Here is a 57,636-nt window from a genome sequence, read left to right on the forward strand (position 1 = left end):
ACTACCACTACTGCCAGTGTAGGTTCTATCCTTGCCTCTATGGGAAACAAGGTGTTGTTGGTGGACATGGATGCCCAAAGCAATCTTACTACCTCCCTGTTAAAAGATAATCAAGTTGATCAGACCATCTATGATGCTCTTTCTGCTTCTTGCAGGGGTACGGCTTACAGCCTGGCAATCTATCCGATAGCAGAAAATCTTGACATCGTTCCATCTTCATTGCGTCTTGCATCTGCCGACCTTGAACTCTCTTCTGTCATGGCGAGAGAACACATCCTTACAGACATATTACAGGAAAAGAAGGCTGATTATGACTACATCTTAATAGATTGTCCCCCATCTTTGGGGCTTCTTACTCTTAACGCAGTTACAGCATCAGATTTGGTTGTCATACCTCTGCTTGCAGAAGTACTTCCTTTCCAGGGTCTTACTATGATCAGCGATTTTGTCAGAATGGTAAAGCAGAAGCTAAATCCAAAGATTGAGATTACCGGTATTCTCCTCACTCGTTGGGAAAAATCCAATTTGAGCAGACAGATCGAGGATGGTCTTAGGGCCAAGCTTGGCGATAAAGTGTTCCAAACCAAGATCCGAAAGAACATCAAGATTGCCGAAGCTCCTCTGGAAGCCGTCAATATTGTTGACTATGATCCGAAGAGCAACGGAGCTGCTGATTACAAGGCTTTCGTAGGAGAACTTTTAGACAGGACAAAGAACCTATAAATTTACATTTATGAGCAAAGGTATTAACAAAAACTCCATGAGCAGTCTTTTGGAAGGACTTACTTCTGTCAGGAGTACAACTCCGGAAGATAATCACCAGCCAAATCCAAGCTCCAATTCAAAGGAGAAAGTAACATCCATCCCAGGGGATAAACCGATATCTAAAGGTGGTTCAAAGGAAAGAATATGTACCTCCGTCGATAAGAACGTCATGAATAAGATACGTACCATATCAGAAACAGAGGGTATTCAAATCAATGAACTTATTACCTTAGGTCTTGACATGGTTATATCTAAATATGAAGAGACGCATGGGGCGGTGCGACCTAAAAAGATTAACAAAGGCAATATAGACAATATCTTTCGTTAAGGCAGGAAGTCCATACTACCATCTTTAGTACACATAAGAAGGACGAGCAATCAGTAATGGTCACTCGTCCTTGTATGTTTATGCAAGCAGAAATACCGGAATACATAATATGGAATTTATAGTCTTTCACTATTCAGGATAGTAGCTAATTGTTCTGCGGTGTGCCCCAGACGGAAGAAATCACTGATGTCCTTTTCCGATTTTTCACCAGAAAGAGGAAGCAGGACTCTTCTTACATTATATTTTCCAGTATATTCCTGTACTCGCTTTTTCGACTCACTTTGTCCTGTTGCATCCATATCATAAAGGATAACAATTGTCCGGAACCTTCCGGCAAGTTGTTGCATAAGACTGTCAGGGAGTTTGGCAGTCTCGCTATTCAGGCATATCGCATGGAACCCATGTGCTGCCAGCGACATGACATCTTTCTCGCCACCTGTGATAAAGACATATTCTCCTTGTGCCGGCAGATGTTTCCAGCCGAAAATATATGGTTTAGGAAGGACACCAGCATAGAGAAATCTGTTTTTGGAGCAGGGAGAATAGATTTTGATGCCATCATTGTTATTAAAGAGGTATCCAAAAGCCGGATACTTTGCTGTTCCATAAACAGTAAATTCCTTTCCATTCTCTTTTGACATTCTGCATGCCGAAAGGCTTGCAACATGATAGTGTTCCAGCGTATCCTGATCAATTCCATAACGCTGCCAAAAACACAGTTCCTCCATGGTAAAAGGCTTTTCCTTGTATTGGAATGAAAGTGTGGAGGAAGTCTCCGGCTTCTGTCTCTTTACAAGTCGTTTATAGATGATTTCTGTTTGTGGAAATGGATTATTGAACAATCCCAGGCAAAGCTCTTTGTCTATCACCTTCAGGATATCCTTAAATGCAGTCTTTACATTCATATTGCACAGTCTGGCCACAATGGCAAAGCAGTTGCCACAGAAGCTGCTATCGCCAAAATCCTGTAAATAATACTCCACTTGTCCATATGTGTTTTTATTCGCATACAGATGGCATGATGGGCGGCTGTCTTCCCTGAAGGGATTTTTAAAGATTCTCTTCAGGCATACATCGCCTAAGTAATGTGTAAACACATCCAGTCCACCACCAGTCAGATAAAGTATTTGTTGTCTTTCGTTCATTTTTTCTTGTTGGAATGTTAGTTGATCATATTTCCCGTCATGCCGATAGCGCAGCAAAAATCAGAGGATAAAATAGTGTCAGGTATAAAGCATCACTTTACTTCAATATTGTGATGAAGCCCACCTGTTGCAGAAGGTACATCGTATTCCTTTGTGTCAAGATAGATCGCATCTTCCTGATTACGAAGATAGAAATAAGTACCGCTACCATCTGCTTTCAGCATTTGAAAATCCTTTGTTCCAAGACGATTTTCAACGACTTTGTAAATAGCTTCTGTGAAAACCAAATCACCAGCCACGTGTCCACATCTACCGCGCCTACAATCATGAAAGCCCCCATAAATGGCGCCACGAATTTTGCCACCAGCAACGATAAGACGGTAAACGCCAGCACCACGATAAGCACTAAGCCAGTAGCGACCGTCCGTGTCCGTTTTATCTTTCAGATCACACCATGCTATCGCACTCTCTGCATCCTTCAAAAGGTCAGGAACAGCAGCTGCGATGATAACTCTTCCTTCTTTTTCTTCCACACGCACACGCGTCAAAGCATAATTCGTCTGTTTCGGCTGTAACTCATAACACATATAACCGTCACCTGTACGCCAGAGGGGAGAACGCCATACTCCTTCCTTGTTTTTAACAAGCACAATAGTTTCTGTATGATACCCGCTGAAAGTACAAATCTCTATATAATCTGCATCAGCCGCTTTTGTATCAAAAACATTGATACGCTTTGGCGTTCCATTCATTTTGATACTTTTTCCACCTGTGAATTTCTTAAAATATGTAGTCTTAATCATTTTGTTTCCCCGTCACGCCGATAGGTCAGCTTTAATGGTTTATGAAATTTGTACAACTCAATACTAACCTAACACACGTGGAAGCCCCTCCAAAATAATCGCTCTCATACCGGTTGTTTCCAACTGCCAATCGAAGTCAGCCACTTCGGAACCATTCTTTGGATAATCCCCCTGCCAATCCCACAACGTAAAGACAGTTCCATCAGGATATACAAGAATAGGAAGAGCTTGAAAAGAAGGTACATATCCATCTTTTTCCTTTTCGCAAATCACATCACAAAAATGCATCATGACATGTTCTCTCAACTCTTCTTCCCGGACAATGGAAACATCACTAATGGTCTTTTCGCCAAAGTTAACCAACAAATCTTTCATTTTTTCGTTTGTCATTTTGTTTCCCCGTCATGCCGATAGGTCAGCTTTAATTGTTTTATGAAGTTAATATTTTATTCTGGGCATCCCGATTCTCAACCTTTTTATAGTTTTTTCGTTTCTTCGACCCGAACTTTTTTTTATCATTCCGGTGTAACCGTCATCTCGAACCTTTTATGTGCAAGGTAACATCGTGGGCGTTAAGGGAACCTAAGGCAAAGAATTGGCCGGCAAAGTTTTCAGGAAACCGCAATCTTTGATTTCGGAGGGTCATGAAAAGTTTTCCGCCAATAGGGAGCATTCCGGTGTTTGCCGTGTTCCCTGCCTGCGATACCTTTGCAGAATAAAAGTCGAAGATGACTACAAGCGGACGAAAAGTGAGGTCGAAACCAGAAACGGAAATAGAAGGATAGATAAAAGTGAGTGTAAAATAAACACCGAAGGTAAGTCAGACAGATATATTGTTTTTCATGCGTATATATGTATTATTGTATATACGCCAATATGTATATACGGTAATAAGTATATAAGAATGATATAGGAATAACAAGATAAGAGGAGCAGCACCCATGACTCATCTAATTTACTCGTTTTAGCAAAAATCGGAATAGTTCATAATTTTAAAGTCCCGAATTTTAACACAAAAAGGCCGTAAATCCGCCTAAAACATTTTGAAAATGTTAATATAAGAGTTTCTTTTTTTTAAGGCTGTCTTTCTGATATTAAGTCATTTATTTTGTAGCCAATAAATAAAAAGAATATGGGATCATTCGGTATATACGCAATCGTAGTGACATTCATCTTTGTTATCTATTATGTAGTCATGATCTGCCTGGATTTGTTCGGCCCGAAAGGAGAGAAGAAAGAAAGTGTAGAAGTTATTCGCGCCAGCGTGCCTATTAACAATGCGGATGCCACACCAGCAGTCTCACCTGTCAGAATCAGTGAGACCGGTGAAGGCAAGTATCAGATAGAACGCCCCGGTGAAGAAGAACCGGAGAAATACGGACATGAGACAGAAGAAGCATCTTACAATAAGGCCAGTGAAGGTGCGGAGACTTCTCAATTTGATCAGAATCCTCTTACGGCTGAAGATATTGCAGCGTCCGACGCCGAGGAATTGGCCATGCAGGCAAAAGCCAAGGCAGACTCGATAAAGCAGAACTTCAACAGTGTGTCTCCGGACATTCAGGGAGTTGTGTATGTAGACGAGTTCGTTGAAGATTATGCAGCCGCCTATTTGAAAGCCAAGAGGGAAGACGAGCAGGCTGAACAATTTAGTTTCTAAGTTATGAAGACATTCAAATCCAAGACATATTTGCTGTTGTCGGCATTACTGTTGCTCACGCAACCCGTCATGGCCACCTGTGGTACGACGGATTACAGTGGCAATTCAGGCCGGTTATATAATATGGTGGTATTCATCTTGACATGCTGTACAGCCGTATTGTATCTGCTTTATGCCATAGCAGCCCTTTTATCCATATACAGCGCGACGAGCATCTATATCAAGATGCAGGCAGGGGAAGAAGGATTTACGAAAAGCATCATTATTTTGGTCGGCAGCTGCCTTTTCCTGCTTATAGCGACTATCGTCCTTCCAGCCTTCTTTGGTTTCCAGTTCGGCGTGACCGACAGACTTTGGTAATTGTTTTATTACATATTATTTATTAATTATTTATTTAAAAAATCAAAGACAATGAATCAGACTTTGTCAGTAATGGTAAGCGGAGCCAAGAGCTTTTGTATCTCCGCAAGTAAGAAAATCAAGGCCGTAGTGATGGACCCCCGCTTTGTAGCAGTTATGCTGTTGCTGGTCGTTTGCACGGTAGCAGCAGATGCCCAGAGCATGGACTCCGGTGCACAGGCAATCGGTAAGGCAACTGATGCGCTGAAGAAGTACATCCCTGTTATAACGAAGTTGTGCTACGTTATTGCAGGTATTGTTGCCATTCTCGGTGCCATCTCCGTTTACGTCAAGATGAACAACGAGGAGCAGGATGTCAAGAAGAGCATCATGATGATTGTCGGTGCCTGCATCTTCTTCGTGGCGGCAGCCCAGGCATTGCCACTGTTCTTCGGACTCTAAGACGAGGAATATGGCAACAGTCAAAAGCGACTATCCCGATTACCCGGTATTCAAGGGGCTTCAAAAGCCTCTTGAATTTCTGGGTCTTCGAGGAAGATACATTGTATGGGCCGCTGTCACCGTTGGCGGAGGTCTGTTGTCATTCTTGATTGGCTATGTGATTTTCAGTTTTCTTGTTGCATTAGCGTTGCTGACAATTTTTCTGTCAATAGGAGGAGTCTCCATTTTTGTCAAGCAACATAAAGGTCTCCATTCCAAGAAATCCCCGAAAGGTATCTACATTTTCAGCCATTCAAGACATTATTAGAATATTCATATTGATTGTAAGCAAAACAAATTCATGATTACCCTAATCGTCATATTGGTCTTTACCTCCATCTTGTTGGGAATATACATTTCCATCAAAGCCTTCGGTACTGGCAGCAAACGCGCCAAGGTGTTTGAAGACATCTACTTCAGCTTTGAGGATGTCAATGAGATCGGTGTGGTCTACACAAAGAAAGGCGATTATTCAGCCATCCTTAAGATGGACAATCCCGTCAGGAAGTACTCTGCTGATACGGACGGTTATTACGAGTTCACTTCCCTTTTGGCATCCGTCCTACAAGTGTTAGGTGAAGGATATGCCATCCACAAACAGGATATTTTCGTCCGTAAGAACTTCAATATGTCGAGCATCGCAGGAAAGGACACCGATGTGAGAAAGCGTTTTCTTTCCGATGCCTATTTCAAGTTCTTCAACGGTCGTCCCTATATAGATTCTGAAACCTATCTCACCATCTCCCAACGTGGTCGAAATGGCGGTTTGAAGGCATACGATGCCGACAAGTGGCGCGATTTCCAAGTCAAGATACAGAAAGTCCATGACCGTCTGAAGAGCGAGAACATCAACTGTCGCTTTCTCACTGGTGACGAATGTCAGGAATATACCGAGCGTTTCTTTGCTGTTGATTTCAATAACGAGGTTGTTTCTATGAATGACTTCAAGGTGGAGTCCGAGAAGATCGGCATGGGCGATGACCAGTTGAAAATCTACAGCCTCTTGGATGTAGATGATCCCGGTCTTCCCGGCACCCTTCGCCCTTATGCCGACATCAATGTCAACAACTCCGTCATGCCGCAGGATCTGCTTTCCGACCTTAGCACACTCCCTGATGTAGACACGCTTATTTACAATCAGGTCATCTTTCTTCCCAATCAGAAGCGGGAGATCTTAAAGTTGGAGAAAAAGAAGAACCGTCACGCTTCCATTCCCAATCCGAATAATCAGATTGCCGTTGAAGACATCAATAACGTCCTTAATGAAGTAGCTCGTGACGGCAAGCAGTTTGTTTATGCACATTATAATCTTATCGTAAAGACCTCGGCAGACAGAAACCTGCAAAAGATCACCAACTGTTTGGAGAACCTTTTGGCAAGATACAGCATGCACCTGTCAAAGCGTGCCTATAACCAATTGGAGTTGTTCGTTGCCAGCTTCCCCGGCAACTGCTATGAACTCAATGCCGACTACGACCGTTTCCTGACACTTTCCGACCCTGCACTCTGCCTTATGTATAAGGAGCGTCAGCAGAAAGGGGATGACACGAACCTGAAATGTTACTACACAGACAGGCAAGGCGTACCGATGCCTGTTGACGTGTCAGGCAAGGAAGGAAAGATTAGATATACCGACAACTCCAATTTCTTTGTCCTTGGCCCTTCCGGCAGTGGCAAGTCCTTTTTCATGAATACCGTCATGCGGCAGTACTACGAGCAGGATACCGATATTGTCATTGTAGATACCGGCGACAGCTACGAAGGTCTTTGCAGCTATTTCGAGGGCATATACATCACCTATTCAAAGGAACACCCCATCTCGATGAACCCTTTCAAGATAGAGAAAGCCGAGTATGAGCAGAACTTCCAGGCAAAAAAGGACTTCCTTAGGAATATCATCTTCCTGATCTTCAAGGGAAACGGCGAGCCCACAAAGCTCGAAGAAACCATCATCAACCAAACCCTCATAGAATACTTCGAAGAGTATTTTACCCCATTTGAAGGCTTTACCGAAGAGCAGCGCGACAACATGCGCCATGTCATGGAGCTTGAAGACAAACGTACCGGCAAGTATGAGGAATACGAACAGGAGCTGGAAAAACGTTACGGAGTATCTGATGATATTGACGATATAGAAGAAGATGATGACGATGAAAGGAAGAAACAGCGCGACCTCCGTCTCCGTGACAAGCTGCAAGCCGTCATCGACGATTCCGCCGCTACTGAAGGAGAAAAAGACAATGCGAAGAGCCAGCTGCTCCGTCGCCTTACTCCCGAACTCATAGAGAGTAAGTATCTTCAGCGGATCAACAGGAAAATCGACAAGATAGAACGCCAGCGTAAGAAGATGAGGGTTACGGAACTCAACTTCAACACCTATTATGAGTTCGCCATTGAGCGTATTCCTCAAATCATGAAGCAGGATCAGGTTAAATTTGCCATCAACGAGTTTGCCACGATCCTAAAGCCGTTCTATAAGGGAGGGGAGATGGAATACACACTCAACAACGAAATGGATTCCTCCCTGTTCAATGAGAAGTTCATCGTATTCGAAATTGACAAAATAAAAGAGAATCCCGTCCTTTTCCCTATTGTCGTGTTGATCATCATGGATGTCTTCACACAGAAGATGCTCTTAAAGGAAGGCCGGAAATGCCTGGTCATAGAAGAAGCATGGAAAGCCATTGCCACCCCTGTCATGGCCACCTATATACAGTATCTATACAAGACAGCCCGTAAACACTGGGCCATGGTCGGCGTGGTAACGCAAGAAATACAGGACGTTACCGAGTCCAAGATTGTTAAGGAAGCCATCATCAACAACTCCGGCGTGTTCATGCTACTTGACCAGAGCAAGTTCAAGGACAAATTCGATAATATCAAAAAGACCTTGGCTCTGACCGACATCGACTGCAAGAAGATTTTCACCATCAACCGCTTGGAGAATAAGGAAGGCCGTTCCCCATTCAAGGAAGTGTTCATCAAACGTGGTCAGGAAGGCGATGTGTACGGCATTGAAGAACCGCCGGAGTGTTACATGAGTTACACGACGGAGAAGGTAGAGAAACTTGCCCTGAAACTCTACAAGAAGATTCTCCAATGTGATCATCAACACGCCATTGAAGCCTTCGTGCGTGATTGGAAACGCTCCGGAATCAAGAGTTCCTTGGAATTTGCACGGAAAGTACTGAAAGAAAGAAAAGTGTTAGACAATTAAACTCATCAATCATATGCGTCGTTTCATCGCTATCATCCTTTTGATCCTCTCGGTGACATCCATGTCAGCGCAGTCGTATCATGCCATCAACATTGATGCGAAGACCGTGGCAGCCATGACCGCCGCATATGCGATAGAGGAAGAGACAGAACGGAAGACAGCCTCTGATGTAGACTCCATCTTAGGACACTACACCAAGGCCAGCCTTTCCACAGCCGGCATCTACCTGTCAAAGTTGAAAGACAGGAACGCCATGCGTGAAGTCGGAGTTTTCGGCAGCGATGAGAACTACTATTACCAACGCATCCTCTATTTGGTGAAGGACGGCATCATGCCCAAGCTCATTGTCGTTGCAGCCAAGATGGTCAAACAACCCGACAATGCCCTCTATTGGGGGCCATACCTGTTCAAGACCACCAAGAATGTCGAGCAGCTCTGCAAGCAGTTTGAACTTGTCGTTACTAATGGAAAATTGTCGTTCAAGGATGTAACTTTCTTGGTTATCAACGAGAAGCTGCAAAAAGTCTTTGACTTGGCCCAGCTTGGCAATGTCAACTGGAAAGAACTCTTGGAGAAAGTCGGAGATTTCAACATCAAAGCAGCCAAGGAGGATATCAAGAACGACATCGGCAAACTCGGAGGTGTACTTGCGACCGCAGGAAAAGGTGCTGTGGACAGCAATATGAGGGACTTCTCCGCCATTGGCAGGATCTTCAAATCCAAGCCAAGTGAGATTTACCAGTTATATCAGACTTTTCGGAGCAAATATGAAAGCATCCGCAATGCCGGAAATGTCAAGGCCATTTTGATGAGTGTCATCGGTTCGAATAGTGCAGATGCCGTTTCACGTCTGTTCCAAGTAGACAATTACAGCATCACGGGTTATGTGAGCAACTATATCAAGGAGTTGCAAGGCCAGCACTACAAGCAACGCTGGTATATCTATTCAGAGGATAAAGGTCAGAAAGTGGTTGCTACCTACCATCCCTCCCATCCTTCGAATACGAACAACAGCGATCATTGGGACAACTGGCTCTTTAAGGAGAATTATATGAGGACCGGTACGCCAGACTATCCCACGCTCACCACTTCTGAATACAATCAGTTGAAGGCTGCTGCAGAAAGTGCCACTGGCTGGAGTCCTACACGAAAAGGTGAATATGAAAGGAACAATCCCGGCCATACAATAACCCTAAAATACGAAACAGCCTCCTACACTTATTCATATGATAAAAAGGGAGGTACTTTCAGCCATTCAAGACATTGGCGAGGCAAACACTGGACAGTGTATATGACGGTGACAGACTCATGGAACATCAAGCACGAGGTGCATGAAGAGATTTTCGATTCCGAGTCTATGGACGAAGAAACATTCAGAAAGCGTATGGAGAGCCAACTCAAATACTACAACAGCTTGGAGAGCGACAAAGCCGCTTCCCAACGCGTTGTGTATAAGTTAGGCTTCGATGCCAGGAAATACTACACCATAGCAGACGAGAACAAGATGAAAGGCTGCAACTCCGTAGTGTTTTTAGCCAAGTGCGACGATGGTGCAACCCTTGCAGAGGGGTCATTTAATTGGAAAGAGAATGGAAATCAGGGAAGTCACTTGGAAGACCCCAAATCGAAGAATTTCGCTTTGGACTATACACAGGTGAGCACGAATGGGGCCAACGAGCTACAGCAGAAAAAGAAAGGCTGTCAGGACGAGATTAATAGCCTTGAAAATCAGATTCGCTCCATGGACAAACAGATGAGTTCATTGGTCTCCCAGATGAACCAAGCCAAGATGGCCCACGATAACAACAAGGTTGCCGCGCTCCGTGCACAATATGACGCTATCAGCAACAACCAAGCTGCATTGAAACGTCAGCTTTCGCAGGTTCAATCCAACTTGGCGCAGATAGACAACGCCATAGCGGAATACTATAAAGATCTTAGTGAAGATAATGGCGGTCCTTACCGAATCAATTCCAATATGAGAGAGTTGGAGAGTCTGTTCCAGCTTTCCTGGCAAGATGCCGGAGAATGGGTTAACGGCGATGGCCAATACATCTTTGTCCGTCATGCCTATTGCGCACAGGTAAAGAGCCAGGTGACCTATACGGCAGTCTTGAAGCTCCAATCGAAGCCCAAGCATTTCCTTGGCATCCGCATCCACCGTGCCATATTGAGTGTCGATTACAAGCTCTCTGCCGCCTATTCAGCAGAGAATGTCATAGAGACGATGAATCTTGATATGAGTCTGTCCGAAAAAGAGCGTGCCGCGAAAGTCAACGAGCGTCAGAAACAGTTGATGGAAGACATGCCGGACTGTTCCATCACGGTGAGATACAACTATGCCAAGAATATGCCTAATGAGGAAGGTTCAGATGCCATTCATCTGCTTTGGGCAAGCGACCGGTTAGATGTAGCAAGGGATGTGGAATATCAGCTTAGCGTCATCTATTCCCAGTTAGTTCTTTTGGAAAAGGTCATGAATGACCGCCAGACTATCAAAGATTTCCTGACTAACCAACTGTTGAATCCCATTACGAGAAAGTCCCGTGGCACTATTGCCGAATACGCCTTAGGGCGATGGACGGACGCAAGTGACAAAGCCAAGAAAGCTTCTTCAAGCCCCACTTCTCAAAAAGCAAAGCCATAGGCAGCAATTAAGACATTAACATAGATAACAGCAGACATGAACAAATGGATATACATATCGTTGATGAGTTTATGCCTTCTTTTCATTCCAAAAGAAGCCAAGGCAATAGACTTACCTACTGACCCTGCCTCTTTGGAAGCCATGATCAGTAATCACAAGACGGTTAAGGCCATGTTGGAGTTACGTGCTCTCGCAGAGGAAGGTGTGCGTGCCTATCATAAGAAGAGTATGAAGACAATGGAAGACTATACTTCGGTTAACAAGAAGTTGGACAGATACAGGAAGTGTTTCGACATCATCGACCTCATTCTGAACGGTACTGCAACAGGCTTCCACGCTTACAACAGCTTTGGCAACTGCAAAAGAAACCTTTCCGCCTATTATAAGCTTTTGGACACCTATAAAAAGGAAATTCTCCTGCATGGAGCCGTTTGGTCAAGTGACACCATCATCCTTAATGCCAGCCAACGAGCTGTCGAAGGAGTCTTTAAGGGTGTTTCAGAGCTAAGGAAGTCTTATTTGGAGTTGTCAGAACTCGTGTCAGGTGTAAGAAACTGTACTACGTCTGATTTGATGATTATTCTTAATGACATCAATGATTCTATTGATAAAATAGAAAGTAGCATCAGGCATTCCTACATGGAATTGTGGGCATATATGACCGTAAGGATGGGATTTTGGAAGAAAGAATTTTATATGGCAAGGAGTATCAAGGATATTGCCAACGATGCTTTGGGGCGATGGCTTGGCAATTCCGTCCAGGCATTTCAATGCTTGGAGCAACACAGGTCATTCCAGCACGCCCCATTGGGTGGTGGCGGTATCATAGGAGGAAGACACTATGACTAAATTCAAAAGAATACATATCCTGCTTAGGAACAGGATTACGCTCTTGATAGGACTGCAGGCAACAGTTCTTCCGGCTTTCAGCCAAGGTTATGTGCAAGTCACGAAAAACCATGAGGAGTACATCATGCAGCAGTTCACCACAATGGAAACCGGTGCAGGGGCTTTGACCCCACGCTACTATTACAACGCATTCCACAAGAAATATCAAAGGACAGCCAATGCAGAGAATAAGCAGATTTTCCGTCTTCACATGAAAGCCCGTGTGGCAGACGAAAAGGTCTATTCCGACAGCATCAAAGCCTTGACCTCCCGTCGTGCCAAGGTGGAAGCACAGAATATCGTTGACCGCAGCCCCATGACCGATATGGCATGGACGGTCGAGAAAGGCAAGATAGAGGGCAAGTTGGACATCTTTCAGAAGAACATCAATAAAATCATGCCCTACGGTGGAACGGCAGAAGACTATCGTCAGTGGAAGAACATCTATAACTGCCTTCAAACCGCCATCAAGATTACCCGTGAGTCCTATCAGGACTTAGGACGCAGGAAAAAGGAGTACATGGCCATCTATAGGGATGTGGTCAGGCGTAATTACCAACTTACCAAGCAGCTGCTCGCTTGGAACAGCGTAAAATCCGCAAAGGAAATGCAGAAGAACAGCAAGTCTCCCCAGCGACTTTCATCTATCAACACGGTAGCTTTCAATGCCCTGAACCGTTGGAAAGTGGCGATGGCCGTAGATGGTTTTTCCAGCAAGAACTACAAAAAGTAGAAGATAATAAAGTATAAAACAAAATATAAGCTAACAAGTAAGAAAATCAATTATGGCATTCAGTTCCTTATTATTACAAGCACAGCCATCAGGTTCGCTTCAAGGATTGTCGAATACGATTTCCGACTTATCCCAGACTATTGGAGTTGATCTGTTTGAGGAAGACATCGACAACGTTGTCTTTCAGACCAATGAGTTTTTATGTAATCCAGATTTTATCGGGACACAAGGTCCGTTCTGGTGGATACTTCAAATGAGCATGGCATTAGGAGCCTTGTTCTCTATTATCGTAGGAGCCAGCATGGCTTACAAAATGATGGTTAAGGGTGAAGCCGTCGATGTATTCAAGATACTCAAAGTAATGGGTATTGCGCTCATCATGATTTTTTGGTATCCCCCCAGCATGACCGGTATGGGCAGTGGCAATGGCAGCATCTTGGATGCCTTAGCCTATATACCCAACTGTATAGGAAGCTACACCCACGACCTCTATGAGGCAGAAGCCGTGCAGGTCAGTGAAAAATACAACGAATTGATGCCGTTGCTGCAGAAACGCGATACGATGTATCAAAAAGCGGCAGAAGTAGAAGCTGCATCAGAAGGATTGCAAAATGATGCAAGTATTGATGCTTTAACAAAATATACCTCTGGTAGCGATGCTGTTGAAGGTATCAAGGCTGCTGCAAGGGCCAAAAAGTCATCAGTCTTTGCCGGTCTCATCATTGGCTTTGATAAGATAGTAATGTTTCTTGCGCTGGTACTGTATCGGGTCGGCTGGTGGGCCACCATATTCTGTCAGCAGATATTATTGGGCATGCTGACTATCTTCGGCCCTATCCAATGGGCGTTTTCCGTTCTTCCTAAATGGGAAGGAGCATGGGCTAAGTGGCTCATCCGTTACCTGACAGTCCATTTCTATGGAGCCATGCTCTATTTCGTAGGTTTCTATGTGCTGCTGCTGTTTGACATTGTTATCAGTGTTCAGGTAGAAAATCTTACCGCCATTACATCATCTACTGGTACAATTAACGGCTATATACAAAATGCCTTCCTGACTTGTGGCTATCTCCTTGCAGCTTCCGTGGTTGCTTTGAGATGCCTGAACTTGGTTCCAGACCTTGCCGCATGGATGATCCCTGAAGGCGACACCGCCTTCTCTACCCGCAACTTTGGTGAAGGGGTGGCATCCTCCGTCAAGTCAAGTGCCATGTCTGTTATGCCCCGAATACATTAAAATGACAATGCTATGGCTGTATTAAAGAAATTAGAAAACAAGATAAAGTTGGTGTTGATTATTACTAGCCTGTTTTTGATAGGTTGTGTCGTTATCAGCCTTGGGAGCCTTTTTGTTGCCAGAGGCATGGTCGCTGATGCCCATAAGAAGATTTATGTCCTTGATGGCACCGTGCCCATTCTTGTCAAACAGACTACCATGGACGAGACTTTTGAAGTGGAAGCAAAGAGCCATGTGGAGATGTTCCATAATCTCTTCTTTACATTGGCTCCCGATGACAAGTATATTGATTATACCATCAAGAAAGCCATGTACCTTATAGACGAGTCCGGTCTTGCGCAGTACAACGCCTTGAAGGAAAAAGGCTTTTATAACAATATCATCGGAACGAGTACGATATGCAGCATTTTCTGTGATTCCATCAAGTTAGACAAACAGAAGATGACCTTTACCTACTATGGCCGCCAACGCATTGAGCGTCGTACAAGTATCTTGATGCGTCAGCTCATTACCGCCGGAAGCCTAAGGAGGGTTCCGCGCACAGAGAACAATCCTCATGGCTTTATCATCTTTGGCTGGAGGACGCTTGTCAATAAGGATCTCTCCGAGAATCAGAAAACCAATTTCTAACATTAAAGTATTGAACATTTATGGGACTGAAGAAAATCATTATGGGCGAACCTATGCCAGACAAGAACGACCCGAAATATAAGGAGCGTTATGAAAGAGAAGTGGAAGCCGGTAAACAGTTTGCAGACAAGAGCGGTTTGAGTTGGCTGGCCATGAAGATACAGACGTTGGCCAACCGCCATCGTGTAGGTTTCCTCGTTACCGTATTCGGTATTGTGATAGGTTGTTTTGCCATTAATATCTTCAATATGGTACGTAGCTACAACGCTTCTAAGACTCACCGATCTACTGCCGTAGAGCAGGTAGATTCCGCATTACATCAAAGACGTATCATAAATAGATAGTAAAATGGATGTAAAGAAAATTAATTTCAAAGACCGAAAATATGTCTTTCCCGCAATTCTATACCCGTTGATTTTGTTTGTGGGATATTTCATTATTGATACTGTAAATACTGATGTATCCGATAATGACCCTCGTTTGAAAACAACGGATTATTTGAATTCCGACCTCCCCGCAGCCAATACAGACAGTGTATTGGGTGGCAAGTTGGACAATGCCGAGCGTGAGTATGGACAAATCAACGACCTTTCGGGTGTTGAGAATATTGAAAACGATAGGGATTCTATCAATAAAAAAGAGGATTACAACTCGCAATACAGTGCCCGGGAAGCGGAAATGGTTCAACGGCAGCAGGAACGGCAACGTGCGCAGCAGGAAGAACAGCGTAGGATACGAGAGATGCAAGATCGTGTCCGTCGAGGTAATGCCCACTCTCGCAGTTCTTCGTCAACCGATAATTTTGTCGCTCCTGTCAACGACTCCGAGATTGCACGTCTTGACCGTAGGAGAAGACAGCGTGAGATGGAGAATATAAATGAAGATCTCAATGGTGTCGCTTTCGGTTCCCCTTCACGTCGTGTCAGATATGGCAATGAAGACAGTTATGGGGGTGATGGCGAATATGGTCTGCCCGTAGCCGGTTCGCAGAACGGTGCTAACAACCTATCTTATGGAAATAACGGCTCTTTGGCTTCTTCCAGAACGGACGATAATGTTCGTGGGGCAGGAGAACAGCCGGAGGGAGTACCTGAAAAGGTAGTCAAGAAAAGAAAGATTTCTTCTGACTATTTCAATACCATTTCCTCTTCTTCCACAGAAGAGTCCAAGCTCATTAAAGCCATCATCGACGAGGATGTGAAAGCACAGGAGGGCAGCCGTGTGCGCCTTCGCTTGTTGGATGATGTGGAAATTGGCGATATGACCGTCAAGAAAGGGACTTATCTCTATGCCCAGATGTCAGGTTTCGGGCATCAGCGAGTGAAAGGAACCGTGCAAAGCATTTTCAGCAAAGAAGAGATTATCCGCGTCAGCCTTTCCATCTATGACACGGACGGTCAGGAAGGGCTTTATGTTCCATTGTCCTCCTTTAAAGAGACCGGCAAGGAAATTCTTGGTTCAGCTACGCAGGGCGGAACGAACATCGTAGACAACACCACCTCTTCAACAGGGGTCAAGGGTTGGGCCAGCCAAGCTGTACAGAATGCCTCGCAGCAGGTGATGAATGCCGTAGGCAAAGTCATTCGCAGGAACAGGGTGAAGCTGAAGTATGGCACGCTCGTTTATCTGATAGACGGAAGCCAGCAAGAGAAGAGACAAAGAAAGTAAAACGCTAACAAGAAAAATAAAAGACATGAAAATTTTTAAGAAGAAAATCATTGCAGTCTTGGTAATGTGTACCTCTGTTCTAAGTGCACATGCACAAAAGACTTATTCTGACATGGAAGTGTTGACGGTAAACGAAAAAGTTTCTACCATTGTCACGGCTTCCGAACCAATACGGCTGGTCGATATATCTACCGATTCTGTGATAGGTGATAAGCCTTTGGATAATGTGATACGTATAAAGCCCGTGTCTGGCAATCATGAAGATGGTGATGTATTGGGTATTGTTACAATTATCACCGAGCGTTACAGGGTTCAATATGCGCTCATCTATACACACCGTCTTGAAGAAGCCGTTTCAGATAAAGAAGTGGAGCTTGTGGAACGCAATGCTTTTCATAATCCTGAAATAAGTATGTCTACTATTGACATGGCTTCTTATTGCATGAAAGTCTGGAACACTCCGGCCAAATACCGAAGTACATTCACCAAAAAGGATAAGATGATTATGCGTTTAAATAATATCTATGTTGTCGGCGAGTACTTCTTCATTGATTTCTCCGTGGAGAACAAAACGAATCTGCCATTTGATATAGACGAATTGCGTGTAAAGCTCCAGGATAAGAAGCAGGAAAAGTCCACCAATGTACAGATTATTGAATTGAAACCTGCATTTATTCTTGACCGCTCTGTAAAGTTCAGAAAAGGTTATCGTAATGTGATCGTCCTGAAGAAGATGACATTCCCCAATGATAAGGTACTTACATTGGAGTTGTCAGAGAAACAGATTAGCGGTCGGGCCATTTCACTGAATTTGGATTATGAGGATGTATTAAGTGCCGATTCTTTCGACACGTTACTTTTGAAAGAACAATAAGAAAGGGAGCGTTATGAAAATCCATAAAGAGTTTTTCCATTTTCTGTCTTCAAGGGCAATAGTTTTTTTTCTTTTCAGTCTGTTTGGCGTCTCTGCTATGGGGCAGGGACATGGTAACCATTTAATGGTTGGCATAGGGGCATCCTACCCGAAAGGATTTGAAGCTACACTGGCATATGAGCATGAAATGAACTATCACAACGCAATGGAGTATTTTGCGAACTACTACATTCAGTATGAGACCGACCCTGAAGCAGGTTATGTCACCAAGAAATCTTTTTGGCACAATTACAACATTTGGAATGTCGGTTTTGCCTATAAGCCCTGCGTGACACGTGGCCGTAACCATCATGGCAACATCAGAATCGGTGTGAGTGGCGGCAGTGACTTGCACAAGTTTGTCGGTGTTGGGTCTCTTGGCTACGAACATACCTTCAATCTCTATAATGGCTGGAGTGTTTTCTTTCAGGTAAAGGAAGATGTAACGATGCGAGGCAAGGATTTATTCCGTACCGGTGGAGCCGTCGGCGTTAAGATTCCATTATAAACAAAGATAGATATGAACATATACAAAATGCTTATGGCGATTATGCGTGTGATAAGACTTTCTCGCAGGATCATGCGTGTCTCTTATAGAGTACGCCACCAGTCTTCACATAAGAGATTTCGCCACAAAAACAGAGCAGTATGGGGACTTGCCGTATTGGTTGTTCTCATGGCTTTTAGTTCATGTGACGATTATCAGCCTGCCGACAATGCAATCCATGTAGGATATATCTTGTGTGAGAACCATAGTTGTATGGATCCGGAGACCTACTTTTCTCAAACTACCCATAAGGCCGTGGGGGTTGTTTTTGCAGAACAGACGGAAGACCATCCGCTCATGGCAGTCATGTTGAAAGAGCTTAATGAAGTCTTCTGTGATTCTGTTGGCCTTCCCAACGGAACGAGCGGCAGCCTTACCGCTTTTGACGGCTCTGCCAATACACGAGCCATGCAGAAGAGTTATAATGCCGGGACAAAGAAAGGCAGCCCGCTGGCCATGAAGCTCTTTACTTTCCATGCTGGTGGTCAGAGTGACTTCTTACCCAGCGTTGCGGAGCAGCGTCTACTGAATATCTCTGCCAGAAGCATCAATCCCGTCATAGAAAGATTAGGTGGCACGCCGATAGCTTTAGATGGAGACTGTTGGTATTGGACTTCCACTGAAGTAAGCGAAAATAGCGGTTTACAAGCATGGCTTTGCTCCTCTGCCAACGGTGGTATCATAGAGACCCCGAAGACGGAAAGCCATAAGGCACGTGCGATCGTTCAAATAAAATATTCTAACTAAAAATACAGAAGATTATGGGCTGGATGAAAGAACTTGGTAAAGCAGCCGCCAAAGTTGCAGAAAAGCCGCTTGCCAAGGTAGGAGTTAAGTTTGCAGAGAAATCAGCGGAAAGTGCTGAAAAATCTGTCGGTAGGGCTTTGGCCAATGCAGCTATGAAGGAAGGGCGTTATGCCAGCAAGGCCAACTATACCAAGTGGATAGAGTCCATGGGAGGCAAGGCGACCAAGGTGGAGTCAGGTTTTAAGAGTTGGGAAAAAAGCCTGCCCCAATTCAAGACCGGTTTCAAGTCAGCCGAGCATATCGGATCTAAAACCGCTCAAAAGACAGAACGAATCATGGTCGATGGCACCAAGGCAACCGGACAGAGTGTTGTCCATTCTACAAAAGCAGCTGAAAAGGTTGCTGAAGAGACCGCGAAAAAAGCAGCCCTCATCAATAAGGAGACACTTAAGAATGCGGCAAAGGTTGGTTGGCGCGAAGGTGGAAAGGTAATCAATAAGACAGCCGGATGGGCAGGTCAATATGCAAAATATTCGGCAAACCACCCTGTGGCAAGCCTTATTCTTTCTTCCGTTGCCTACCGCCAGCTGACAGGGCGCACCCTGCTACCGGACATGATGAAGTCCTTAGGCGGTGAGGATGCTGCCAAAAAAGGTCTTGTCGGTGTTCTTGGAGAAACGACATTGGGCAAGAAAGTGGACGGTCAAGGAAACGAGGTCGGCATGGTCGCAAATCTGACGGATGTTCTTTTCGGTGATGGCACTTATGGGAAGGTCAGTTCCGGGGTAGGTTCCGTTGCAGGTGAAGCTGCCGGGGTATATCAAGGCGTTAAAGGTGGCGTTTCCTCTGTCTTGGGTGAAGGGGCTCATCTCTACGAGACAGGCAAAGAGCAGATTGGTCAGTATTTTTCGGGTAATGGTATGGTATCGAACGGCAACGGAGGTTACTATGATCCCACGACTCCCCAATATCCGTCAACATCCCAAATAATGGGCTCGGGAATGACACAAGGTGTTCCACAACAAGGAGGACTTACAGGTACGATGGTGAACGGTGTACATTCCATTTCCAATGAACTTACGGGAGGCAATGTCTCAAAGATGAATTTAGCATCCCTGGCACTTTCATCTTACATGATGTTCGGGCCTTTTGGTTGGCTTGGCAAGATGGCCAGTCTGATGTTGGGCGGTATGACCATGCGCAACATCAACCATCGACAATCGGAGAGCCAGCCTATGCAGCAGATGCAACGTTATGCTGCCGCACCAGCTGTATCAGCAGGACAGTCTGTATCACAGGTAGATTTTTCAGTATCGGAAGAGCCGGTGGTGCGACGCTCTCGTGGAATATGAAGTTAAAAATTAACAAGCTAACAAGTATAATATATGGACGCAACAGATTATAAGGACATGCTCCTGGAGTCCGCAAGCGGCTTCATGATGCCTTTTGCTTTAGACGAAAAAGAAGAGCTGAATGTCATCCTCCCTTTCGGTGAACAAACCCACCCCAAGACAGGAGAGAAGTTTCAGCACCAAGGTGTTGATTATGCCATCAAGGACAAACCCTTGTATGCCATTGCAAGCGGCATGGTCATCGGTGCCGGGCATGATGCGGTTCACGAAAACTATATCATCACCAGATACGGCAAATACGAGGTTACCTATGGACACATATCCGAGGCCTACACCCCTTATGGTACGAATGTAAAGGCCGGGCAAGAGATTGCCCATGCCGGTGAGTTCCTGCACATGGGAGTCCGATTTAACGGCAAAGAGCTTGACCCTGACAATTTTATTGCCATGATTTGGGCAAACATACAGCAGTTGGCCGCCATGGGTATTACCCATCAGCCTACAGCCGAAGTCCTGGGGAACAAGAAGATTGTCACCAAGTATGACGATTGTCAGGATGAGATCATGGCATTGATGCTCCGTTGGCTGCCCACTTACATGAACGAACTTCGTACAAAGGCCTATACGCCTCCTAAAAAGATGGAAGCATCGCTGAAGAATATCCTCTCGAAAGCTGCCGATAAGAACTACTTTTACGAGACGATTCCCAACTTGGGCAATCCTTTAGGATTATCCGGGCGTAGTGCCCCTTTGGTAGAGAAGATTCAGGAAATCCTGATAGAGGACTTTCTTGGATTCTTGGCCGTCCGTCAAGGTATTTATCCCCAGTCGTGGGACGAGTCTCAAAAAAAAACTTTCTGAAGAAGCAGCCGCCAACGGCTTGATGGAGGATCCTTTGCAAAATCTTGAAATAGACATTCATAGTTACGACATCAGCCGCGAGGCATCCATCTACTTCGACACGACGGGGACTCGCTGTTGGACGAAGGCATGGTTCAATGGCAGGGAGAAAGGAGAGAAATCAATAGAGATCACTCGCCAGCTGGCAGTAAAGTTCATCAATGACGAAATCTTGTTGGATGATTGGCTCGCACGTTTCTATCCCAAACAGATGAACGTCTGCCACAAGGCTATCGAGCAGGCACGCAAACAGTTATTAGGTATATAAAAACCATCACATGGCACGTAATAATCAACATTTCGGAGAGTTGGAGTATTGTTTTAACCAATACTTCAGCAAGTATTGTGCTCCTGTCATCGCTAAGGATTACAGATATTATCACCGTAAGCAGACAGAAGAGTTCTATAAGGCCTACAATGAAATGCCGGCTAATATCGGTGCCGGATCCGTCATGCAAGGAATGATACGTGTACAGACTGCAAATGTGAACGCATCGTCTTCAGGGAAATGGAACAAAAAAAATCTCGACGATTTTATTGGTGGGGTCGTAAACAAGATTGTTGCCGGCAAGAACTTCCAAAAGGACTGGGGTCATTTGATAGACAGGTATCGGGAATCTCTTATCGCCAAGTTAGGAACAAAAGGCTACATAAGAGTTGAGGAGGAGTTGGAAAAGGTGGAAAAACGGAAATTCGTCGATCCCGCAGTCCACTATGGACAGATTCGTTTTATGGAGCTGCTCAAAGAGCATTTGGCCAGAACCGATATGCCCAAGTCCTCTTTGGAATATATCCTGAAAGAGGGTGCCAACAGTTCTATTATGATGACATTGGCCGGTAGGTTCATGCGTGGTCGCGACCTCTCACCTGCAGAAGAAGAGAATCGTGAGCTGGGCAATAAACTCTATAAGCCGTCAAAAGTGGAGAAAGCCGGGGCTTTTGCCTTTGGAGCTGTTATGGACGCACCGGCATTGGATGTTGTCGGTTCTGTAGCTGCCGTACCATTGAAAGCTGCTGCCAAGGGAGCAGCCGGATATGCCCTGAAGGGAGGTGCGGTAAAATTCGGAGGTTGGCTGGAAGAAAAGGCCGCTTACAAAGTAGCTACTAAAGCTTCCTATGTAAAAGGATTGATTTCAGGTGCAGCTGTCGATGCCGGATTCAACTATTGGGCTTCTTCCAAAATCAGCCTTGATGCAGCCAAGAAGCAGTACAGCAAAGCGGTTTTCGGCAATGAGGATACATTGGGGAAATACCAAAAGGGTGCATTGGGATATAGGAAGAGCGGTACCGAATACATTTCCAATGTAAATGATGGCTTGGGTAAAAAAATCAAGGTTGCCCCGATACGCCCTCATGTGAGTGATTCCGTCACTCATAAAGATTCTGGTCAGTTATTGACAGCGACAAATGGCAATTCAAGAAAGCTCTTGAAAACCATTACCACAGCGTTAAGCCATCAGGCTCTGCCTTACGATAGCCGCGCACCCATCCCCGCTTGGATGCTAAACAAAACAGCCAAACAATGCCGTGCTTTTGCCACCTCGTTTTTTTCCATTGCCAAGCAGATGTCGACACAAGGTTTGCCGGTTTGGAATCTGAATGGCAGAAATATGACACTTGCACAAGTCTCACAGCGTGCCGGCGATTATGCAAGGGCTGCTGTTCAGATAGACAAGATAAACGCCGAGAAGCAGGCGGCAAGAATGGCGGTATATAATCGGAACCATCAGGAATCAAGACAGGAGAGGAAAAGTAATGAAGTGACTAAGGCATATACTGCTGTCAGTCAATCTGCCTCGCAGCCTGTTGTTTCAAGTGCAGTGTCCTCTTCAGAACCATTAAACACCCAACATTATCAAGACATGGCCATGGGGACGCAACAAATAAAAAATCCAATGTCAGAGACTTCTCCTTATTCCAATATGCTCCAGACATCAGGATGGGGTAAATATTTGGATAATGCAGGGTTGAATGTTAGTGATGTGACAAAGAACCTTGGCTATGTCTTTGCAATGCTTCCTGATATGCTTATCAGTATGTTTACAGGAAAATCTTCCTCGTTCACCATAGGGAACAACATACTACCTTTAGCAGCAGTTGCCGCTGGAATGTTCAGCCATAATCCACTGTTAAAGCTCATGCTGATGGGTTTTGGAGGTGTCAATCTCTTGAACAATGCCGGCCACGAAGCCTTAGGCCTATCCACTCCTAAAGCCACTCCAAGAAACTACAAGCAATATGCTGACGAACCTCTCAATCCAAGATTAAATAATGTTTTTATGAAAGGCCGTTCTTTGATTGCAGATATAGACAATCGACCTGTTGTCATTAACATTTCTGACACGGCTGTCGACGCATATGAGAAAAAAGCCATACCTTTAAACACGTTAGCAAATGCCGTATTAAGGAAGTATGACGAGAACAGATCCATGGCTTCAAACACTTATGATAAGAGTTTGGCAGCGTTAGAGAGTCAGGAACAACAGCGTAGTTATGGATTAAAATAGATTTTGTTTACAATATTACTTGTTAGCGGCCCCTGCTGGCGTAGTTAGTTGCGTCGGTGGGGGCTTTATTTATACGTATAAAGTAAATTGAATATGAGGTTCTATTTTACAACCATATATGGAAGCTTACAAGTAGAACTGTTTATTTATAATCTACTTTTAAGGTCTGTTCACTTAGATTTAGTTGAACTTTTGGAGCAACTTCTTCATAGGTTGTATTTGCTTTTACAAGTCTCTCCAATTCTTCGAAAGAAGTTTTTCGTCTAACAATCCAATTTCCTATACCCGCAGCTGTTCTTGGCTCAAGCAATTCCCATCCTTGCACCTCTAAGTATGCCAGTCCTTCCATCATATTCCTGACAATAACATATTTACCTTCACTATTCTTCAAGATACTTGGACGTTGCTGACCATTTTCTCCTGGTGATATTAAAATAACAAAGCAAGGCTCTCCTGTAGCTTTATTTGCCCATCTTACCTCAATCGAAGCATAAATATAGTAATTTTGTAAAACCTTAGAGCTCGTCTGTGCCTCGCTTGGAATTGCCAGACATATCATCATTACTGTAAGAAATAATTTCAGCTTCTTCATCGTGTTGTATATAAAAAGTTATGAGTACGCCGATTAAAGCGTACCCACGGGTTAATGATTATCGTTAAAACAATTTCTTGTGATTGTCGTGTGACCATCCCATAGCATCCTTGTAGTTGCTATTCTTCTTTCCGCCTTTTCGACGGGTGTCACCACCCACAATAGCTTTCAATCCTGCTCCCAATATCAGAGCCGATGCTACTAATTCTAACATAGTATGTTTCCTTTCTTTTTATTTGAGTTTCACTTATCTTTAAGTCCTTCTGACCGTTCCGTCTCCAATTCCAATTTCGCCTCCGGATTTAACGCCAACAGCATTTGTATTCTGTCTTGCAGTCTCCCGATGGTTTTTCGGATATCAACCACATTGTCTTCAGGTATTTCTTTGAGTTCACGGATAATCTCCATGTATGAGTTTATCTGTCCCATCGTATATGTGACGGACAATGTGTTCTCAATATGTTCTCTGTCAACTTCAATTTCAAATGCCATAATCGTTCTTCCGTTTTATTGGTTATAAACTTAGCATTGCTTCAGGCATGATGTCGAGCACCCTGCAAATCTCTCCTGCCGTGGCCAAAGTCGGTTCGCTCTTTCCCTGGGTGAAGTCGCTTATCCTGCTGGTGCTTAGTCCTACGGCCTGGGACAGATCTTTTTGTGTCATTCCCTTAGCTTTCAGCCCTTGCTTTATGACTTCTGCAAGCGTGAGTTTCTCTATTGGGTGATGCTTTTTCTCGTATTCTTCCACAAAAGTACTCATGATAGACAGCTCCATACTCTCCGGTGATGTCGGCAGCGTCGTATCAGTGACAACCTCCAACAGTTCCTCCACCCGTCTTTGGGCATACTTATATTGAGCCTCTGATATTTTCATATAGTTCTTTTTACATCCCTCTCATCAAGAAGTGTCTCCCGGTCAGAAGCGGATTCCACAAACCGCACATACACACACCCTGTATCGAAATATATCGAGGCGGCTACCTTGTATTTTCCTTCGCCAATGCTGAAGACATATAAGTCTTTCTCTCTTACAGTATCACCGAAGTCTACCAGTATTTGGGCAAAACTCCTGTAATCCCTGTTCCTTATGGTGTAGTACCACTGTTGCAAAGGTATCTTTGCTTGTTCATATTGTGGTAGTCCATAGAAGTCCTTAATCTTCTTTTGTGAGATAATTCTCATTAATGACCTGTCTTTATCTGTTACAAAGATATGAAGATGTTCCTAAACTACAAAATAAAAGAGCAATAAAATACCGCAAGACAGAATGTTTTTATATTCAGGGAGATTGCAGGTTGCCCTTGCAACCTCCCTAATACTCATGTTTATGCAGATTTCTTCTTTGGCAGCACCCATCCCCGCTGTTTGGCCACTTCACGGTTGAACTTCATCCACACCTCTTCATCTTTAAACTCAAAGTGCATTGTTCCTTTCTTAAAGCCCTTACACTTGAAGAACCCCCACTCGAAAGTCTTTCCCCATTCCAAGTTGTTATCTCGTACAAAACGGTCAAGGCTTCCAATGCTGTCGTAGTTCCTACCCGTAATGAAGCAGAGAGCCTTACAAACGTCCTCCATTCTGTTTGCCATCCCTCCATATCCAAGATCGAGATAGTCTCTCGGCCATTTAGGATCATAGGAAGTCATGTATGGAACGATAAACTTACGGTTGACCATATAGTTTGCGTTTGTCTTCCATTTCTCCCCGGCAGTGGAATTCTCGTCAGAGAAAGAGCAAATCAGGTCGAATGCTTCGAGTAACGCTGTGTTCATCCGCTGCCCCGTCGTCTGGATTACCATGTTCAGCACCTGATAAATGTTGTGCATGGTAAAGGGGACGTATGTCTGCTGCTCCACGAACTTGTTTATCTGTTCCCGTAATTTCTGCGTGGCATACTTTTCCATATTCAGCTTCCCGAATATCCGCCTCCAATAATACTTCTGCAACTCTTTTTTGTATTGCTGCCGGCTGATACGGACAACACTATTGGAAGCATCTACCACGGCAAACCTTACTGGGAGATACCCGTCACTCTTTCCACCGAAACATGCCACGGAGTTGATTTTCTCCGCTGCAGCCATCGTCTCGTCGAAAAGCCTTACAGCTGAAATATAGCGGTTTACCATGTCACGCACCACATTATATTGCACCAGCCCTTCCGTCTCGTTAGCATCGAGCGAGTCCTTTTCGTTGGAAAACATATAACCGTCAAACTCGTCTTGCCCCTCACCCTCTTTATACAGCTTTATCAAGCTAACATGTACATCCGTCCTGCGCTCCGCGTCGTCAAACACTCTGCCCAAGAACTCCTTGCACCCATAAAGCTCAATCGTCTCTATCAATTTCTCTTTGGTGGCGTTCCGTTCCCAGCCTTGATTTACGCTTTCGCTGTTACACAAGGCAATGATGGTGCATCCTGCCGGAGCAATCTCAAACGCATGAAGGATATGTTTTGCTCCTTCTGAAAAGGGAGGGTTCATTACGATATAGTCCACATGACTAATTTGTTCTGAAGAAACGGTCAGGAAGTCATCCGCTATAATATCGCACTTGCCATTCAAAAGTTTTTTGATGTTAGTGTCCTTTTCGCAAGCAATCACCTTTCCGGCTCCGTTCTTTTTGAGCCAGTCAACAATGTTGCCTTTCCCTGCTGATGGTTCAAGGATAGTCTTGCCGACAAAATCCTCACTCATCATCATCGTGTTTATAACCTCGTCGGGAGTCGGGTAGAAGTCTGCGTTATTTGTAAAAATGTTCATCTTGTCTTATTTTAAATTATTCGTTTATCAATTCTCCGTTCTCGCCAATCCAAAGCATTGCCCCCTCACCGTTCCAGTAGAAGTCGAACGCCCTGTTCAGAGGGTTGTATATACCCTCGACAATAGTTCCCTCTTTAAGACCCTTGATTTCTGCCAGATACCACTTGCCGGCTTCGGTAAGAACTTTCACCCTTGCTTTTGTTTTGTACCTCACAAGATCTTTGGTGTCACATACAGCAACCTTATAACCATCACGAACCAATCTTGGCAAATAGGCGTCAAGACAATGATGTGGAAATTCCACAATATTAACAGGGTTTTCTGCAATGTCCGACCGGGAGTGCATGTCCGTTCCAAGGCACTTGTTTCCGGCAACGGCATCCTTTTCAAACAGGAAGTAACAATCTCCATCCCCAATCAGCAGTAAATGTTCAGGATGTTTTGCTTTTATCTCCTTATAAAGTTCAAATATCTTTTTCATACTTTTTATTATTTTGAATTAAACGGCAAAATCATTCACGAACTGGCGTTCAATCATGACTTCAAAGTCCCTATTGTTGCATGAAGTCTGTCTCCACTGGCTAAGCTGTTTAGCATCTTCTTCGGTTAATGAAAGGAAATCTACCATCTTACGGATAGTTTCTTCCAAATTCTCACCAATGTAAACAAGTTTTCTTGTCTCAACAGAGTGCCAAGCATCTGTCTGATAAACCAAATAAATAAGTTTCTTTTCCATTTTGCCTGTTGTTTATGATTTGAAATTTTATTCTGGGCATCCCGATTCTCAACCTTTTTATAGGTTTTTCGTTTCTTCGACCCGAACTTTTTTTTATCATTCCGGTGTAACCGTCATCTCGAACCTTTTATGTGCAAGGTAACATCGCAGGTATTAAGGGAACTTAAGGCAAAGAATTGGCCGGTAAAAGTTTTCAGGAAACCGCAATCTTTGATTTCGGAGGGTCATGAAAAGTTTTCCGCCAATAGGGAGCATTCCGGTGTTTGCCGTGTTCCCCGCCTGCGATACCTTTGCAGAATAAAAGTCGAAGGATGACTACAAGCGGACGAAAAGTGAGGTCGAAATCAGAAACGGAAATGGAAAGATAGATAAAATTAAATGTAAAATAAGCACCGCAGGTAAATCAGAAGATGTGTCTTCAATACGTATAGCCATATTGCTTTATAACTGCCAATACATATATACGGCTATACATATATACGTATTGCCGCATGGCTGACTCAAAGAACAGCCTTTTATTCTCGCCTTGCTACTATATGATTAGTTATAGAAGGATCAACAAAAGAGAGTCAGGTAGGGCAGATTTCTTGGTTTACACAAAAAAACAAGAGCCATTTTTAACACAAAAACCGCCACGATGCCGAAAAAAGGTTCTGAAAACGTTAATATAAGAGTTTCTTTTTTTTGAGGATGCTTTTTTGACATTAAGTCGCTTATTTTGTAACAATCAATAATCATAAAAATTATGGCCGAGACTGAATACAAGCATCGCAACTCTTCCGCTGGAAGAAAGAATAAGTCAGATGAAATTCTGAAGAAGTTCGCAGACATGATGGTTAAGATCATCAAGAAAGCCAATGCCAACAACTGGAAGAAAGGTTGGATGGGTGTCAACGGTTCCATTCAGGGACTACCGCAGAATATCAGCGGTCGGACGTATTCCGGTGGCAATTCTTTTTTTCTTATGTTCAATACGGCAGAGAAAGGATACAAGACACCCGTCTATATGACCTTTAAGCAAGCCAAGGAGCAGAATCTCCATGTCAAGTCAGGTGAGAAATCCGTTCCCATCTTCAAGTGGGGCTTATCCATCAAAGATGAAAACGGCAAGAGGGTGTCAGAGGAAGACTATAACGCCATGTCCCAGGAAGAGCGTGCCACGATGGACGTTCGTCCTTTCCCTAAAATGTTTCATGTCTTCAACATCGACCAGACCAACCTTGAAGAGGTCAATAAAAAGAGGTATGATGCCATTGTAGCACGTTTCCAAACACCCGAACAAGAGGTCAAAGACACCGAGGGGATGTATGTCAACGAAGCCCTTGACCGTATGTTCGAGCAAAAGGCGTGGCATGCCAATATACAATATGACAAACCTGCCGACCAGGCCTTTTACCGCCCATCGACGGATACCATTGTTCTTCCGATGAAAGAACAGTTCAAACTTGGGAAAACTCCTGAAGAAGTCTATCACGACGGTATGGAGTATTATTCCACAGCTTTGCACGAGATAGCCCACTCGACAGGACATGAGAGCCGGCTTGACAGGAAATTCGGTGCCCAAGGGACAGACAACTACGCCCATGAGGAACTGATCGCAGAAATGACTTCCGCCCTTGTCGGCAGCACCATGGGCTTTGACAGAAAAATATTGGAGAACAACGCCAATTATCTAAGTGGATGGTTAAGCAGACTTAGGGACAAGCCCGAGACCATTACAACCATTATGACTGACGTAGGCAAAGCCTCGGATATGATTATAGAAAAAGTTGACGAACAGCGGATCGCCTTGAACCAGACTCCCCTTAAAGCCGGTAATTTGGACGGGCTTGATGAAGAGCTTGGAGAGACAAAGCGAAAGGGCAAGACCTTATATGACCTTACAGAGCAGTGGAGTAGTATCAATGCACAATATCCGTTTTCTGTTGATGATGAAAGGACAAGACAGATAGCAAAGCGTATAAGGCAGGCGGAGCAGGTCATTACGGCTTATAATGCCAACGTAGCCGCCGCATATGGCGACGAGTTTCTGTTCTCCGAGAAAGCGAAGACTACCATCATTCCGCATGCCGTGTATTCCGGGCATGAACAACCGCCTTTGGAAATCCAAAGACAAGCTGTTGCATCCGAGCCGGAAAACCAAAATGTTGGAGATATGAAAGAACAAAAGGCTGAAGAATTACGAGAGTCACAGGAAAGACATATTGACCCTGACCGTAACCCCGGCAACTCTGCCGACGATTATGATGATCTCTCTGGAGCTTTAGCCAAAGGAATTGGCATGGAGGAAAGTAAAGAAGACGCGACAGAGAATATCTCTCTGTCCGAAGACAGTAACCCACAAACCGATTTAGCCGGTGTAGCTGAACATATTATGGAAACGAACCATGTATCCAAGGGTGTAGCCGAAAAGATGGCCGCCCCGATCGTCGAAGAACAACAAACCGCCGTGAATGAAAAGAGGCAGAAGGCAGCACAAGCCAAGCAAGAGGCTGTCAAGAAAGCCGATGAAGCCCGTAAGGCAGAGGATGAGCGTCGCCGTGAAGTCGAGGAACAGAGACGGCGTGATGAAGAGAATAGAAAAAACGACAAGGATGGTGGTCAAGTGTCCAAGATATTCCTGCATGCCGCCTTGCTGCTTGGAGCCTTGGAACTGGCAAAGGGCAACAAAGGCGTGTGGATGAATAAGGCTGGCAAGAGCAACGCAGAGTTTCTTTGGGCAAAGACACCAATTACTCCGTATAACAATCTGATGATGAACCTTCAGTCCGATCAGAAGGGCTACCGTTCCAATGTTTATGCCTATTTCGACGAGCTGAAGGATGCGGGCGATTCTGTCAGAAGTAATGAGAAGGCACTCCCTTTCAATTGGACGCGTTGGGATTACCAGAATATTGCTACTAAAGAGGTTATCACCAAGGGTGAATATCAGAAACTTCCCGAGGATGAGAAGTCGCTCTATGTCAAGCACCATAGCCGTCAGACCCAGCAGATTTTCAATATTGACCAGACTTCTATGACCGGCAAACAGATGTACGGTGATTTGCTGAAAGAGACCGGTGCCAAGTATGAGGAACTCTCCGAACGGGGCGTGACAAGTATGATAAAGTTCTCCGAAAAGCTGAAATCAAACCATCCAACGGCCATTGTCGTTGCGCGTGACGATAACCAGTATCATATTTACGGTAATGATGCCACCAGAGCAGGCAAGATATTAGGCTTACCGGTAGGGCAAACAGAGGTCGATGGCCAAAAAATCAAGTCCACGGGTTTTCCTCTTGACAGAATCGACGACTTCCTGCCAAAGCTCGTTCAAGCCAAGCAGTGGGTTGTCGTTGCCGATAACCTCGACAGTGCAGAACTCATAAGAAGAGTAGCCAACGAAAAGGACGTGTTGAACAAGGCTTATTCAACCGCCCAGACCGTAGCCAATTCCGCAGGAATAGGTTATGAACGCGTCATGGTGCTGCAAGATGCAGAATACGACAAACAAGCCGACAAGATCATTGTCAGCGGCATGACGGATAAGGATAGCGGCAACAGCCGGCAGGCCGCCATTGCGAAAGCCAATGACATTTACCGTGCCATTGTAGCAGCCACAGGCAGCGAGCAGCGTTTAGACCGCCTGGGGCGCAATAATCTCCTCCCCAACGACGATGCGAAATACGAGAGATTTGTTCAAGACCTATCTGCCGGAATCCTGATGGCACGTCAGGGGCTTCCTGCAAGCCTTTCAAAAGAAAGTATGCAACATATCGACTATTGGCAACGCGAGATCAAGGAAAATCCCAAATTGCTTGGACTGTTGGAGAAAGATGTCAACAATGCCGTCGAGTCCATCGATAAGCACATGCAGAAGCAGATTGTCAAGTACGAAGATATTCGTAAGGACTTGCCCCTGAAAGACTTGGCCGTCAGTGAGAGACAATATCAGATTTCCACCGATTTGGCTAAGCTCCCGGATATAGATTCAAAAGAAATCGTCATTGTCAGAGATACGGCAAAAGGTTCAGCCGATGTCATTCTTCCTGAAGGGGCTTCTCTTGAAGACAACGTAGAGATCTCGGGCATTCGCAAAGATCGTATCAAGATAGCATTAGGACACGAAGGCATCACCGATGTCAAGTTCTATAATGCCGGTGGTGCTTTAGGACTCAAAGAGCCTGACGACTACTATAAGGATAAGACCGTTTCCGTAGACCGGTTGAGACAATATGAGTTCAGTCAGCATAGAGATATAGATGTGAAACCGCAGATTGCGGCAGCAGCCTTGCCAAAGATTGAGATTTTCACGCCTATCCGTGACGAGAAGGGACAGTATGCCTTTTTCTTCAAGGCAGAGAACGAGCCATCGTTCTCCGTCTATCCCAATGACACCCACAAGAAGCTGTACTTCGATGTCAGGGGAACGGACAAACAGATGGATATACACAATGCCCTTGCACAGAAATACTACTCCGTTGCCAAGCAGCATCCTGAAATCAAGGTAGATCTTATCATGCCCAAAGTTTCTAATGTAGACATGAGCAAGATAGAGCGTCCGACCATTACGAAAGACAGGGAAGACCCCAGCAAGAAATATGTCATGGCCACCATTGACGGTAAGTTCATGAAGAAAGAAATCACCAAGTCGCAGTGGGACAAGATGTGGCTGGCAGATGACATGTCTGCCTACAAGAAAGCTGTTGCCGCTGTTGTCTTTGCTCCTTTGCTCAAAGAAGATGTGCAGAAGGAGCAATCCACAAGTATGGCAGCACGGTCAACTTCGACAGAAACCGTTAAAAAGGAACAGGGTGCAGAAGAGAAAACTGCAGAAGGAACTTCAGAATCGATTTCTGAAACGGCTACCGAAAAGGAGGCAGAGACCACCCGGAGAGAAAGTACCTTTCGCAGATAAGGAATAATGCAGTAATCATCAGACATGACACATTATCAGAAACATGGCCATATCCACCTCTGATTTCATCAACAGATATGCTCCTCATGCCATGGAGCAGCAGATTAAGTACGGCATTCCCGCTTCTGTCATTCTCGCCCAGATGGCTATCGAGAGTTCATGGGGCACCTCTGCCCTCGCTCGGAACGATAACAATTTCTTCGGTATCAAAAAGGGTTCATCGTGGACAGGCCGGGTGAGTTACTATGACGATGACCAAGCGCATGAAGCTTTTCGTTCCTACGACAACGTGGGGCAAAGTCTTAGCGATCACTCTGCCACCTTACTCCAACCCCGCTATCTGCGTCGTTGTCCCACGGACAGTACAGATCACTTGGGTTGGATAAAAGGCATCAAGGCCGGTGGTTACGCCACGGCAAGCAATTATGTAGACAGCGTAGAAAGTCTAATCTGTAAATACGGATTAGACAAATTCGACCGTCTCGCCGTACAGAATGCACAGCAGCAAGGTTTGCAGATAGGTTACATGAGAGGCCGTCAGCCCGACACCCCGCAGGCCGTCCCTGCCGGTATTCTCCTCACGCCTCTCCAAGGGAGTTGGTGCATGCCCATCAACCTGGAGGGTTTGAAGGTAACGGGAGTGTATGGAGAGAACCGCCCCGGACATCATCATAGCGGCATAGACCTTAGCACTGGCGGCAAGTATCTTCCCGTTTATGGAACAGAAGATAACGGCAGGGTCATCGCCGTCAAGCCCAACAATGGTGCTGCCGGTAACATGATTACCGTGGAATACAGCCGTTCTGACGGCAGCCGTCTTCAGTGTACCTATATGCACCTTAGTGAGATTGGTGTTAAGGTCGGTGATGCCGTCAATGCAGGGATGCAACTGGGCTATTCCGGTAATACAGGACGCTCGACCGGGCCACACCTCCATTTTGAGACCAAGTTCTATAATGCCCAGGGAACACTCCAGAGTTATGATCCGGCAGAATACATTGCCGAGCTCTCGTTCCGTGGAAATCTCCCGGCAGTGTTGAACAAAGGCGGACAGAACTTAGCGGCACGCTATTCCTCTCAAATGGCATACAACAATACTCCGGCCACCGGTATCGAAGGGCCGCCTATGGATACCCAAACACAAATGTTGCTTGCCAATATCACCAAATCAGACGATCCTAACAGATGGTTGGAATATCTGATGAACAAGAATGGCGATAGTGCAGGGCTGTCCGGCGGAAATCCTGTCTCCAATCTTATCTCAACCCTTTTCATGAGCATTCTGACGCTTGCCCAAGATTTGAAACAGGGAGACGAAGACATGGGCGAGTCCCAAACCTCCAAAGAGGCAAAAGAAAACAAAGAGACAAAAGAAGCTGCCACCCTTAGAAGGGACAGGGAAAGTATCAATGTCAAACGGCTTGCCCAGACAGCCTCTTTGAATTTCGATTCCGAACTTCCCGAAGAACAGCAGACAAACGCCATCCGGCGAACTTAGACAAACAATTCACCAAAATAACGAGTAATATGATTAAATGCAATGTCACAGCATGCGGAATCATCAGCAATTCTGCAGTAGAGAAACAGAGTAAGGACGGAAAGTCCTTCATTTCTTTCAGTATCACCATCCCCATTGCCGGCAGCGATGGTTCCGGCGCGGAGCTCCAAGTCTTCGTTTCCGCTCCCGGCAATAAGGAAACTGCCGAGCGGTATTCCACCGGGCGTAGGGTGAGAATGAACGGTACACTCTATATCAGACGGATAGACGACCGTACGTATTACAACCTCCGCACCGATGAAGGAATAGAGATCGTCAAGTCCACCGAAGCAGACTCGCTCACAGGGTCTATCGATTTCAAAGGTAAGATAAAAGGGGAGATTACGGAACGTACCAACAAAAATGGGCACAAGTTCCAGACCTTTTCCGGCGTGTCGCAAGACAAGGATGGAGAAAAGAAAGGCTGGGTTTGGGTTCGCTTCCTTTCTCCGACTTCGATTCAGCAGGAATTCTTCAAGCCCGAGGCCTATGTTGAAATAAAAGGAGAGTTGCAGTTCCATATCTATCAAGGCAATGTCAACATCGAGTGCCGTACCAGCAGTATCGAGCCCTGGGAGTTGACTTCCACACAGAAAGAATAGTTGCCATAATATTGAAGTTTACATGAACACCGGCATTATAGAGCGTTGATTATTCAAGTCTTTATAGGCCGGTGATTTTATTCCGTACAAAACCCTAACAAGTATATGAGTGAAAATGATAATCCAGCAGGAATCTTCGGCAACCGTCTGTTAGGCGGCTGGAGTAAGATATTTGGTAAAAAACACGATAACGGCAAAGGCGAAAAACAAGGACATGACCATGATAAATTAAAGCCATTCCCGCCCAACCATTTCTTCTCCCAGGAAGAGCTGTGTTTCCTTGCAAAGAATCAAGAGCAGTGTAGCCGTCTTCAGAGTTGGGCTTTGCAAATGAGCTTATGGGCACGATCCAAGTCCAACGAGCAGGACAGGAACAACCCACAGTTTTTCCCGGCCGTTCAATGGCAGGACGGTTTGATGAGCACATGGATAGACTCGGAGGCAACGCCTGACAGCATAGACCAACAGGCTGACCGTCTTTACCAATTACAGCTGGATGGCTATAAAATGGATGCCGCTTTTGTAAGAATGATAGAGGCAAGAGCTTGTAGAAGTTTAGTGGGCAACCTCTTTGTGGATGAGAGACAGAATGAGACCGCTGCACGAAAAGGCGGTAAGCACTTTATATGGATTAAAGCCGTTGTTGACAAGTCTGGTGAGGACTTGGCTTTGTCCATATATCATTACAACAAGATCAGCCACCATCATGAATCAGAAGAAACAGTTTCATACAAACAGTTCAAGCCGCTTCTTGAAAACAAGGAGATGACAGCCCTTGGCGGTGAGGGACAGCGCAAATGGAACGATGAAGCCACCGCAAGAGACATGGCGGAGGAAAAGTTTACAGAGTTAATCTGTCTGATGAGACGGAGTAATATCTGTCAGGGGATGTTCCCTGCCCACAGTTCCATCTCTATACGCCAAGAGGATGGAAAAGACTATGTCCCCATGGCATGGGCCCTATCAGGGGATGGGATAAAGATAGACTTCGATCCCCAAGTATCCATTAGTAAAAGTTCACTTTTGGTTACCTCCAATGATTCCTACCGGTTTGTCGACGTGTTGGACTATATAGATAAAACGATAAGTGAGCAGGATGCCAGTCAGGAACTGCTGACCTTTGTCAGGATATTCGGCAAAGACTTTTGTGGAGACAAAGTGCTCTCTTCCGGAAAGTATCCTCTTTGCCGGATAAACGACATAGAGATAGACCGTGTAACAGCAAAGGCTTCGGACACAATAGTCGCCTTCAACAATGATACTTTGGAAACCGTGACGCTTTCTTCAGAAGACAGGATAACCCTGTTAAAAGCAGTCATACGCCGTTCGGATGCGCTGCTGACAGAATTGAGTTCCGACCTTCAGAGAACAACGGACGAAAAAGTCCAGGGAATGTTAAAGGATAGGCTAAATAACATCCATCAAGGGCTGTCAGCTTATAACACTGGCGACAATTACCATACTTTGGATGAGTTATGGCAGCATATCACCTCAATTTTCAGGGTGAAGCAAAGCGCGGAGACGGCAACGGTCGTCCCTGCATCAGCAGTCAAAGTTATAGAAGCTCCGCAATCCACCGAAGTAAGGGATAAAGAGCCCTTAGTCCACAATCAAAATGAAGTTCAAAGTGTTCAAGAACCTATTGCTAAAAGTGATGACGGCATCAAAATGCCCAAGCAAGTTGACGAAGCCCCGTCAATTGAACCTAAGAAAAGTCAGATGCCGGAAGGCTATATCCGGATTGAACCATCTTCCAAAGGCAGGTGGCACACAGCAGAAATGCTCCGTAGGGAAGCCTATCGTGTTTATGGAAAGCTGTTAAGTGCAAAACTTAAAAAGCAGCTTGATAATGACAACAACCCTTGGGTTTCAAAACAGATGTTGACACCAAGAGATATCAAAGGCACTGTTTATACCGGGCCGAATGCCATCATGCTTGCGTTATGGACAGAACAGCAGGGATTCGAACTCCCTTTCTTCATTACTGAAGAGGAGCTAAGAGCGAACGAACTCGGTATTCTTCAAGATGCCAAGAGCCTCTTTATCCTCCATAAGAACGGAACGTCAAGGGTGTACAACATTGCACAGACCACCTTTCCCGTTACCCAAAGGCGTTCCTATGAGTCTCTCAAACTGAATATGATAGCAACAGAGCGCAAGAAGACTTCAGGGTATCAGTTCCTCGACGCTGACGGCTTTTGTAAAACAGCGTTGAAGTTTGATGGTGTCCCCGGCCTTTCTGTCTATGATTATGCCGAGAAGGTCATCCATATAGCCCCGAAGAGCAATTTTGAAACCGAGGACGACTATTACCGTGACTTGGCCGTGGCCATGGTGGAAAGCACCCGTGAAGTTGATTTCGATACGCTCCGTCTGGACACCTATCTCTTTGAGAATCTCGTCTCTCATCTGGGTAGTGGTATTATCAGCCAGAGTTGCCGTTTTAATGCCACCAATCCCGAATATTCCCGGATATGGAGAGAGAGGTTAGAGAACAATCCTGAATACACCAAGAGAATCTTGGAACAATCAGACGCAGCTTCAGGCCAAGTCCTTCAATCGGCATTGACATAGGACTATCAATAATCAGTCCCGGTTCATGTTTAATTATGGCAAATTCGCCATAATTAAAATTGGGATGATTAAATGAAAAAGGCGACCTGCATCCCTGCAAACCGCCTTCTGACATTATTTAATTAAAGTTTATCGTCTTGTTTTATTCATTCTTTCTCCGCTATTTCAACAGCTTGAAGGATTGTCCGTTTGATGACATCATGTTCGAGTCTTATGGGATGTACATGACCACCATCAGCAATGGCACCGTCAATGAAATAACGGATATTCCACCATTTCTTGACATTATTTTTAGTAATATTAAGAGCCCGAGCACAAGCCTTTTTAGATTCGAGAGGATTTTGATACCGCCATAATGTTATTTTTACTGCGTTCTCGGATGTTTTCAAAGAATCAAGTTTACCTTTATCCTTTCTCCACTCTTGGAACAGTTCCACCGAAGAGAGATTGCTTTCCTTGGTTTGGTTACTACCATTGGTCATATCAGCATTTTCCAACGCTTCGTTGGAAACCTCCTCGATTTTATCCCACACTTCTTGGGGCCAGTCCCCATCATCAGGCTCATCACCATAGCGAAGCTCATTGATGAACTGTTCCGCTCCGTCTTCATCACCTTCTTCGAAGCCCAGTACCTGGCACCACTCCTTATAGTCGTCTACCATTTCCTGGCCGTGCATTGTGATACACTGCAGATTTGTTATTTCCTCACGGTCGAGTTTACCAATCAAATCTTTTACTACTTTTGGCATATTGTAAATTTTTAAGATTATCTGTGTATACCTCTGTTTTTCTGCTCCGCTTTTTGTGAGTTCTCATCCCCTAAATGGTAGAACTCCTTTTGCATCTCTTCCGTGTAATTATCTTCAGGAACATAGTCCTTGAAAGAGTTGTCCGACTCTTTGACCCAACATCCGTAGATGCCGAAATTATATGTAGGCAACTCGCGGGAAGCAATACTGTCATATTCCTCCCTGTCACCACTTACCACCTTGATGCCACCGTCAGCGAGGAAATCCAACCCGAATGTGAACCGCCCTTCCTGCTTGTCTATTGAAATAACATTGCCTGTACACATCTGTGCCACTTGCTCATTAGAGAGTTCCAGCTCGTTTTGAAGTGAAGCCAGATTATCCTCCATTAGAGAAACAGGAATATAGAAAACCCTGTTTGTCTTGTCATCGAGCTGTACGAAACACTGTTCTTTCCCCGGCATTTTGGTTATGATGATTTTCCCGCTTCGCAGCGTGTTCTGTTCCTCTGGCGTGAAGTCCTCCAAATCAGCCATTTCACTTCTCGGGGCAATCAGGATGTCAACAGTGCCACTTCTTCTTTCAAGTTTAAGACGGGCCTGAATTGTTCTCTGTATGCCGTCACCCAAATCCACGCTGACGGGTAAAATAGGAGTCCAATGTCCCTCCAATAGTTTTTTCATCACCATTTCAGGCAGGTCATCCACCATTTCTTGAGACAGCCCGATACTTGCAAATTTCTCGTATGGTATCTCATTCTCACCAAAAGTTGTTCTCATAATTTTCCTGTTTATTGTTTTTGCAAAGATAGTTTCTTACTTGAAAAGTCCGTTCTCCAAAAAAATAAACCTTTTATATTAACATTTTCAAAACGTTTTTGGGCGATTTTACGGTGTTTTTCGTTTTTGAAATGTTAATATAAGACTTCCTTTTTTTTCGAGCCCCCTATTAAAACGGTTTATTTTATTTTTGTAATCATAAAATACGAGTAGATGGTTATACATTTTAGACATATCTTCATGGCTGTTTTGAGTCTGTTCAGTCTCTTTTGTCATGCACAAAAGAATACCTCCGATGTCAATCATCAGGATTACTGGATAGACAAATACCTTAGTGTCAGTTTCCCCTTACAACGTGTCGAGATCAATTCTGCGTTCGGTATTCGTAAAGATCCATTCACCGGCAAGGAAAAAGAACACTGTGGCTTGGATTTAAAAGCTCATTATGAGAAAGTCCTTGCCATGTTTGACGGTTACATCGCGAATATAGGCTATGACTCCGGATCCGGCAATTACATCATCATGCGTCATGGTGATTACACCATCAGCTATTGTCATCTTTCTCAAATCTGGGTAAAGAAAGGAGAGAGAATCTATGCAGGAGACCCGGTTGGCGTCAGCGGTTCTTCCGGTCGTTCGACGGGGCCACACCTTCATGTCACCAGCCGGTTAAGGGGACGACTCGAAGACCCCTATAACCTCCTTACTTACATAAGAGACGTAAAGTTGCAGTGTATCACAGCTCTCCATGTCAGCGAGGAGACTCTTCTTTCTCCTGACGCATTTTTCAAGAGATATGCCCATGCCGCCATGAGACAACAGCAGAAATACGGCATTCCCGCTTCCGTCATCCTTGCTCAAATGGCACTTGAAAGCAGTTGGGGAAACAGCAGTCTGGCCCAGGCAGGATTCAATTACTTCGGCATCAAGGCCAACAGGAACTGGCTGGACAGCGGACTTCCATACAGTGTCCATGACGATGATCGCCCTAATGAGAAATTCTGCAATTTTGCCTCTCCGGAAGCCAGCATGGAATATCATTCAAGACTGTTGATGAGCGATCGCTATAAGCAGTGTTGGAAATACAGTTCCACGGATTTTCACAATTGGCTCGTTTCCATCAAGTCTGCCGGATATGCCACGGCAAGGGACTATGTACAGAAATGCGAGCGCATCATCATGAAGCACAAGCTCTATCTCTACGATGTAGCCGCCGAACGGCTATAATACTATATAAATGTGTATAAACAAAGAAAAAGCATAATGAAAAAAATCTTCTTTTTATTGTCAGCCCTTACATTCATAGGGCATGGCATCCACGCACAGGTCGTGTACGGTAATGATGAACGATTCTATGTGAACTCCCGGCACGAGATTTCGGCAAGCTCTGCAAGTCATCCGACAGGCCTGCCAAGTCCGATAGACGGTCAGGCGAAGTATAAGCTGTCAGGATTGGGCGATAACTGGTTTGTCTCCGCGCAGGGCGGTTTTATCTCTTTCTTGGGAGATCCCGTCTCACACACGGACTTTAACGGTAGAACCAAGGTAGGGTTGGAACTTTCCATCGAGAAATGGCACTCGCCGTATTTTGGGACACGACTGGCCTATCAAGGCTTTAAGTTTGTCGATTCCCAACGTGCTCCCAAGTCCTTTGGCAGCTATCATACAGACCTACTTCTTAACGTGTCTTCCTTCTTCCGACCCTCTTTTGAGAAGCCGGCAAAATGGAACATAAGCCCCTATATGGGAGCTGGAATTATCCGGCATAATCAGTTGAAGAAAAATTCCTTTGCCTTTTCCTACGGCATCTTGGGAACTTGCAGCCTAAGTGAGCGTATCAGCATCTCTGCCTCTTTTGGTGGAACGACAACCCGTCGGGATTTTGACGGATATGGAGAGAAAGGCCGTTTGGGAGACAACCTCCTTTCGGGAAGTATCGGTTTGTCCATCGGGATTGGACATTTAGGCTGGAAAGTCAAAAAACACAAGTTGGTGTCGGCGAATGAAGATGTATTGCAGAATCCGACAATAACCGATCTGACCACCTATCCGCGCAATAATTACAGTGGCCTTAAATCGCTTCAGGAAAGACTTGCCAACAAGAATACGGAGAGTATTTCCGGGAATGGCGATGAGAACATTGCGCAGTTTGACGCTCCAATCCTGTTCTTCTTCAAGCGTAATACCACGGAGCTTGTCGACAAACAGCAATTGGTCAACATTCAGGAGATTGCAGCTGCCGTCAAGGAGTATAACTTGGAAGTACGTATCGTAGGTTCCGCAGACAGCAAGACAGGAACACCCAAGCATAACAGGAAACTTTCCATCAAACGCTGCCGTTATATTGCCAAGCTGCTGATAAATGCCGGTGTACCGAAATCGAAGATGACCGGGGCAACCAGGGGCGGTATCAATCTTTATAAGCCTTATACAGCCAACCGCCACACCTGCGTGATCCTGTATAAGCAGAAGTAAGAAGAATTAAAACAGAATAATATGGCCATTTTAAGAAAGAATACCAACTATGGTGTAACGGACATCTCACCGCGCCTGCAGGACACCCTCAATGCCAACGGCATGCAGGCTCATATCACCATGACACAGACCGGTGATTATGAACTTGTCACCTTGTCCCATAATTCATCCGAACCCAGACGTTATTCTCTCGACCAACAACAGGTTGAGAACCTGATGAACGGAGGTACATCCGCATGGGACAAGAAGGCCTACAACACCTTTGTCGGCATCGTTAAGGAAGATTATTATATCCCAGGCTCATTTGTCGCAGCCCGCAATGCCAACAGTCCTGTCAACATGGGACTTGACGGGCACAGGCTTGCCCCGGGAGAATATGGATACAGAGAACCGCGCTTCTTTTACCCTTTTGAAGGGCCGAGATACGGGCGCTTTGATAGCATCATAGACGGTTTGATGGGACTTGCCCATGGTGGGCGTATCAGGCGCATAGACGGAAGACCATTCTATGCAAATAGCGCACCTGTCGTTATAGACCGTCCTGACGGGCGTCTGCGTCCCGGAGAGATGAAGACAGGTGCCTATGGGTTCTATGATAAGGGTATGAAGCAGAAACAGGACGTTCTTCAGTCCATGAGTATCAGCGAACAACAACTTCCCAAGGTGGAACGTCCGAAAGGACAGTCCGTTCCCCTTAATTCCATCAGTTCACCGGTTTATCTGTCGGCAGAGAAATTTCAGCAGGTATTGTCTTCGCACGGTATTGTCATAGATGAAAAGAAAAATCTGCTGACCATCAAGTCTGCGTCCGTCCCCACCAACCTTGAATACAAGTTGAACCCTGACGAGACGAAGAAACTCATGAACGAGAAATTCAAGTACAGCGACAAAAAGGGTATACAAAACAAGGATGGTGTATCTGTCAATGAACGGCTTGCCATCCTGAATGCCGTCATAGGGAAAGACTTTACCGATAAGATAACCGTAGAGATGCTTAACAGCAAGGACTATGTAGACATTAAGCTAAAACCTGAAGTGGAGAAAGAGCTGGGACTTCATCAGGAAGCAGCCAATCAATATATGGCATCCAAACTTGACATCATAGACATGAAAGACATGCGCGAGGACTATCGGAGCGGTTTCTTAGATCGCTGGAACTCTATCGGTGTCGTCGACGGACGTGGCCTTAATCCAAACGAAGGTTTCTATCTTCCGGTAAAGGACGGACGTGCCGTCTCTGTCGGTGAGATCCAGGTGTCACCTGTCAATGACGGCAAGGGGGCGACTACGTTTCGCATGACTGCCGTAATCAACAATCAGGTGATGTCACATGACATCTCCAAGGAGGACTATATCAAGTTCATCAACTATAATGACGAGTACCGCCTGAAGCTGTTCGACAAGGTTTTTGATGAAGTCAAGATAAAGGACGCGTCCAACGGTGTCTTGGAAGATCCCGTGCGTTCAGGCAGGATTGAGGATGCAGACGGTGTTGCCGTATTGAACGGTCATTACAACCTTGTTAATGACAACGTTTCCGCTGCAATCACAGGAGCGATGGCCTACAAGGATCAGATCTCCGGCAATTATATGCTGAATATGCGGGAGAGCAAGGATATTGGTATGTGGTCATATAAAATTACCGAAGAGCAGTATCTTGCTTTCAAGAATGCAGATGATGACGGCAAGGCAAAGCTGCTTTCCACCATCATTCCCATAACCGATGAAAACAAGCAGCCCTTGTCTGTTGTCAAAGAAATCCGGCTGCCCCTCTCCACCGCAGAGAGACGCGTGTCTTCTTATTCGGAGAATATAGATATGAAGGACGCATTGCAAAGCGGTGCCGGAAGACCATACAACGAGCGTATGGCAGATGCGTTGAACAAGACGATCTTTAAGGATACGGAACATATCAAGGCCACAGCCCTGTCAGGGACAGATATAAAAGCCGTCACCCAAGGCGAAGCGAAATTGGTGGCAGATGGAAAAGCTCAACCCACTTTGGCTGAATTACGGGAAAACGTAAAGATTGCCCTTAAAGGAGAAGCCGGCGTAAACGGACAATCATTGGAGAACTTAAAGCCCAACAAAGAATGGGTCAGAAGCGGTGGCCATGGCAGGGCAACCGAAGTCGGAGATATTGCCGTGGAACGCTTGCGTGACGCAGAAGGCAAGGTCATAGAAGGGAAGTACAAGATGACCGCCGTCATAGACGGTAATGTCTTTTCCCATGAGATCACCCAAAAAGATTTCGACAAGTTCCGCGCCATCAACGACACCCAGCGCATGAAGCTCTTCGATAAGATATTCCCCGAAGTGGAGATGAAGACAAAAGCGGGCCACGGCTTCAACTTGGGGGCTGCTATCCTTGCTGCCGTCTCCGTGGGAATGGATGTTGTCGGTTCCGTCATGGCAGAGCCACGTCACCGCCCTGAACTCTATGCAAGCCGAAATGTCTTCTCCAAGCCCGGTGTAGCCTCTCCCGAAGCGGTCTCTGCTGCCCTTTACGAGTCAGAGAGTGAACATCTAAGAAGAGGGCCATCGGAAGGCAGGGGAATGGGTATTTAATCATCAATAACGTCCGCAACATGTTCAATCATGAATTTATGCCCTTCCAAACGGTGACCATCCGTCCCCATTGGGGGCAGTTCTGCATCAATGAACTGCCGGTAATCTTGCTGTGCCTGGCAAGTTATTGGATAAGCAGCTTTATGGAGTTTCGTTTCCATGAGCTTTTGATATGGCCGGCATTGTTTCTTACTTTCTACCTGTTTTTTCAAGTGGTCTATATGGCAAGGATCGAATATGTCCTGACAGGGGAGCAGCTAATCACCCTTCACGGTGTGCTCTCCCACTCAACGGACTATATCGAGCTTTACCGTGTCGTCGACTACCGGCAGCACCAGTCGTTGCCACAGCAGCTCTTCGGTCTGAAGACCATAACCATCTATTCCGGAGACAGGAACAATCCCCAGCTGGATATGATAGGCATCAAGGCAAGGGTGGATATTGTCAGCGAGATACGCAAACGTGTGGAGTTTAACAAGAAAAGGAAAGGTATTTATGAGATTACAAACAGGCCTTAGGTGCATTTTCTTATTGACTGTTCTCGTTACTGGAGTCATGACTGTGTCAGCACAAGGTGCATCTCAATCCAATCCGCTTGAATATGCGGCTATTGCTTCTGGAGAAACACTTATTGACAATCAGATAAAGAAGCAGTCAAAAGCCATGGCGGCCCTTGCTGTGGAGCAGGGAGCCATGACGGTGGCCAATACCAAGATGAAACAGTGGGAACAAAAATACAATTCCTATTTGAAGACAGCTTCCGGATATGCTTCCGCCATAAAAGCTGCCACCTCCCTTTATGCCGACGGGATGCAGACGCTCACGGCACTATGGGAAGTCCATACGGCATGTAGAATCAATCCCCAAGGAATTGCTGCTTCCCTGTCGATGAACAATCTCTATTTGGAGACGGTGACAGAGTTTATCCGTACTTACAGGGCATTGAAGAATGTAATTGCCAAGGGAGGGGAAGGCAATATGCTCAACGGTGCGGAGAGGACGCAGATGCTGTGGAATCTGACAAACAATTTAGAACGGTTGAACAGAAAACTCCGCCTGTTGTCAGTGAGTGTCACAATGCACTCCTTAGATGATGTGTGGAACAGGGCCATCACGGGTAAGATTAACAAGAGCAACAAGGTGCTGGCCAAGGAATCGTCCAAGCGGATGTGCAGGGCTATCAGCAATGTTGCCAAGTTTTATAAATACAGACAGACACATAAACCATGGGGACAATGAACAGCATCAGGCGGGCAGCCATCAGCGTCATTTTAGGATTTTCCCTTTCCATAAGCCTGTTTGCACAGAATGGGCCGGATGGTGTCAGGGCCGGGATGTTTGCCACTTATGCCAAACAGGCAAAGAAAGCCTTAAAGGCGCAAGATGTTTTGTTGGCAGGAAACCTTACAGGATACAAATATTTGAAAGAGGAAGTGGCAGCGACAACGAACTTCCAACGTCAGTTCAACGATTACCTTAACAGCTTTGATGACATACTGACCGTGGCAGCCGACATATACGGCATTTACATGGAAGTGGATGAAGCAATGAAAAACGTGAAAGTTGTTAAGGGTATTGTCGTTCGGCAACCGGCTAATGTCCTGGCGGTAGCTTTCTCACAGTCAAAGAACAACATTTATACTGACATTATCGAGAACGGTCTGAAACTCGCAGCAGACATCGAGCAAATCCTGCCGCTGAAAAAATATCAGGACAAGAATGCCAAGATGACCCAATATGAACGGCTCAAAGTTATGGACAACATCCGCCTGAACTTGCGTACGCTCAACAGGAAGCTCCGTACTCTAAGCCGTTTGATACATTACACAACGATCATGGATTCATGGTATGACCTGAAAGGAACCGGAAAGGAATACCAGCCTCGCAAGATGGGATCTATAACAAAAGATTGCCTGAAGACTTGGATGAAACATGCCAAAGGCGTTAAATACTAAAAGCAATGGAAGAAAGTAAAGAAATACAGGGAACGTACAGTATTTTCAGGACGACCATATACGTATCACTCCTTTTGGAGTTCTTCATGTATGCCTTGGATCCGGCCGTATTGAGCGGATTAGGCGGCATTGTAAACAGCTTTCATCACCGGCTCGGGGTACTGTCCATGTATCAGTTCCTGCCCTACTCGAAGATGGTTACGCTCATGCTGGTAATCATCACCTGTATAGGCACAAAGAACAAGAAACAGATAGAGTTCGATGCGCGCAAGATGGTATTCTACCCACTCGCCATCGGCTTTGGCTTAGTAGTGGCTTCTGTGCTTGTCTATAACAGTGACTGGCATGTCAGGTTATGGATCCTGAAAGCCAATGTGTGGGTTTATATGGCCGTGTCTGTCATAGGGACAATACTTGTCCATACTGCTCTTGACAATGTATCGAAATATTTCAAGGACGGCATGCTCAAAGACCGGTTCAACTTTGAAAACGAAAGTTTCGAGCAGACAACAGAGCTTGTCGAGAACAAGTATTCCGTCAATATCCCTATGCGCTACTACTACAAGGGCAAGTTCAGGAGAGGTTGGATCAATATTGTCAATCCCTTCCGAGGCACATGGGTTGTGGGCACGCCCGGTTCCGGAAAGACATTCTCTGTCATAGAGCCTTATATCCGTCAGCATTCGGCCAAGGGTTTTGCAATGGTTGTCTATGACTACAAGTTCCCGACGCTTGCAACCAAGCTCTATTATCATTATAGGAAAAATCAGGTGCAAGGTAACCTGCCAAAAGGCTGTAACTTCAATATCATTAACTTTGTCAATATTGAGTACAGCGCACGCGTCAATCCTATCCAGCAGAAGTACATTGCAAATTTGGCTGCAGCACAGGAAACAGCGGAGACACTTATTGAGTCCCTTCAAAAGGGACAGAAGACTTCCGGTGGCGGTTCCGACCAGTTCTTCCAGACATCTGCCACCAACTTCCTTGCAGCCTGTATTTTCTTTTTCGTCAACTACAACAAGAAGCCTTTTGATGAGAACGGCAATGAACTCTTCCCCGAATACGGCGAGGATAAGGAAACCCACCATAAGCGGTTGACAGGAAGGGTCTTCAATGATGCGAAACAGATTGGCAACAAGGAATACCAGGTGCAACCGGCCTATTGGAAAGGTCAGTATTCTGACATGCCTCACGTGCTCTCGTTCCTGAACCACTCCTATGATGAGATCTTTGAAGTCTTGAAGACCGATCCGGAGGTCTACCCGCTTTTGGGGCCTTTCATGACTGCCTTTGACAATGGTGCCATGGAGCAGTTGGAAGGTATGATAGGTACGTTGCGTGTGCAGACTTCACGCTTGGCCACCAAGGAATCCTATTGGGTGTTTAGTGGGGACGATTTTGATTTGAAGGTGTCAGATCCCCGACATCCAAGTTATCTGCTTATTGCCAATGACCCGGAAATGGAGAGCATCATTGGAGCACTCAATGCCCTGATTCTGAACCGTCTTGTCACCCGTGTCAACAGCGGTATGGGAAAGAATGTCCCGGTAAGCATCATTGTCGATGAGCTGCCGACACTCTACTTCCATAAGATAGACCGCTTGATAGGAACCGCCCGAAGTAATAAGGTTGCTGTGACATTAGGTTTTCAGGAACTGCCGCAGTTGGAAGCAGATTATGGAAAGGTGGGCAAGGATAAGATTATTACCACCGTAGGTAATGTCGTTTCCGGCTCTGCACGCTCAAAAGAAACGCTTGATTGGCTGTCGGGCGACATCTTCGGAAAGGTCGTACAACTCAAAAAAGGCATTACCATTGACAGGGACAGAACATCCATCAATCTCAATGAGAATATGGACAGCCTTGTTCCTGCCTCCAAAATCAGTGATATGGCTTCCGGATGGCTGTGTGGCCAGACTGCCCGGGATTTCGTGATTACGAAGACAGGCAGACGGGACTCGATGGATATTCAGACTGCTGAAGAGTTCAGAACCACCAAGTTCTTTTGCAAGACCTCTTTTGACATGGAACAGATTAAGGCAGAGGAAACAGACTACAGCAATTATCCTATACCGAAGTTCTACCACTTCGATTCTGAAGACTCCAAGGAGCGTATTCTATATGCCAACTTTGAGCGGATAGACCAAGAGGTAAAGAATATGATAAAGATTGTCCAGACAGAGTTCAAAAAGGAAGAAGGCACTCAAACAGCCCATAGGAAGAGCAACAGGAAGTCTTCCAAATAAATTCTTCCTTTGTTTTTATTACATGAGAAAGGGTCACTTGAACTGTAAAGTTCAGATGACCCTTCATTTAATTTCTTATCTCCGGAAATGTCGGCGAGGTTTCTGTTCTTCTTCCTCCTCTTCTTCATCTTCCATGGATAACTTATAGTTCTCGATTTCCTGTTGGAGGTTGTTGGCGTGTTCCCGGAACATGAAGTTTTGGAACGGGGTATTTGATTCTTCCTCTCTTGACTTCACCAAGGCGTTGATATATTCGGCCTTGTCCTCCTTCAATACCTTATTGGGTACCAGGTCAAACTCATTCTGAAGATGATTCATGATCAACCTTGACATCCTGCCGTTGCCGTCTACCCATGGATGGATCGTGACGAGTTTCAGATGTGCGTCAAAGCTCAAACGGTATTGCTCATATACATCGGGGTTCTTTAACAGCTGTTCCCGTCTTTCGTTCATTTCCTTGCAGAAATCTTCTAACTTCTGTGGGACTTTCAGGTAACTCATATAAGACTTTCCCATAGTTCCTGCCGTAACGTTTACCCGACGTAAATCTCCCTTTGACGAGTCAAATACACCGCCAGGTGCATTGAATATCCCCCCGGTTCTTCTCATTACGATTGAAGACAGTTCCTTCAGCATATCGATGGAGAAAGGTGTGTGTTCCCTTGCCATTTCCATACTTCTTTCGTAGGCAGCTTTCAGGTCGAGGTTCATGTTCTGCTCAATGATGCTTTTACCCTTGGCAGAAAGACCCTCGTCAAAGAGCAGCTGGTTCTCCACCTCGGTCATCGTCGAGCCTTCGATAGCAGTTGAATGGGTCACGATTGAGTAGAGATAGAACTTTTCATAGTCTATCTGTTTTTGGAAGCCCAATTCCTTGTGCTCTTCCAATATATCTAAAAATTCTTGTTTATTCATAATTGCCTTATCTTTAGACAGCAAATATACTAATTTACGGTTGATTAAACAATTTTTTAAGGAGAAAAAGCCTGTACACCCATTTAAAGCACTTCGGAATGATATAGCTGCAACCACTCCGGTATCTCCCGAAGGACACGGGCTTCAGCCGACGCACCAGAAGGAGTATCTTTGAGATAAGTGATTTTCCGTGTACCATTGAAGTCATGTTCTTTAAACTTTATGACAAACATACCTTCCGGATCACCGACTACCCACCAACAGGGGGCAGTTGACCGCTGTAATACGAAACGGTCAGCCGGAACAGGTTGTACAGCTTCCTCGCCAACAAGAACGGCATCAATGACTTGCGCTGAACCGATAAACTCCGTTGTCTGTGGCAAAGCTAACAGACGCTCTACGGCTTCATCACGGCTATTGCCGACAGATGCAGCCTGAATTTCATTACCATCGGACAATTTAATAATGAACTTATATCTTTTCATGTTGTTTCCCGTCTTGCCGATAGAGCAGCATTAGGTTTAATATTATTTGAAATAGAATTTGTACATTACATCATCTACCATATTCTTGTAGACGAAATTCATACCACATAGGTACATTGTTAATTCTTCCTTATCCTCGTAGTTAGCCTCCTGCACCGCCTCATAGATTAAATCAAAGTTCTCGCAGCTTGTGCAATCGAAGTCGCCACTGTCCGAACTATCGAAGCCTTGATACTCTTCACCTTTATAAGTAAAGCTGTTATCTCCGTCTTCAACAACGTCTGTATCGCCTAACTCTTTTACATCTACTTCTATATCGTTATTTTCGATGTATTCAGTGATAGCCTCTTTTACTATGCTTTCATAGTCTTCTTTATCTATTAAATCGAAATCAATTACATCTTCGTGCGATTTTTTGTATTCGTCGTAGTCCTGCAAATTTTGGCATAACGTTCTGAAATCTTCGACAGACGCGTTTGAAAAGAGGTTGTTTAAGTCAGACTTAATGTCTTCAAGATAACTTTCGTACTCCACGTTTTCTTTGTCAAGCACAAAATCGAACACTCCATTTTCTACAGAAACTTTATAGTGAATTTGCCCGTCCGCATCTTCGTAACAAGTTAAGACATCTCCATTTTCAAGCCAATCTTCAAGGTCAGAACAAGAGTCTGTAACATCTTCAAAAGCCATTGCCTGCTCTCCATACCCAACCTCTTCTGTAGGGTCTGTCATTTTAATATTATAATACCTTTCAATTTTGGGAATTAACTCTTTGGAAATAAAAACTGACATATCAATTGACTTAACCGTGATGTCGAGGGCTGAATATTGTTATAACTTGTTTATAAATTCTTTATACTCTTGCTTTTGCTCTTTAGAGAGGTTAAAGCCAAAGTCGCTAAGGTTTTCATTATCGAACAACCACCTGAAAAAGCCAGGATCGTTCTCGCTTTCGCGCTCAACGTACCCTTTTAGGGTTGCAGGCTCTTCTCCACCATTGAATTTGTAACCACTGAAAAGTTCAACTAAAATTTGTTTCTTGTTGTCTGCATTCTTAATCATATAAATTTGCCCGTCATGCCGATAGCGCAGCGTAAAAGTTAAAGTTTAGATTAAAAATCTGTAACGTCGAAATATTTAACTTCTTCATAAGGAAGTTGTGCACCCAACGAGGTGACATTTAGCATGAGGTAATTGTAAGCCTCTTTATAGCTATCGAACTTAGCGTAATTTTCAAATAAGTGTATATTCGCCCTCTTAATTTGAGCTAAACTCTTAGCCTTAATAATAGAAGCTGCATCTACTTTATGAGAAGAATTCAGGTAAGAAGCGTAAAAATAAGCTTTCATGATTTTGAACAGTTGTTATGGTGTGTCTCACCTTTTTATAATTTATGAAATTTGTTATTTATTCTGGGCCTCCCGATTCTCAACCTTTTTATAGGTTTTTCGTTTCTTCGACCCGAACTTTTTTTTATCATTCCGGTGTAACCGTCATCTCGAACCTTTTATGTGCAAGGTAACATCGCAGGTATTAAGGGAACTTAAGGCAAAGAATTGGCCGGTAAAAGTTTTCAGGAAACCGCAATCTTTGATTTCGGAGGGTCATGAAAAGTTTTCCGCCAATAGGACTTGTTCCGGTGTTTGCCGTGTTCCCTGCCTGCGATACCTTTGCAGAATAAAAGTCGAAGATGACTACAAGCGGATGAAAAGTGAGGTCGAAATCAGAAACGGAAATGGAAGGATAGATAAAAGTAAATGTAAAAAACACCGCAGGTGTAGCGTGTATAGCCGTATGCTCGTATATACGTATATCCGTATAGATGTATATACGTGTTGCGCTATACGTGTATTGAAGTATAAGAAAATAGACATATATACAATCCATATCTTATTCGGATTCACAAACATCTACAACATTCCCCATGAAAAAACATCAACATTATTACCGCTTGATATTCCTTTTCTTACCTGATTTCAGCATGTGCATACCCATTAGGAAACAGCGTTGTCGGAACGCTATATCGTCCTCGTCAGGTTTCTTACCCCAGCCTCCATTCGGCGCGGAACCGCCGCCGGCACTCTGCGAAATCTCCGTTGCCTTATCAAGATAGCCAAGAAAAAGAGCCGTGGCGACCAAGGCAACCTGACTTGAATTTTCTGCCATCTGTTCGAACATAGAACCTTCAGAAAATCCTTTAGTCGCTTCGTCAAAAGCCACTCTCTGCTCTGGCGGAAGAGACTCACGGTAAGCATTAAATTTGCTATAAGACTTTTGCGCTTCTATCGAGGCCATATTCCATCCAACAGCTTGCATGTCATGTAGGACTTGCGTGTTCAGGTTCGGCGCAATGGAATGTATGTCATCCTTTATTTCCTTATATCGCTCTTCGGTGGCTTCGGTCTGCCCCCTCACTAATTCAAGCTTTCTCTCCGCCTCTGCGAGCTTTCCTTTTTTGTCAATAATTTTCTCTTTTGTTTTTTCAATATCGGCGAGGATTCTCACACGTTCAATATCTGCCTGCTCCTTGGTTATCTTTCCTGCCTTGACATAATTTTCTAACTTCTCAATCTCACGGAGCAAGTCATTTCTATGTTTTTCAAGATTGGCTATCATGGTACCCAGTCCCTTCAATCTTGCTTCACCATGCTTAATTGCTTTTTCTTGTTCTGACAGTGTAACCTTGTTTCTCGAAATCTGTCGCTTTTGATCAGCGACATCGCCTTTCAGATGATCAACTTCTTTCTTTAAATCCTCTCTTTTTTGTGCATAATATTCTCCCATCGTTTTATGCTTGTGCCCCGTCTCTGCAATGCTGTCTCCCCGGTCAAGAGAATACTTCTTGTTGACCTCCGAGAGTTCATTGTGAAGGGCTGTCAGGCGCTGACTATATTCAAATTTACTCTGCCCTGCCATAACCATTTTCCAAGAGAATTTATTCCTCTCCGTTATTGGTAAAATTGTGCAATGAATATGAGGGTTTGTTTCATCAAGATGTACTATAAAAGCTGCGATATTCTTTTCACCATATTTTTTACTCATAAACTTGTACATGTCAACAGCCCATTTTTCTATTTCAGGGCTGCGAGTAATTCCCGAATTATCGGCTCCCTTGTCCAAGTTCACTTGTTGTTCACCGAAGGCCAAACGGTGCATCTGATCCCTCGAACCACCCAAGATGAAATTTGCAACAGTCCGGTACTTCGGTTCCGGAAGTCCGAGGTTAGGGTCTATTATATTCCTTGCCTTCAAATTGTCTTTGATTCGTTTGGGGATTGAGAGCTGCTTGTCGATGGGAGCTATCACACCCCCTTTGCGAACTTCAAAATTAAGATGCTCACGTGTCGGGTCAAAAGCATACGATAGTTTTCTCCGGTATGCTTCCGCCGAGAAGTTTCGTAGATGCTCATTGCTTTGAGCAACAGTAATGCCTTTTGTAGGCATAAGATCCATTACTTGTTTTGCCATTTTTTTTATTTTAGCCGGAGGGTCTCTGTGGGGGGTCTCTGAATATAAATATTTCGAAGTGCCCGCCTCTAACATTTTGTTATTACCAATTAATGGGGGTCTTTATGGGGGGTCTCTGTATTTCTATTACTCTGATTTAATGAAGATTATGATAGATCTCTGTGGGGGGTCTCTGTGGGGGGGCTCTGTGAATGTTTTCTACCTTAGCTTCCGTACGAGTGAAGACCCAACACGTTTCAAAACCATTTCCGCTTTACCCCTCGGAGAGCCTAATATTGACACGGCTTGCCGCACGAAGTCCCCCCCTCGCCGGGGTGGCAATACCCCCAAATTTTGATTTGGGGGGTATTAGGCTACCTCCCAATGTAAAACAATTCATTTCGTTTGCAAAACGATCGCTCATGCGCAAGCGCATGTACCAAGACTTTGTCTTTTCCATCTCCAAGTTCATTAAAAATGAAATGTCAAGCCGGATTTTCGGGATGGATAAAATCCCTCTCCGTCATTTCTCAACATCTTTTGCCGGGGCAAAAACGACGATATCTTTTCGGAGTCTGACCATTTTGCTTGTAACAACATTGAAGACTTCCAGAACATTCATTGTCTCTAAATTTTGGATGAACTTCATGACCGATGGTCGACTCCAGCCCCAAGACTTCGATAGGCATTCTATATTTGCGGCCGTGTCCTCTTGTTTCCTCTCGGAGGTACAATGTCGTGCCACAAGATCCCGAAAGGCCTGCAGGCGAGAAAAACGCTTTGCGTTCTTGTAAGTATAGTCTCCGCAGAGAAACTTAAGCAGGTCGGAAGACATTCTTACATGATAGTTCTTATAACCATTTTGAACGACTTCTTTATCTATCATTTTATCGTTAGTCATTATTATTTTATATTATCAATATTATATGTAAAAATCTACCTTTTTCCAATCCACATTTTTATATAAATGTTGTAACCGATAAAGGTCATGCAGCCTTCCTTTCTACCGTGTATCTTTGTGGTATCGGTTTCCTCCCTTTGGGAGCAGCAGGATCATGAAAATTGGGATAGAACAAGGCAGCCATTGCAATAACGAAAAGTACTTCAGAAAGCAAAATATACCTTCCTTCATCGAAGAAAGAAAACAAAATAATTACACAGGAAACACCTATCAGAATCCTTTTGCTATTATGTATTTTCGTGAGTATTCTGTTAGCCAACTTGTAAGAGAAGAACAGTAGTGTCATCCCGAAAGTAATAAGGTAAACGAGTGGGCGGGTCAGAAAGGGATAGAGGTAGTTGTTCATCTTTCGTTGCATGAACGGAGCCGCCGTTTTCTTTCCGCTGATGCTAAGCTGGTCCAACCTCTTTTCTTTCGCCATGGTCTTATATGTGGCAGCCACTTCTCCTGATGCAAAGTTGTCTACACCTTGAATACCGAGAAGAAACAGTAAAAGTAATAATGTAAAAAACTTTCTTGGCTTTTCCCGATGCTTCATCTTGTCATAGAAGTTGATAAGATGAGTGCCTATTCTCCAAACAGACTTCCTGTTGCTCTTCCTATGGGGCTGTGCTGCCGTAAAAACATTGCGGTATTTTTTCACGCTTTCCCTCCTTGGCTTGATTAGAAAATGATACAGGAAAGGAATGCTCGTCAGCACCACGAAAAGGATTAATTTTAATATTAACATCACCATATTTCTTTCAATTGAAGTTCGACAATGTTTCTGCGTATGATTCTTGTTCCAGAATGTTTTTCTGCAGTTTGGGCATCCGGTTCCTTTCGGAAAGCAGATGATAGTACATCGTTTCCAAACTATCAAAGAAGAATACCGTCATTGAGTCAACGATTCCGTAATTGGTCGATGACAGATAGACAACAAACATTTCATCTTCTACCGGAGTCGAGTATGCCACCACCTTATATACTTTTCCTTTCTCTTCCTTGGAAGCATAGAGAACGTGTATATGCAGTTTCTCCACCAAATCCGATACGAAATTTTCCAACACGTGTTGCTCTTCCATGTTAAGAACGACTTCCGTAAAATAAGCGTGTTGGATAACGCATATCTGCTGTTCTGTAAAATAGCCGGGGAGCAACTTTATCAACTTCTGATAAAGCAGGAGGATGGAACGCTTGTAGGTTCCGTCTTCAAGTGTGTTGTAGTCTAATGCTTTTTCCATACGATTTTCTATTTATAAAGTTGCTGAAATATACGATTTCAGAAAATATTCTGCCAAAGTGGCTATCAGCTTATTTTCCTCCTCCTTCGTTTTCTTTTTGTTGTCCAGGCGATTCAAAAGTATTGGCAGTTCCTTGGAAATTACCATCAGCTCTTCACGCTGTTTCTTGGTCAATGCAGCCGTTGAATACCCATCCAAGGACACATAGGGCTGAATCAGCATCCAGCGGTAACTGACCCGTTGTTCCTGGCTAAGCTGCTTGTTGTTCAGTATGTCTTCCCTGCACGCAATGGCATTTTGCATGATCCGGCGGTTAAAACGCATGGTCAGATACAGCATCGTCCTGTCATTCACTTCATCGTTTTTCTGACCGACAGAAGAGTAAAGCCGGTTAAAAAGCCTTGTTGTCTTTTGGGTTAACCGCTGCATCTCATCCATGGGTACATTGCTAAGGTGTTCCATGAGCGAACGAAAACATCTGTCCTCCTGCCTGATAAAGGTAAGCAATTGAGACTCCTGCTTAAAGTCATGCGTACTGTTTAGCAACTTGTTGTAGATGGCCAGTATTTGTGGAAGTCCCTTTATCGTCTGCTCTTTGTCAAGTCCCCCATAAAAGTCAGACGCTTTTTTATAGGTGTCCGAACTTTCCATCTTTGCCCGTTCGGAAGCCGTATTGAGTTTAAGGTACATCACGTCCTGAAGCGAACGCTGCTTTGAAAAAGCAAGTCGTGTCAGCTCTGTTCTCACAGAATCGGAAATGACAAAATAGGCAAGTGCCACCGGACTCTTCAGGTTAATGGTAGAGTCTTTTGAAAAGACACTGTACGACGAGTCTTTAAGTTCCTGCCACTGTGCCGTAAGGTCAGTTACTTTTTCGATGTCGGCATCCTTGTAAGATTGGATTTCCGACAGCTTTGCTTTACAGGCCTCTATCGCTTCGGTAGAGTTCTGAAATGACGGATGCTTTGTACAGGAAGAGAAAGCAAGTGCCGTCAACGCGAGAGTTAATGATAAGTGATTTCTTCTCATAAAAAAAATATTTTAACGACTGCGAAGATACAAACCTCACTATGAAAATGAGGTGTCAAAAAAATAAAAGTCTTATATTAACATTTTCAAAATCTTTTGGAAAAACTTCCTGCCTGCTTATTTTGTTAAGATACATTAAAAAAGTTCCAAATATTTATTATTTGGAACTTTTGATATTTTCAGATACTCTCTTATGTGTTTTGCTTAAATGTTAATATTTTGAGGTATAAAAAAATAAGCTAATTACTAACATTGTTAATATTGTTACCCACACCATTCAAAATCCTGACACAAACGGCACTTGCAATGATTGCAAGGATTGATATGACAGGGTATGTCTCTACCAAAGCGGTACCGATTAGAAATGCCATAAGAATCAGGTGTACGAGTACCACCTCTTTATTAGTGAAGTTTTCTTCTGCGAGCAGAGAGAAGAATACATTCTTTGAGTTCCACCATTTTCCGACAGCTTCAGATGCCGATGAGGTCTTGCTTTTGTGGATTGATAATGTTTTCATCTTGTTTGTATATGAATCGTTTATATTAGAGTTCTTCGTATAGAGTCTCGCATGGAATAATTTCAACTCCATCCGTTGAGCTTATAGACTTGCTGCCGTGCTTCCTGCCAGCTGGCCACCCAACGTATGGCGATGATATAACCGTCCATTCTACGCTTCATGATAGTCCAACCTTTTTCGGCTTTCTTGAAGAAGTATCTGTTTGTCTTTATTTTCATAATCTCCTCACTTTTGATGTATAATAGAAAGTTCAGGCTAAACAGTATAGTCATGTGCATATCCACACAATCTCCAATTATCCCCCCATTTGTACATCTTGCGAAGGATTGTTGCCAACTTTACTTTCCTGACCTCGTAACTGTTATAAATTGCGTGGAGTTCTCTTGCTGCTTCTATTTTTTTCATACGACTTGACTTAACCGTGTTGTCGAGGGCTGAAGTTAAAATTTTATTCTGGGCATCCCGATTCTCAACCTTTTATAGGTTTTTCGTTTCTTCGACCCGAACTTTTTTTTATCATTCCGGTGTAACCGTCATCTCGAACCTTTTATGTGCAAGGTGAAATCGTGGGCGTTAAGGGAACCTAAGGCAAAGAATTGGCCGGTAAAAATTTTCAGGAAACCGCAATCTATGATTTCGGAGGGTCATGAAAAGTTTTCCGCCAATAAGGAGCATTCCGGTGTTTGCCGTGTTCCCTGCCTGCGATACCTTTGCAGAATAAAAGTCGATGGATGACTACAAGCGGATGAAAAGTGAGGTCGAAATCAGAAACAGAAATGAAAAGATAGATAAAAGTGAGTGTAAAATAAACACCGCAGGTGCAGCGTGTGTAGCCGTATGTCCGTATAGCTGTATATACGCCTATATGTATATACAGCTATATGTATTGTCGGTAAAAGGTTGGGTGTATAGACAGCCGGATATAAAGGAACGGCACTTGCCTTCAGGCGTGTGCCGGTTCCGTGGCCGGGTGTGGGGCGGCAGGCTCCACAAGAAGTATAGTCCTCTCTCCCGAAGCAGCTCTGACGGCAAGTCTGTGCTGTCTTGTGTCTGATGGAGTTC

The 57,636-nt window shown here is 44.6% G+C and carries 60 protein-coding genes (1 of these 60 cut by a window edge); 32 read left to right on the forward strand and 28 right to left on the reverse strand.

Annotated elements, in window-relative coordinates:
* Positions 1 to 723, forward strand: the 3' portion of a protein-coding gene (locus tag LO761_RS05670) for a ParA family protein (RefSeq protein WP_270777050.1). 57 nt of this gene lie to the left of the window's left edge; 723 of the gene's 780 nt are visible here — the last part of the coding sequence; its start codon lies beyond the left edge, outside the window; it ends in the stop codon at positions 721 to 723.
* A 10-nt stretch (positions 724 to 733) separates the two neighbouring features.
* Positions 734 to 1,093 (forward strand): hypothetical protein, encoded by a 360-nt coding sequence (locus tag LO761_RS05675; RefSeq protein WP_004345402.1) that lies wholly within the window; start codon positions 734 to 736, stop codon positions 1,091 to 1,093.
* A 116-nt stretch (positions 1,094 to 1,209) separates the two neighbouring features.
* Here LO761_RS05675 and LO761_RS05680 read toward each other — a convergent pair whose 3' ends face one another.
* The 3 genes from LO761_RS05680 to LO761_RS05690 all read right to left on the reverse strand — a co-directional run bounded on the left by LO761_RS05680 (position 1,210) and on the right by LO761_RS05690 (position 3,431).
* Positions 1,210 to 2,238: a toprim domain-containing protein gene (locus tag LO761_RS05680; RefSeq protein ID WP_272817346.1), complete on the reverse strand. Its 1,029-nt coding sequence runs from the start codon at positions 2,236 to 2,238 to the stop codon at positions 1,210 to 1,212.
* 92 nt (positions 2,239 to 2,330) lie between these two features.
* Positions 2,331 to 3,041, reverse strand: coding sequence for a hypothetical protein (locus LO761_RS05685; protein WP_021590329.1), 711 nt, complete (start codon positions 3,039 to 3,041; stop codon positions 2,331 to 2,333).
* Between the two features lie 63 nt (positions 3,042 to 3,104).
* Complete coding sequence (locus tag LO761_RS05690; protein ID WP_272817347.1) at positions 3,105 to 3,431, reverse strand: hypothetical protein; 327 nt, start codon at positions 3,429 to 3,431, stop codon at positions 3,105 to 3,107.
* A 742-nt stretch (positions 3,432 to 4,173) separates the two neighbouring features.
* On the opposite strand from LO761_RS05690, the gene LO761_RS05695 reads away from it, so the two are divergent.
* The 19 genes from LO761_RS05695 (at position 4,174) to LO761_RS05785 (ending at position 23,524) form a co-directional block, all read left to right on the forward strand.
* The gene (locus tag LO761_RS05695; protein WP_270777230.1) at positions 4,174 to 4,701 is read left to right on the forward strand and encodes a hypothetical protein; all 528 of its coding nucleotides are present in this window, start codon (positions 4,174 to 4,176) and stop codon (positions 4,699 to 4,701) included.
* Between the two features lie 3 nt (positions 4,702 to 4,704).
* The gene (locus tag LO761_RS05700) at positions 4,705 to 5,061 is read left to right on the forward strand and encodes a DUF4134 family protein (RefSeq protein ID WP_004345392.1); all 357 of its coding nucleotides are present in this window, start codon (positions 4,705 to 4,707) and stop codon (positions 5,059 to 5,061) included.
* 51 nt (positions 5,062 to 5,112) lie between these two features.
* Entirely contained in the window at positions 5,113 to 5,502 is a 390-nt protein-coding gene (locus LO761_RS05705; protein WP_004345390.1) for a DUF4134 domain-containing protein, read from the forward strand.
* Positions 5,503 to 5,512: 10 nt separating this feature from the next.
* Positions 5,513 to 5,809 (forward strand): DUF4133 domain-containing protein, encoded by a 297-nt coding sequence (locus LO761_RS05710; protein ID WP_004345388.1) that lies wholly within the window; start codon positions 5,513 to 5,515, stop codon positions 5,807 to 5,809.
* Positions 5,810 to 5,842: 33 nt separating this feature from the next.
* Positions 5,843 to 8,758, forward strand: coding sequence for a TraG/VirB4 family ATPase (locus LO761_RS05715; protein ID WP_021590360.1), 2,916 nt, complete (start codon positions 5,843 to 5,845; stop codon positions 8,756 to 8,758).
* Positions 8,759 to 8,771: 13 nt separating this feature from the next.
* Positions 8,772 to 11,405, forward strand: coding sequence for a coiled-coil domain-containing protein (locus LO761_RS05720; protein WP_272817348.1), 2,634 nt, complete (start codon positions 8,772 to 8,774; stop codon positions 11,403 to 11,405).
* Between the two features lie 63 nt (positions 11,406 to 11,468).
* Positions 11,469 to 12,254, forward strand: coding sequence for a hypothetical protein (locus LO761_RS05725; RefSeq protein WP_272817349.1), 786 nt, complete (start codon positions 11,469 to 11,471; stop codon positions 12,252 to 12,254).
* On the forward strand, positions 12,247 to 13,026 hold the full coding sequence (locus LO761_RS05730) for a DUF5045 domain-containing protein (RefSeq protein ID WP_004345374.1): 780 nt from the start codon (positions 12,247 to 12,249) through the stop codon (positions 13,024 to 13,026). Before LO761_RS05725 ends, LO761_RS05730 begins: the two co-directional genes overlap by 8 nt.
* Positions 13,027 to 13,078: 52 nt before the next feature.
* Positions 13,079 to 14,260 (forward strand): hypothetical protein, encoded by a 1,182-nt coding sequence (locus tag LO761_RS05735; protein WP_007411863.1) that lies wholly within the window; start codon positions 13,079 to 13,081, stop codon positions 14,258 to 14,260.
* A gap of 12 nt (positions 14,261 to 14,272) precedes the next feature.
* Complete coding sequence (traK, locus tag LO761_RS05740) at positions 14,273 to 14,890, forward strand: conjugative transposon protein TraK (RefSeq protein WP_004345370.1); 618 nt, start codon at positions 14,273 to 14,275, stop codon at positions 14,888 to 14,890.
* 20 nt (positions 14,891 to 14,910) lie between these two features.
* A complete protein-coding gene (locus tag LO761_RS05745) occupies positions 14,911 to 15,234 on the forward strand; it encodes a hypothetical protein (RefSeq protein WP_004345368.1) in 324 nt (107 codons plus the stop codon).
* A gap of 4 nt (positions 15,235 to 15,238) precedes the next feature.
* Complete coding sequence (locus tag LO761_RS05750) at positions 15,239 to 16,558, forward strand: conjugative transposon protein TraM (protein ID WP_025881757.1); 1,320 nt, start codon at positions 15,239 to 15,241, stop codon at positions 16,556 to 16,558.
* Positions 16,559 to 16,583: 25 nt separating this feature from the next.
* Positions 16,584 to 17,432, forward strand: a complete 849-nt coding sequence (gene traN, locus LO761_RS05755; protein WP_004345365.1) for a conjugative transposon protein TraN — start codon at positions 16,584 to 16,586, stop codon at positions 17,430 to 17,432.
* A gap of 13 nt (positions 17,433 to 17,445) precedes the next feature.
* Positions 17,446 to 17,979, forward strand: a complete 534-nt coding sequence (locus tag LO761_RS05760; protein WP_025065673.1) for a hypothetical protein — start codon at positions 17,446 to 17,448, stop codon at positions 17,977 to 17,979.
* Between the two features lie 12 nt (positions 17,980 to 17,991).
* Positions 17,992 to 18,765: a hypothetical protein gene (locus LO761_RS05765; protein ID WP_270777226.1), complete on the forward strand. Its 774-nt coding sequence runs from the start codon at positions 17,992 to 17,994 to the stop codon at positions 18,763 to 18,765.
* A 152-nt stretch (positions 18,766 to 18,917) separates the two neighbouring features.
* A complete protein-coding gene (locus tag LO761_RS05770; protein ID WP_272817350.1) occupies positions 18,918 to 20,117 on the forward strand; it encodes a hypothetical protein in 1,200 nt (399 codons plus the stop codon).
* A gap of 33 nt (positions 20,118 to 20,150) precedes the next feature.
* Entirely contained in the window at positions 20,151 to 20,978 is an 828-nt protein-coding gene (locus LO761_RS05775) for a M23 family metallopeptidase (protein WP_272817351.1), read from the forward strand.
* Between the two features lie 22 nt (positions 20,979 to 21,000).
* On the forward strand, positions 21,001 to 21,285 hold the full coding sequence (locus LO761_RS05780) for a hypothetical protein (protein ID WP_004345359.1): 285 nt from the start codon (positions 21,001 to 21,003) through the stop codon (positions 21,283 to 21,285).
* Positions 21,286 to 21,295: 10 nt separating this feature from the next.
* A complete protein-coding gene (locus tag LO761_RS05785; RefSeq protein ID WP_272817352.1) occupies positions 21,296 to 23,524 on the forward strand; it encodes a hypothetical protein in 2,229 nt (742 codons plus the stop codon).
* A gap of 142 nt (positions 23,525 to 23,666) precedes the next feature.
* Here LO761_RS05785 and LO761_RS05790 read toward each other — a convergent pair whose 3' ends face one another.
* The 8 genes from LO761_RS05790 to LO761_RS05825 all read right to left on the reverse strand — a co-directional run bounded on the left by LO761_RS05790 (position 23,667) and on the right by LO761_RS05825 (position 27,611).
* On the reverse strand, positions 23,667 to 24,116 hold the full coding sequence (locus LO761_RS05790) for a hypothetical protein (protein WP_036927555.1): 450 nt from the start codon (positions 24,114 to 24,116) through the stop codon (positions 23,667 to 23,669).
* A 64-nt stretch (positions 24,117 to 24,180) separates the two neighbouring features.
* Positions 24,181 to 24,330 (reverse strand): hypothetical protein, encoded by a 150-nt coding sequence (locus LO761_RS05795; protein WP_004345356.1) that lies wholly within the window; start codon positions 24,328 to 24,330, stop codon positions 24,181 to 24,183.
* A 29-nt stretch (positions 24,331 to 24,359) separates the two neighbouring features.
* Positions 24,360 to 24,608, reverse strand: a complete 249-nt coding sequence (locus LO761_RS05800; protein WP_004345355.1) for a hypothetical protein — start codon at positions 24,606 to 24,608, stop codon at positions 24,360 to 24,362.
* 22 nt (positions 24,609 to 24,630) lie between these two features.
* Positions 24,631 to 24,990 carry a helix-turn-helix domain-containing protein gene (locus LO761_RS05805; protein WP_004345354.1) on the reverse strand — a complete coding sequence of 120 codons (360 nt, stop codon included), beginning with the start codon at positions 24,988 to 24,990 and terminating at the stop codon, positions 24,631 to 24,633.
* Entirely contained in the window at positions 24,987 to 25,298 is a 312-nt protein-coding gene (locus LO761_RS05810) for a type II toxin-antitoxin system HigB family toxin (RefSeq protein ID WP_270777219.1), read from the reverse strand. Before LO761_RS05810 ends, LO761_RS05805 begins: the two co-directional genes overlap by 4 nt.
* Positions 25,299 to 25,441: 143 nt before the next feature.
* Complete coding sequence (locus tag LO761_RS05815) at positions 25,442 to 26,875, reverse strand: class I SAM-dependent methyltransferase (RefSeq protein ID WP_027445031.1); 1,434 nt, start codon at positions 26,873 to 26,875, stop codon at positions 25,442 to 25,444.
* A gap of 16 nt (positions 26,876 to 26,891) precedes the next feature.
* On the reverse strand, positions 26,892 to 27,356 hold the full coding sequence (locus tag LO761_RS05820; protein WP_036927560.1) for a MutS N-terminal domain-containing protein: 465 nt from the start codon (positions 27,354 to 27,356) through the stop codon (positions 26,892 to 26,894).
* 18 nt (positions 27,357 to 27,374) lie between these two features.
* Positions 27,375 to 27,611, reverse strand: a complete 237-nt coding sequence (locus LO761_RS05825; RefSeq protein ID WP_272817353.1) for a hypothetical protein — start codon at positions 27,609 to 27,611, stop codon at positions 27,375 to 27,377.
* Positions 27,612 to 28,356: 745 nt separating this feature from the next.
* On the opposite strand from LO761_RS05825, the gene LO761_RS05830 reads away from it, so the two are divergent.
* The 4 genes from LO761_RS05830 (at position 28,357) to LO761_RS05845 (ending at position 37,221) form a co-directional block, all read left to right on the forward strand.
* Positions 28,357 to 32,508, forward strand: a complete 4,152-nt coding sequence (locus LO761_RS05830; RefSeq protein WP_272817354.1) for a zincin-like metallopeptidase domain-containing protein — start codon at positions 28,357 to 28,359, stop codon at positions 32,506 to 32,508.
* A 91-nt stretch (positions 32,509 to 32,599) separates the two neighbouring features.
* Positions 32,600 to 34,006, forward strand: coding sequence for a glucosaminidase domain-containing protein (locus tag LO761_RS05835; protein ID WP_272817355.1), 1,407 nt, complete (start codon positions 32,600 to 32,602; stop codon positions 34,004 to 34,006).
* Between the two features lie 29 nt (positions 34,007 to 34,035).
* Positions 34,036 to 34,647 carry a hypothetical protein gene (locus LO761_RS05840; RefSeq protein ID WP_272817356.1) on the forward strand — a complete coding sequence of 204 codons (612 nt, stop codon included), beginning with the start codon at positions 34,036 to 34,038 and terminating at the stop codon, positions 34,645 to 34,647.
* A 330-nt stretch (positions 34,648 to 34,977) separates the two neighbouring features.
* Positions 34,978 to 37,221, forward strand: coding sequence for an ArdC-like ssDNA-binding domain-containing protein (locus LO761_RS05845; RefSeq protein ID WP_272817357.1), 2,244 nt, complete (start codon positions 34,978 to 34,980; stop codon positions 37,219 to 37,221).
* Positions 37,222 to 37,367: 146 nt separating this feature from the next.
* Here the strand turns inward: LO761_RS05845 and LO761_RS05850 are convergent, their stop codons facing one another.
* Together LO761_RS05850 and LO761_RS05855 are read right to left on the reverse strand one after the other, a co-directional pair.
* On the reverse strand, positions 37,368 to 37,970 hold the full coding sequence (locus tag LO761_RS05850) for a hypothetical protein (protein WP_272817358.1): 603 nt from the start codon (positions 37,968 to 37,970) through the stop codon (positions 37,368 to 37,370).
* Between the two features lie 17 nt (positions 37,971 to 37,987).
* Positions 37,988 to 38,749, reverse strand: coding sequence for a DUF4099 domain-containing protein (locus tag LO761_RS05855; RefSeq protein ID WP_270777214.1), 762 nt, complete (start codon positions 38,747 to 38,749; stop codon positions 37,988 to 37,990).
* Positions 38,750 to 38,962: 213 nt separating this feature from the next.
* Between LO761_RS05855 and LO761_RS05860 the strand changes: the two genes are divergently transcribed.
* From LO761_RS05860 to LO761_RS05870, 3 genes are all read left to right on the forward strand, one after another.
* Positions 38,963 to 39,976: a glucosaminidase domain-containing protein gene (locus LO761_RS05860; RefSeq protein ID WP_272817359.1), complete on the forward strand. Its 1,014-nt coding sequence runs from the start codon at positions 38,963 to 38,965 to the stop codon at positions 39,974 to 39,976.
* Positions 39,977 to 40,105: 129 nt separating this feature from the next.
* Positions 40,106 to 41,224, forward strand: coding sequence for an OmpA family protein (locus LO761_RS05865; protein WP_272817360.1), 1,119 nt, complete (start codon positions 40,106 to 40,108; stop codon positions 41,222 to 41,224).
* Positions 41,225 to 41,245: 21 nt separating this feature from the next.
* Complete coding sequence (locus tag LO761_RS05870; RefSeq protein WP_272817361.1) at positions 41,246 to 43,792, forward strand: hypothetical protein; 2,547 nt, start codon at positions 41,246 to 41,248, stop codon at positions 43,790 to 43,792.
* Here the strand turns inward: LO761_RS05870 and LO761_RS05875 are convergent.
* Complete coding sequence (locus tag LO761_RS05875) at positions 43,789 to 43,953, reverse strand: hypothetical protein (RefSeq protein WP_232209192.1); 165 nt, start codon at positions 43,951 to 43,953, stop codon at positions 43,789 to 43,791. The two genes, LO761_RS05870 and LO761_RS05875, sit on opposite strands and share 4 nt — an antisense overlap.
* Here LO761_RS05875 and LO761_RS05880 point away from each other — a divergent pair.
* From LO761_RS05880 to LO761_RS05895, 4 genes are read left to right on the forward strand one after another with little or no spacing between them, the layout of a single operon-like run.
* On the forward strand, positions 43,888 to 44,310 hold the full coding sequence (locus tag LO761_RS05880; RefSeq protein WP_371441332.1) for a PH domain-containing protein: 423 nt from the start codon (positions 43,888 to 43,890) through the stop codon (positions 44,308 to 44,310). The two genes, LO761_RS05875 and LO761_RS05880, sit on opposite strands and share 66 nt — an antisense overlap.
* Complete coding sequence (locus LO761_RS05885) at positions 44,288 to 45,031, forward strand: hypothetical protein (RefSeq protein WP_272817362.1); 744 nt, start codon at positions 44,288 to 44,290, stop codon at positions 45,029 to 45,031. The genes LO761_RS05880 and LO761_RS05885 overlap by 23 nt, the downstream gene beginning before the upstream one ends.
* Positions 45,028 to 45,747, forward strand: coding sequence for a hypothetical protein (locus LO761_RS05890; RefSeq protein WP_272817363.1), 720 nt, complete (start codon positions 45,028 to 45,030; stop codon positions 45,745 to 45,747). The genes LO761_RS05885 and LO761_RS05890 overlap by 4 nt, the downstream gene beginning before the upstream one ends.
* Before the next feature lie 5 nt (positions 45,748 to 45,752).
* Positions 45,753 to 47,996, forward strand: coding sequence for a type IV secretory system conjugative DNA transfer family protein (locus LO761_RS05895; protein ID WP_272817364.1), 2,244 nt, complete (start codon positions 45,753 to 45,755; stop codon positions 47,994 to 47,996).
* Positions 47,997 to 48,071: 75 nt separating this feature from the next.
* Here LO761_RS05895 and LO761_RS05900 read toward each other — a convergent pair whose 3' ends face one another.
* From LO761_RS05900 to LO761_RS05965, 14 genes are all read right to left on the reverse strand, one after another.
* The gene (locus LO761_RS05900; RefSeq protein WP_004345324.1) at positions 48,072 to 48,911 is read right to left on the reverse strand and encodes a Fic family protein; all 840 of its coding nucleotides are present in this window, start codon (positions 48,909 to 48,911) and stop codon (positions 48,072 to 48,074) included.
* A gap of 83 nt (positions 48,912 to 48,994) precedes the next feature.
* Positions 48,995 to 49,396: a hypothetical protein gene (locus tag LO761_RS05905; RefSeq protein ID WP_272817365.1), complete on the reverse strand. Its 402-nt coding sequence runs from the start codon at positions 49,394 to 49,396 to the stop codon at positions 48,995 to 48,997.
* A 42-nt stretch (positions 49,397 to 49,438) separates the two neighbouring features.
* Positions 49,439 to 50,128: a hypothetical protein gene (locus tag LO761_RS05910; protein ID WP_272817366.1), complete on the reverse strand. Its 690-nt coding sequence runs from the start codon at positions 50,126 to 50,128 to the stop codon at positions 49,439 to 49,441.
* 99 nt (positions 50,129 to 50,227) lie between these two features.
* Positions 50,228 to 50,458, reverse strand: coding sequence for a hypothetical protein (locus tag LO761_RS05915; protein WP_272817367.1), 231 nt, complete (start codon positions 50,456 to 50,458; stop codon positions 50,228 to 50,230).
* A 50-nt stretch (positions 50,459 to 50,508) separates the two neighbouring features.
* Entirely contained in the window at positions 50,509 to 50,745 is a 237-nt protein-coding gene (locus LO761_RS05920; protein ID WP_036927568.1) for a hypothetical protein, read from the reverse strand.
* Positions 50,746 to 51,340: 595 nt separating this feature from the next.
* Positions 51,341 to 52,864 carry a MobV family relaxase gene (gene mobV, locus LO761_RS05925; protein ID WP_272817368.1) on the reverse strand — a complete coding sequence of 508 codons (1,524 nt, stop codon included), beginning with the start codon at positions 52,862 to 52,864 and terminating at the stop codon, positions 51,341 to 51,343.
* A gap of 502 nt (positions 52,865 to 53,366) precedes the next feature.
* A complete protein-coding gene (locus LO761_RS05930; RefSeq protein WP_004345314.1) occupies positions 53,367 to 53,744 on the reverse strand; it encodes a hypothetical protein in 378 nt (125 codons plus the stop codon).
* A gap of 85 nt (positions 53,745 to 53,829) precedes the next feature.
* Entirely contained in the window at positions 53,830 to 54,534 is a 705-nt protein-coding gene (locus LO761_RS05935) for a hypothetical protein (protein ID WP_272817369.1), read from the reverse strand.
* A 13-nt stretch (positions 54,535 to 54,547) separates the two neighbouring features.
* Entirely contained in the window at positions 54,548 to 55,027 is a 480-nt protein-coding gene (locus LO761_RS05940) for a hypothetical protein (protein ID WP_272817370.1), read from the reverse strand.
* Between the two features lie 12 nt (positions 55,028 to 55,039).
* On the reverse strand, positions 55,040 to 56,056 hold the full coding sequence (locus LO761_RS05945; protein ID WP_272817371.1) for a hypothetical protein: 1,017 nt from the start codon (positions 56,054 to 56,056) through the stop codon (positions 55,040 to 55,042).
* Between the two features lie 239 nt (positions 56,057 to 56,295).
* Positions 56,296 to 56,574 (reverse strand): hypothetical protein, encoded by a 279-nt coding sequence (locus LO761_RS05950; RefSeq protein ID WP_007411086.1) that lies wholly within the window; start codon positions 56,572 to 56,574, stop codon positions 56,296 to 56,298.
* A gap of 62 nt (positions 56,575 to 56,636) precedes the next feature.
* Positions 56,637 to 56,792: a hypothetical protein gene (locus tag LO761_RS05955; RefSeq protein ID WP_007411088.1), complete on the reverse strand. Its 156-nt coding sequence runs from the start codon at positions 56,790 to 56,792 to the stop codon at positions 56,637 to 56,639.
* Positions 56,793 to 56,829: 37 nt separating this feature from the next.
* Entirely contained in the window at positions 56,830 to 56,979 is a 150-nt protein-coding gene (locus tag LO761_RS05960; protein ID WP_272817372.1) for a hypothetical protein, read from the reverse strand.
* Between the two features lie 359 nt (positions 56,980 to 57,338).
* Positions 57,339 to 57,636 (reverse strand): hypothetical protein (locus tag LO761_RS05965; RefSeq protein WP_272817373.1); only part of this gene is annotated, 298 nt, incomplete at its 5' end.

Origin of the sequence: Phocaeicola oris (assembly GCF_021295095.1) — a bacterium.
In the GTDB taxonomy this organism is placed as follows: Bacteria; Bacteroidota; Bacteroidia; order Bacteroidales; family Bacteroidaceae; genus Phocaeicola; species Phocaeicola oris.

Bases quoted from the DNA above. Each gene is read 5' to 3' on its own strand.
- LO761_RS05710 (WP_004345388.1), top strand. From the start codon at position 5,513: ATGGCAACAGTCAAAAGCGACTATCCCGATTACCCGGTATTCAAGGGG.
- LO761_RS05775 (WP_272817351.1), top strand. From the start codon at position 20,151: ATGGACGCAACAGATTATAAGGACATGCTCCTGGAGTCCGCAAGCGGC.
- LO761_RS05950 (WP_007411086.1), bottom strand. From the start codon at position 56,574: ATGAAAACATTATCAATCCACAAAAGCAAGACCTCATCGGCATCTGAA.
- LO761_RS05770 (WP_272817350.1), top strand. From the start codon at position 18,918: ATGAAGGAAGGGCGTTATGCCAGCAAGGCCAACTATACCAAGTGGATA.
- LO761_RS05935 (WP_272817369.1), bottom strand. From the start codon at position 54,534: ATGTTAATATTAAAATTAATCCTTTTCGTGGTGCTGACGAGCATTCCT.
- LO761_RS05875 (WP_232209192.1), bottom strand. From the start codon at position 43,953: ATGGAAACGAAACTCCATAAAGCTGCTTATCCAATAACTTGCCAGGCA.
- LO761_RS05680 (WP_272817346.1), bottom strand. From the start codon at position 2,238: ATGAACGAAAGACAACAAATACTTTATCTGACTGGTGGTGGACTGGAT.
- LO761_RS05675 (WP_004345402.1), top strand. From the start codon at position 734: ATGAGCAAAGGTATTAACAAAAACTCCATGAGCAGTCTTTTGGAAGGA.
- LO761_RS05900 (WP_004345324.1), bottom strand. From the start codon at position 48,911: ATGAATAAACAAGAATTTTTAGATATATTGGAAGAGCACAAGGAATTG.
- traN (WP_004345365.1), top strand. From the start codon at position 16,584: ATGAAAATTTTTAAGAAGAAAATCATTGCAGTCTTGGTAATGTGTACC.
- LO761_RS05815 (WP_027445031.1), bottom strand. From the start codon at position 26,875: ATGAACATTTTTACAAATAACGCAGACTTCTACCCGACTCCCGACGAG.
- LO761_RS05800 (WP_004345355.1), bottom strand. From the start codon at position 24,608: ATGGCATTTGAAATTGAAGTTGACAGAGAACATATTGAGAACACATTG.
- LO761_RS05730 (WP_004345374.1), top strand. From the start codon at position 12,247: ATGACTAAATTCAAAAGAATACATATCCTGCTTAGGAACAGGATTACG.
- LO761_RS05805 (WP_004345354.1), bottom strand. From the start codon at position 24,990: ATGAAAATATCAGAGGCTCAATATAAGTATGCCCAAAGACGGGTGGAG.
- LO761_RS05940 (WP_272817370.1), bottom strand. From the start codon at position 55,027: ATGGAAAAAGCATTAGACTACAACACACTTGAAGACGGAACCTACAAG.
- LO761_RS05915 (WP_272817367.1), bottom strand. From the start codon at position 50,458: ATGATTAAGAATGCAGACAACAAGAAACAAATTTTAGTTGAACTTTTC.
- LO761_RS05830 (WP_272817354.1), top strand. From the start codon at position 28,357: ATGGCCGAGACTGAATACAAGCATCGCAACTCTTCCGCTGGAAGAAAG.
- LO761_RS05695 (WP_270777230.1), top strand. From the start codon at position 4,174: ATGGGATCATTCGGTATATACGCAATCGTAGTGACATTCATCTTTGTT.
- traK (WP_004345370.1), top strand. From the start codon at position 14,273: ATGGCTGTATTAAAGAAATTAGAAAACAAGATAAAGTTGGTGTTGATT.
- LO761_RS05820 (WP_036927560.1), bottom strand. From the start codon at position 27,356: ATGAAAAAGATATTTGAACTTTATAAGGAGATAAAAGCAAAACATCCT.
- LO761_RS05855 (WP_270777214.1), bottom strand. From the start codon at position 38,749: ATGAGAACAACTTTTGGTGAGAATGAGATACCATACGAGAAATTTGCA.
- LO761_RS05895 (WP_272817364.1), top strand. From the start codon at position 45,753: ATGGAAGAAAGTAAAGAAATACAGGGAACGTACAGTATTTTCAGGACG.
- LO761_RS05870 (WP_272817361.1), top strand. From the start codon at position 41,246: ATGGCCATTTTAAGAAAGAATACCAACTATGGTGTAACGGACATCTCA.
- LO761_RS05850 (WP_272817358.1), bottom strand. From the start codon at position 37,970: ATGCCAAAAGTAGTAAAAGATTTGATTGGTAAACTCGACCGTGAGGAA.
- LO761_RS05715 (WP_021590360.1), top strand. From the start codon at position 5,843: ATGATTACCCTAATCGTCATATTGGTCTTTACCTCCATCTTGTTGGGA.
- LO761_RS05790 (WP_036927555.1), bottom strand. From the start codon at position 24,116: ATGAAGAAGCTGAAATTATTTCTTACAGTAATGATGATATGTCTGGCA.
- LO761_RS05955 (WP_007411088.1), bottom strand. From the start codon at position 56,792: ATGAAAATAAAGACAAACAGATACTTCTTCAAGAAAGCCGAAAAAGGT.
- LO761_RS05920 (WP_036927568.1), bottom strand. From the start codon at position 50,745: ATGAAAGCTTATTTTTACGCTTCTTACCTGAATTCTTCTCATAAAGTA.
- LO761_RS05750 (WP_025881757.1), top strand. From the start codon at position 15,239: ATGGATGTAAAGAAAATTAATTTCAAAGACCGAAAATATGTCTTTCCC.
- LO761_RS05785 (WP_272817352.1), top strand. From the start codon at position 21,296: ATGGCACGTAATAATCAACATTTCGGAGAGTTGGAGTATTGTTTTAAC.
- LO761_RS05825 (WP_272817353.1), bottom strand. From the start codon at position 27,611: ATGGAAAAGAAACTTATTTATTTGGTTTATCAGACAGATGCTTGGCAC.
- LO761_RS05810 (WP_270777219.1), bottom strand. From the start codon at position 25,298: ATGAGAATTATCTCACAAAAGAAGATTAAGGACTTCTATGGACTACCA.
- LO761_RS05690 (WP_272817347.1), bottom strand. From the start codon at position 3,431: ATGACAAACGAAAAAATGAAAGATTTGTTGGTTAACTTTGGCGAAAAG.
- LO761_RS05945 (WP_272817371.1), bottom strand. From the start codon at position 56,056: ATGAGAAGAAATCACTTATCATTAACTCTCGCGTTGACGGCACTTGCT.
- LO761_RS05725 (WP_272817349.1), top strand. From the start codon at position 11,469: ATGAGTTTATGCCTTCTTTTCATTCCAAAAGAAGCCAAGGCAATAGAC.
- LO761_RS05700 (WP_004345392.1), top strand. From the start codon at position 4,705: ATGAAGACATTCAAATCCAAGACATATTTGCTGTTGTCGGCATTACTG.
- LO761_RS05685 (WP_021590329.1), bottom strand. From the start codon at position 3,041: ATGATTAAGACTACATATTTTAAGAAATTCACAGGTGGAAAAAGTATC.
- LO761_RS05960 (WP_272817372.1), bottom strand. From the start codon at position 56,979: ATGAAAAAAATAGAAGCAGCAAGAGAACTCCACGCAATTTATAACAGT.
- LO761_RS05835 (WP_272817355.1), top strand. From the start codon at position 32,600: ATGGAGCAGCAGATTAAGTACGGCATTCCCGCTTCTGTCATTCTCGCC.
- mobV (WP_272817368.1), bottom strand. From the start codon at position 52,864: ATGGCAAAACAAGTAATGGATCTTATGCCTACAAAAGGCATTACTGTT.
- LO761_RS05705 (WP_004345390.1), top strand. From the start codon at position 5,113: ATGAATCAGACTTTGTCAGTAATGGTAAGCGGAGCCAAGAGCTTTTGT.
- LO761_RS05735 (WP_007411863.1), top strand. From the start codon at position 13,079: ATGGCATTCAGTTCCTTATTATTACAAGCACAGCCATCAGGTTCGCTT.
- LO761_RS05765 (WP_270777226.1), top strand. From the start codon at position 17,992: ATGAACATATACAAAATGCTTATGGCGATTATGCGTGTGATAAGACTT.
- LO761_RS05930 (WP_004345314.1), bottom strand. From the start codon at position 53,744: ATGACTAACGATAAAATGATAGATAAAGAAGTCGTTCAAAATGGTTAT.
- LO761_RS05745 (WP_004345368.1), top strand. From the start codon at position 14,911: ATGGGACTGAAGAAAATCATTATGGGCGAACCTATGCCAGACAAGAAC.
- LO761_RS05890 (WP_272817363.1), top strand. From the start codon at position 45,028: ATGAACAGCATCAGGCGGGCAGCCATCAGCGTCATTTTAGGATTTTCC.
- LO761_RS05860 (WP_272817359.1), top strand. From the start codon at position 38,963: ATGGTTATACATTTTAGACATATCTTCATGGCTGTTTTGAGTCTGTTC.
- LO761_RS05720 (WP_272817348.1), top strand. From the start codon at position 8,772: ATGCGTCGTTTCATCGCTATCATCCTTTTGATCCTCTCGGTGACATCC.
- LO761_RS05840 (WP_272817356.1), top strand. From the start codon at position 34,036: ATGATTAAATGCAATGTCACAGCATGCGGAATCATCAGCAATTCTGCA.
- LO761_RS05760 (WP_025065673.1), top strand. From the start codon at position 17,446: ATGAAAATCCATAAAGAGTTTTTCCATTTTCTGTCTTCAAGGGCAATA.
- LO761_RS05905 (WP_272817365.1), bottom strand. From the start codon at position 49,396: ATGAAAAGATATAAGTTCATTATTAAATTGTCCGATGGTAATGAAATT.
- LO761_RS05795 (WP_004345356.1), bottom strand. From the start codon at position 24,330: ATGTTAGAATTAGTAGCATCGGCTCTGATATTGGGAGCAGGATTGAAA.
- LO761_RS05845 (WP_272817357.1), top strand. From the start codon at position 34,978: ATGAGCTTATGGGCACGATCCAAGTCCAACGAGCAGGACAGGAACAAC.
- LO761_RS05780 (WP_004345359.1), top strand. From the start codon at position 21,001: ATGGAGGATCCTTTGCAAAATCTTGAAATAGACATTCATAGTTACGAC.
- LO761_RS05910 (WP_272817366.1), bottom strand. From the start codon at position 50,128: ATGACAGACCCTACAGAAGAGGTTGGGTATGGAGAGCAGGCAATGGCT.
- LO761_RS05885 (WP_272817362.1), top strand. From the start codon at position 44,288: ATGAGATTACAAACAGGCCTTAGGTGCATTTTCTTATTGACTGTTCTC.